Below are 56,990 nucleotides of genomic sequence, written 5' to 3' on the forward strand. Positions count from 1 at the left end.
CCCCGCACCCCCGCAGGAGACCCGCCATGCGCATCCACATCGGCGCCGACCACGCTGCCCTCGAGGCCAAGACCGCCCTGATCACCCACCTGCGCGACGCGGGCCACGAGGTCACCGACCACGGCCCCTTCGTCTACGACGCCGAGGACGACTACCCCGTCTTCTGCCTGCGCGCCGCCGAGGCCGTCGCGGCCGACCCCGCGTCGCTCGGCTTCGTGCTCGGCGGCTCCGGCAACGGCGAGCAGATGGCCGCCAACAAGGTCGAGGGCGTGCGTGCCGCGCTCTGCTACAACCCCGAGCTGGCCGAGCTGGCGCGCGAGCACAACGACGCGCGCGTCTGCTCCATCGGCGGTCGCTTCACCACGCCGGAGGAGTCGTTGGCGATCGCGGACACCTTCGTCGCCACGCCGTTCTCGGGGGTCGAGCGCCACGCCCGCCGCATCGCGATGCTGGACCACTACGAGGCGTCGGGGGAGCTGCCCGAGCTGCCCGAGAGCGCGCGCTGACCGCATGGCAAACCCTCACGTCAGGTGTGACGGATGTGACGGGTGTGGCGGCTGGGACCCCACCCGCGTCGTCACGGTGCGTGTCCAGACCCTGTCCGAACTGTCCCTCCTGCACCGGACCGTCCGGGTGAAGGTCAGGCGAACGGCGCATCTCGTTCGGGTGTTTCGGACACGTAGCGTCTCGCAGTCTGTTCTAGTGGAGAGCGAACAGCCCGCTCGCTCCCCGTCCTTGAGGAAGTCCCCATGGCCGTCCACGCCGGTCACTCCACCCGCACCCCGCAGGCCCCCGTCCTCACCTGGCTGGTCGTCCCGGCCCTGGTCGCGCTGGGGGTGCTCCTCGCCCTCGCCTCGGTCGTCGCGATCGTCATGGGGATGGCGCCGTTCGCGCTCGCGTCCCTCGTCGGCCTGGTCGCTGCTGTCGGGGCGTTCTGGACGATGCTGGACCGCCGCCGGCTCTGACGCCTCCCACCGGCGGCCACCGGCCGTCGAGCTGACCGTATGACGAAGGCCCCGCCGCCCTCCGAGGAGAGGTGACCGGGCCTTCGTGCCGCCTGGTGGGGCGGGCTGGAGCGGGTGACGAGAATCGAACTCGCGTAGCTAGTTTGGAAGACTAGGGCTCTACCATTGAGCTACACCCGCAGGTCGCCCGACGGGATCCGTCAGGACGAGCACTGCACAGGGTAGTTCGCCGACCGGGCCCGCGGGAAATCCGACACCCCGCCCCGCCGGTCACGCGTCCCGAGCCCGCGGTCGGGACCGGTAGGATCGAGGCTTCACGGGCTGTGGCGCAGCTTGGTAGCGCGCGTGCTTTGGGAGCACGATGTCGCAGGTTCAAATCCTGTCAGCCCGACCACCGCGGGGGCCCGCCGGACGGCTCCGGCGGGCCCTCGCGCATCCTGGCAGCCCCCGTCGGCGGTGCCCGCTCGGCCGTGGCAGGCTAGGGGCATGACGGCAGCGAGGACGGCATACATCGTCGACGGCGTGCGCACCCCGATCGGCAGGTATGCCGGAGCGCTCGCCCCGGTCCGGCCCGACGACCTCGCGGCCCACGTGATCCGCACCCTGGTGCAGCGCCACCCCTCGGTGGCGTGGGACCAGGTCGACGACGTGGTCCTGGGCTGCGCCAACCAGGCGGGCGAGGACAACCGCAACGTGGCCCGTATGGCGGCCCTGCTGGCCGGTTTGCCGGAGCAGGTGCCCGGGGTCACCGTCAACCGCCTGTGCGCGAGCGGCCTGGACGCGGTCGCGGCGGCGGCCCGGGGCATCCTCGCCGGTGACGGCGACCTCTACGTGGCCGGCGGGGTGGAGTCGATGAGCCGGGCGCCGTTCGTGATGCCCAAGGCCGAGAGCGCCTACAGCCGCAGCGCGGAGGTCCACGACACGACGATCGGCTGGCGCTTCGTCAACCCGGCCATGCGGGACCGCTACGGCGTGGACAGCATGCCCGAGACCGCCCAGAACGTCGCCGACGACTGGGGCGTCAGCCGCGAGGACCAGGACGCCTTCGCCCAGCGCTCGCAGGAGCGCGCGGCCGCCGCCATCGCGAGCGGCCGGCTCGCGACCGAGATCGCGCCCGTCACGATCCCGCAGCGCAAGGGCGACCCCACGGTCGTCGACACCGACGAGCACCCCCGCCTGGGCAGCCTCGAGACGCTCGGTCGGCTCCGGCCGTTGTTCCCAGGTGGGTCCGTCACGGCGGGCAACGCCAGCGGGGTCAACGACGGCGCCGCGGCGCTGCTGGTCGCCAGCGAGAGCGCGGTCGAGAGGTTCTCCCTGGAGCCGCTGGCCCGCATCGACGGCGCCGCCGCTGCCGGCCTGGCCCCCCGGGTGATGGGCTACGGGCCCGTCCCGGCCGTCCGCAAGGTGTTGTCCCGCAGGGGTGTCGAGCTGGACGACGTCGGCGTGATCGAGCTCAACGAGGCCTTCGCCAGCCAGAGCCTGGCGGTCCTGCGCGACCTCGGGCTGCCCGACGACGCGGCGCACGTCAACCCGCACGGTGGGGCCATCGCGCTCGGCCACCCGCTCGGCATGAGCGGGGCCCGCCTGGCGCTGACGGCGGCGATCACGCTGGCCGACGACGGGCACGACCACGCCCTCGCCACCATGTGCGTCGGCGTCGGTCAGGGCGTCGCCATGCTGCTCTCCCGCCCCTGACAGGCCCCTGACCGAGACGGGTTCCGGGCCGCCGATAGGGTTCCCGCAGATCCATCACGACATCCAGCACGACATCCGTCACGACGTAGTGAGGAAGGAAAGACATGGACAAGGTGGTGTCCTCCGCCGAGGAGGCCGTGGCCGACATCGGCGACGGAGCCTCGCTGGCGGTCGGCGGGTTCGGTCTGTGCGGCATCCCGAGCGTGCTCATCCGGGCCCTGCACGAGCAGGGGGCCACGGACCTCGAGCTGGTCTCCAACAACTGCGGCGTCGACGACTGGGGGATGGGGATCCTGCTGGCGGACAAGAAGATCCGCCGCATCCAGGCGTCCTACGTCGGAGAGAACAAGGAGTTCGAGCGGCAGTACCTCACCGGCGAGCTGGAGGTCGAGCTCACCCCCCAGGGGTCGCTCGCCGAGAAGCTCCGCTGCGGGGGCTCCGGCATCGCCGGCTTCTACACCCTCACCGGGTCCGGCACCCAGGTCGCCGAGGGCGGCCTGCCCCTCCTGCACGACGCCGACGGCAAGGTCGTCAAGACCTCGCCGCCCAAGGAGACCAAGGTCTTCGACGTCGACGGCGAGCCCAAGACCTTCGTCCTGGAGGAGGCCATCTCCTGCGACTTCGGCCTGGTGCGGGCGTGGCGCGGCGACCGGCACGGCAACCTCGTGTTCCGCGAGGCCGCCCGCAACTTCAACCCCGTGTGCGCCATGGCCGGTCGCGTGACGATCGCCGAGGTCGAGGAGCTCGTCGAGCCCGGCGAGCTCGACCCGGGCGAGGTCCACCTGCCGGGCATCTACGTCCAGCGCGTCGTCGCGCTGACGCCCGAGGAGGCCGCGGAGAAGCGCATCGAGCGCCGCACGGTCCGTCCCGCAGCCACCGCCGACCAGCAGCAGAAGGAGGCGTGAGCCATGGCGCTGACGCGTGAGCAGATGGCCGAGCGTGCCGCCCAGGAGCTGCACGACGGCGACTACGTCAACCTCGGGATCGGCCTGCCGACGATGGTCCCCAACTACGTGGCGGACGACGTCGAGCTGGTCCTGCAGTCCGAGAACGGCATCCTCGGCACCGGGGCCTACCCGGTGGAGGGCACGGAGGACCCCGACCTCATCAACGCGGGCAAGGAGACGGTGACCGTCCGCAAGGGCGCGAGCTACTTCGACTCCTCGACGTCCTTCGGGATGATCCGCTCCGGCAAGGTCGACGCCGCGATCCTCGGTGCGATGCAGGTGTCCGAGCACGGCGACATCAGCAACTGGATGATCCCCGGAAAGATGGTCAAGGGCATGGGCGGCGCGATGGACCTGGTCCACGGCGCCAAGAAGGTCATCGTCCTGATGGAGCACACCGCCAAGGGAGGCGCGCACAAGATCCTGAAGGAGTGCACGCTGCCCTACACCGGCAAGGCCGTCGTCCAGCGGATCATCACCGACCTGTGCGTCTTCGACGTCACCGCGGAGGGCCTGGTCCTGCGCGAGCTGTTCGACGGGGTCACCGAGGACGAGATCCGCGACAAGACCGGCTGCGACTTCACGGTCGACCTGACCTGACCGAACCTGCCCGACCTCGCCCGGGCCCGAGCACCACCGTGTCGGGCCCGGCCGGGACGACCGTTAGGGATAGGCGGGGCGAGCCGATAGCATGTCGAGAGCCTCGGTTCGGCCGAGGCCCCTTGTCGATGTCGCCGGCCGCCTCCCCAGACTCCACCGAGGCGTGGCGGTCTGGCGCCGACGAGGGCCCCCAGACCTCTAGCACAGACCTTGGAGCAACCGCAGTGAAGAGTGCCGTCGAGAACCTCAGCCCGACCCGGGTCAAGCTGACCGTCGAGGTCCCCTTCGAGGAGCTCAAGCCGAGCATCGACGCGGCGTACAAGACCATCGGCCAGCAGGTGCAGGTTCCCGGTTTCCGTCGCGGCAAGGTCCCCGCCCGCATCATCGACCAGCGCATCGGCAAGGGCGCCGTCCTGCAGGAGGCCGTCAACGAGGCGCTCCCGCAGTTCTACGGCCAGGCCATCGACGAGACCGGCCTCAAGCCGCTCTCGCAGCCCGAGGTCGACGTCACCGAGATCCCCCTCGAGGACGGCCAGCAGCTGGCCTTCGCCGCTGAGATGGACGTCCGCCCCGCGATCGAGATGCCGGACTTCACGGGCATCACCGTGGACGTCGACGACGTCGAGGTGACCGACGAGGACGTCAACGCCAACCTGGCGCAGCTGCAGGAGCGCTTCGGCAGCCTCGTGGGCGTCGACCGCGCCGCCAGGACCGGCGACTTCGTGTCGATCGACCTGTCGGCGAGCATCGACGGCGAGGAGATCGACTCGGTCTCGGGCGTCTCCTACGAGATCGGCTCCGGCAACATGCTCGAGGGCATGGACGACCAGCTGGTCGGCGTCAAGGCCGACGAGACCAAGACGTTCACCGCCCCCCTCGCGGGTGGCGACCGCGCCGGCCAGGACGCCGAGATCTCCATCACGGTCCTGTCCGTCAAGGAGCGCGAGCTCCCCGAGCTGGACGACGAGTTCGCCCAGCTGGCGTCGGAGTTCGACACGATGGACGAGCTGCGCGCCGACGTGACCGCGCAGACCGAGCGCGCCAAGAAGTTCGAGCAGGGCGCCCAGGCCCGCGACAAGGTCCTGGCCCAGCTGCTCGAGACGATCGAGATCCCGCTGCCCGAGTCGCTGGTCGAGGCCGAGGTGGAGTCCCACTTCGCCGAGGGCTCCGAGGAGGGCCACGACACCGCCGAGCACCGCGACGAGGTGGCCAAGAACGTCCGCGAGGCCATGAAGGGCCAGTTCCTCCTCGACGCCATCGCCGAGGAGCGCGAGGTCCAGGTCGGCCAGCAGGAGCTCATCGAGTACCTCGTGATGCAGGCCCAGCAGTACGGCATGGACCCCAACCAGTTCGCCCAGATCATGGACTCCAACGGCCAGGTGCCCTCCATGGTCAGCGAGGTCGCTCGCCGCAAGGCCCTCGCCACGGTGCTCGAGGACATCACGATCAAGGACGCCTCCGGCAACGTGGTCAACCTGTCCGACCTGGACGTCGAGGTCGAGGACGGCGACGAGGGTTCCGACGACTCGGGCTCCTCCGACGACACCGAGGGCTCCGACGACGCGCCGGCCACGAAGGCCTCCGCCAAGAAGGCTCCGGCCAAGAAGGCTGCTGCCAAGAAGGCTGCTGCCAAGGACGCCGACGCGGCCGACGCGACCGACGCCGCCGCCGCGGCTGACGCCGCCGCCGGGGGCTCCGAGCAGGAGGCCAAGCCGGCCAAGAAGGCTCCCGCCAAGAAGTCGCCGGCCAAGAAGGCTGCCGCCAAGGACTCCGACGCGACCGACGCCGCCGCCGAGGGCTCCGAGGAGGAGGCCAAGCCGGCCAAGAAGGCCTCCGCCAAGAAGGCTGCCGCCAAGGCCGACGAGACCGACGACGCCTCCGAGGGCAAGCCGGCCAAGAAGGCCCCCGCCAAGAAGGCCCCGGCCAAGAAGGCTGCTGCCAAGGACGAGGACGCCGCGGACGCCTGATCCCGCACGCCCGCCTCGCGGGCCGCACTCCACGAGGAGCCCGTCACCGAGAGGTGGCGGGCTCCACGCCGTCCCAGATCCCCTCGGTCCCGCCTCGGCAGCGCACCGTCGCGTGGCTCACGCGCTGGGCCAGGCGGTGTGCGCTCACGGCGAACACGCGCCCCGACGGGAAGGGTGTGTCGGCGCCGGGCGTTAGTGTCATCAGCAAGCGACGCTCCAGGCCGGTCCACCGGCCGGGCGCCACCCCAGTGCGACAGAGAGATGAGACTCACGGTGAGCCAGAGCAACGTCCCCGCGACCCCGGTCGCAGCGGCCGCGCCCCAGGGCGGTCTCGACGACCACATCTACCAGCGGCTCCTCAAGGACCGCATCATCTTCCTCGGCTCGGACGTCCGCGACGACAACGCCAACGCGATCTGCGCCCAGCTCCTCCTGCTCTCGGCCGAGGACCCCGACAAGGACATCTGGCTCTACATCAACAGCCCCGGCGGCTCGGTGACGGCCGGCATGGCGATCTTCGACACCATGCAGTGGATCCCCAACGACGTCTGCACCGTCGCGATGGGCATGGCCGCCTCCATGGGCCAGTTCCTGCTGTCTGCGGGGGCCAAGGGCAAGCGCTACGCCACCCCGCACGCCCGCATCCTGATGCACCAGCCCCTCGGCGGCATCGGCGGCACCGCCACGGACGTCAAGATCCAGGCCGAGCTGCTGCTCGCGATGAAGAAGGAGATGGCCGAGCTCATCTCCGAGCACACCGGCCAGCCGGTGGACAAGATCACGGCCGACTCCGACCGCGACCGCTGGTTCACCGCGGCCCAGGCCAAGGACTACGGCTTCGTCGACCACGTCTTCGAGCGCGCCGTCCAGACGCCCGGCAGCGGCGGCACGGACGCCTGATCGCCATACCGACAAGACCCACTCGGAGACCCAGATGATCCAGCACCCCCAGCCCATGCACGGCGCTGCCGGCCAGCCCGGTGCCGTCATGCCCACCAGCCGCTACATCCTGCCGCAGTTCGAGGAGCGCACCTCCTACGGCATGAAGCGGACCGATCCCTACACCAAGCTTTTCGAGGACCGCATCATCTTCCTCGGCGTGCAGGTGGACGACGCGTCGGCCGACGACATCATCGCCCAGCTGATCGTGCTCGAGTCCCAGGACCCGGACCGCGACATCACGATGTACATCAACAGCCCCGGTGGCTCGTTCACGGCGATGACCGCGATCTACGACACCATGCAGTACATCCGCCCCGACGTGCAGACCTTCGTCGTGGGCCAGGCCGCCTCGGCCGCGGCCGTGCTCCTCGCCGCCGGTGCGCCGGGCAAGCGCTACGCCCTGCCCAACGCCCGCGTCCTGATCCACCAGCCGGCCGTCGAGGGTGGCGGTGGTCAGGCCAGCGACATCGAGATCCAGGCCAACGAGATCTTCCGCATGCGGACCTGGCTCGAGGAGACGCTGGCGCAGCACTCCGGCCGCACCCCCGAGCAGGTGCGCGACGACATCGAGCGCGACAAGATCCTGTCCGCCGCGGCGGCCAAGGACTACGGCCTGATCGACGCCGTCCTGACCAGCCGCAAGGCGACGCTGGACTGAGCTGGACCAGCCCTCGGGCTGCCCGACCGGCGACGCCGGACGGGCAGCCCGAGGCGCGACCGGGGCATTCTGCTGTCGGCTGAACTCCCGGGGCCCTGCCGTGACGCGCAGGGGATAACAGGTGCTGGGGCGGGTCGTCCCAGGTACCGTCCTAGAAGACGACGCTCGCGCGTCGGCGGTCCAGGACCGGCCCGGACGGGGCGGTCTCGCACAGGTGGAGGTGGCAGATGGCACGCATCGGCGACGGTGGAGACCTGCTGAAGTGTTCCTTCTGCGGCAAGTCGCAGAAGCAGGTCAAGAAGCTCATCGCGGGCCCGGGTGTCTACATCTGCGACGAGTGCATCGACCTGTGCAACGAGATCATCGAGGAGGAGCTGTCCGAGGCTCCTGACTCCGGTCTCGACGAGCTGCCCAAGCCCCGCGACATCTTCACCTTCCTGGAGTCCTACGTCATCGGCCAGGAGGATGCGAAGCGTTCCCTCGCGGTCGCCGTCTACAACCACTACAAGCGCATCAACGCCGGGGCGGCCGGGTCCGCCACCGGGCCGTCGGCCACCAAGCGCGGCGACGAGCAGGTGGACATCGCCAAGTCCAACATCCTGATGATCGGCCCCACCGGCTGCGGCAAGACCTACCTCGCCCAGACCCTGGCGCGCATGCTCAACGTGCCCTTCGCCATCGCGGACGCGACGGCCCTGACCGAGGCCGGCTACGTGGGCGAGGACGTCGAGAACATCCTCCTCAAGCTCATCCAGGCCGCCGACTACGACGTCAAGAAGGCCGAGACGGGCATCATCTACATCGACGAGATCGACAAGATCGCCCGCAAGTCGGAGAACCCCTCGATCACCCGTGACGTGTCCGGCGAGGGCGTGCAGCAGGCGCTGCTCAAGATCCTCGAGGGCACCACGGCGAGCGTGCCGCCCCAGGGCGGGCGCAAGCACCCGCACCAGGAGTTCATCCAGATCGACACCACCAACGTGCTGTTCATCGTCGGTGGCGCCTTCGCCGGCCTGGAGCAGATCATCACGGCCCGGGCCGGCAAGCGTGGCCTCGGCTTCGGGGCGTCGATCGCCGCCCAGCGCGAGGCGGGGGCGCCGCGGTTCGCCGACCTGCAGCCGGACGACCTGATGAAGTTCGGCCTCATCCCCGAGTTCATCGGCCGCCTGCCCGTCGTGGCCACGGTCGACGAGCTCGATCGGTCCGCCCTCGTGCGGATCCTGACCGAGCCGCGCAACGCCCTGGTCAAGCAGTACCGCAAGATGCTGGACATCGACGGCGTGGAGCTGTCGTTCACGCAGGAGGCCATCGACGCGATCGCGGACAAGGCCATCGCGCGGGGGATCGGCGCCCGCGGCCTGCGCGCGATCATGGAGGAGATCCTCCTGCCGGTCATGTTCGACGTGCCCTCCGACGACGACATCGTCGAGGTCTCGGTCACCCGCGAGACCGTCGAGGAGGGCGCCACGCCCGTCGTCGTCCGCGCGACCGACAAGCGGCGCAAGGAATCCGCCTGACCGGCAGACCAGCCGGTATGACGGTCGCCCGGCCCGGGGCGGCCGACCTCCTCTAGCGCGACCGGTTGCTGGTCGTCATCCAGGCCACGGCAGCCACCCCCAGCACGGCAGCAGCGACGACGGCGACGGGCGCGACCGGCAGGACGGACCTCGCCAGCAGGCCCAGCCCCCACGTGACCGCCGCCACGGCCGTCAGCGCGACGCAGCGCTCGACGTAGCGCCGCACCAGGCGGGGGTCCAGCCGTGCCGGGCTCGGCGCGGTCGTCGACACGGCCACGCAGGCCACGTGCACCACCACGAGTCCCGCCACCAGCAGCACCACCGGCGACGCCGGGTCCTGCGGCGCGACGAGCAGGTAGGCCGCCAGCGACGCCAGCGCCACGGGTCCTCCGGCGGGCTCCGGACGGACGGCCGCGATCACCGCACCCAGGACGACCAGCGTGAACCCCACCGGTGACAGCTGATGACCGCTCGTGGCGACGAGCGGGACGACCCAGGCGCACAGCATCCCCAGTAGGCGGACCGCGAGCTGGGACCCGGAGGTGGATCGCGCCTCGACGAGCCAGCGGGTGAGGACGCGCTCGATCCCGGTCGTGCCCGTCGTCCGCCGCGCGCCCCTCGTGCCCCTCGCGCCTCTGGTTGACCTCGCGCTGCTCATGCCCGGGCCCGTTCGTGACGGGCCTGCAGCCGGCGCAGCAGCTCCTCGACGGAGGAGGCGTCCTGCCAGGCGACGACGGGGATGCCCTCCTGCTCGAGCAGGTCTGCCGTGCGGCGGCGTTCGAGGGTGAGGAGCCGCCAGGCGATCGTCTCGACGTCCTCGTCGACCACCGTGGCGGCGGGGGTGACGTCGATGCACGCCACGTCCAGCCCGCGCCTCGAGAGGGCGACCACGGCGTCGACCACGACGCGCGAGGTGAGCGGGGTGAGGGCCAGCAGCAGCGATCCGGGCGCGAGCCCGAGGCTGAGCTGTTGCACGTCGGGTTGCCGGTCGCTGGCGGGGTCGACGGTGGCGAGGGCGCCGAGCAGTCTCTGCAGGTGGCGGCGGCCGGTCCCGGCGGGGACGGGCAGGACACCGGCGTCGCCGAGCACGCGCAGCCCCACGCGGTCCCCGGCCGTCGTGAAGTGCCCGGCGACGTGGGCCGCGGCCTGCACCGCTGCCTCCACGCTGCTCGGGGCGCCGGGGTCGGCGTGCGGGATGTCGCTGAGCACGTCGACCAGGAGCATGACCTGGGCGTCCTGCTCGGCATACATGGTCCGGACGTGCAGGCTGCCGGTGCGGGCGGAGGTCGGCCAGTGGATGCGCCGGATCCGGTCGCCGGGGCGGAAGGCCCGGATCTCGGCGAACTCCGAGCCCTCGCCGGCGCGCCGGGACAGGTGGCGGCCGAGCTGCTGGGCGGGCCGCAGCTGGTCCGACCGGAGCGGAAGCCGTTGGGGCGAGGGCAGGGCGAGCAGCGGGTGGCCCTCGCCGGCCCGGAACCGGCTGGAGTGCGCGGCCCAGGCGGACGACAGGCGCACCTCGCCGCGGCCGACCGAGTGCCGCCCCCAGACCTCGGGCGACACCAGCTGCTCGCCGTGGTGCTGATCGCCGTCGAGCAGGGTGCTGGTGGCGCCGTGCGGCACCTCGGGCCGCAGCCGGTCGCTCGGCGCCAGGTCGACGCCCAGGGCCTCCGCGCGAGGGTCGTGCGCCACGTCCACGGTGACGGTGGTCGTGGAGCCCTCGGGCAGGCGGTCCGACCGGACGCCGGTCCGCAGCAGGCTGGGTCGCTCGGGCCGGCCCAGCGCGCCCAGGACGGCGACGACGAGCAGCGGTATGGCGACCACGAGCAGGTCCGTCCGGTGACCCAGCACGGCGGCGACCGCCAGGGCCACCCCCACCCCCACGACGGCGAGGTGGTGCGGCGTCGCCGACCAGGCCGCCTGCCGGGCCGCGGCGTCGGGGCGGCCGCCCCGGGTGGGTGCCGTCATCGGCCGTGGCCACCGGTGAGGGCGGCGGGCGTGGGCACGGTGTCGAGCAGGGACCGCACGATGGTGGCGCCGGACACCTGCGTCATCCACAGCTCGGGCTTGATGGTGAGGCGGTGCGCGAGGGCGGGGACGGCGACGTGCTTGACGTCCTCCGGCGTGACGTAGTCCCGGCCCTGCACCACGGCATACGCGCGGGCCACCGTCACGAGCGCCAGCGAGCCACGGGGAGAGCTGCCGACCTGGACCGACCCGTGCCGTCGCGTGGCACCGACCAGGTCGACGCAGTAGTCGACGACCGAGGGGTCGACCTCGACGAGCTCGACCGCGCGCTGGGCGTCGAGCAGCTCGCCCGGCGCGAGGACCTGCTCGACCTGCTGCTCCTCGGCCCGGCGTCCGAGCCGGCGCCGCACGACCTCGGCCTCCTCCTCGGGCGTCGGGTAGCCGAAGGACACCCGCAGCAGGAACCGGTCGAGCTGGGCCTCGGGGAGGGGATAGGTGCCCTCGTGCTCGACCGGGTTGGCGGTCGCGAGCACGTGGAACGGCGCCGCCAGGGGAAAGGTCCGGCCCTCCACCGTGATCTGGCGCTCCTGCATCGCCTCGAGCAGCGCCGCCTGGGTCTTGGGCGGGGTCCGGTTGATCTCGTCGGCGAGCAGCAGCCCGGTGAACAGCGGCCCCTCGCGGAACTCGAACTCGTGGGTGGCCTGGTTGTAGAGGAAGGAGCCCGTCAGGTCCGAGGGCAGCAGGTCGGGGGTGAACTGGGCGCGGGTGAAGGTCAGGCCCAGCGCCTGCGCGAACGAGCGCCCGGCCAGCGTCTTGCCGAGGCCGGGGTAGTCCTCGAGCAGCACGTGACCGCCCGCGAGGATGCCGGCGAGGACGAGCTCGAGGCCCGCTCGCTTGCCGACGACGGCGGTCTCGACCGCGTCGAGGACCCGGGCGCAAGTGAGCGTGACGTCGGTCGGGCGGGAGGCGTTGCTGCTCATAGGTTCTCGATCGTCGCGATCAGGCTGGTGAGCGCTCCCTGCGAGCGCGGAGGGGTCTGGGGGTGCTCGACCAGGCGGGAGAGCTCGGGCCCGAGCAGCTCCCTGGCGCGGTCGGGGTCGGTGGCGCGGTCCACGCCGTGGTGGGTGAGGAGCCGGTGGTCGACCAGGTCGACCAGCAGCGGCGACAGCGTGCGCTCCCAGGTGCGGCCGTCGCGCAGGCCGTGGACCGCCCAGGTGAGGGCGCTGAGCCGCCGGTCGTGGGTGAGGGTGCGCCGGACCTCCCGGTCGCGGGCCCACGGCGCGGACCAGCCGGCTCGCGCGGCGCGCGCCCGGTCCGCGAGGCGCCACCAGGTAGCCAGGACCGCCGCGATGGCGGCGGGCACGACGACGGGGTGGAGCCGCGCGCCGAGCAGGGATGCGCCGCCCAGGACCACGAGGCACAGGACCAGCCCCACCAGGACCCGGCGGGTCAGGGTGCGGCGGGTCAGGGCGCGGCTCATGGGCGCTCCTCGTCGCGGGCCGCTGCCGTGCTCGGGGCGGTCGCCGCGGTGCTGGTAGCGGTGCCACGGGCGAGGAGGGCGTCGTGGAGGCGGTCGAGCGCCATACCGGCGGAGCTCCGCAGCTCCTCGTCGACCTCGTGGCTGGAGAACCTCGCCTCGCGGTAGGCCTCCGCCAGGGCGGCGATCGCGTCCTCGGGCACGTGCTGCTCCGCCAGCACGCGGCGGGTGAACTCGGCGGACGTCTCGGCCTCGCGCCGGCTGCTGCCCGCGGCCGCCGCCAGGCGCTCGAGCTCGACCCAGCACGCGACGATGCCGTTGCGGGGCGTGCCGCCGGCCAGGGCGACGCGCTGCTGTCGCGCGGCCTCCTCGTCCAGGACGGGCTCGGGCACCAGGTCCGGACCCAGCGGCGAGTCCTCCCGATCGTCGCGCGGCAGCGCCCGCAGCCTCCGGACCACCGTGCGCGCGACGACCACGGCGAGGACGAGCATCGCCGCGACGAGCAGCCAGGGGAGCCAGCCCGGCAGGCCGCCCCACCCGTCACCACCCTGGGGCCGGACGGGGGTCGCCGGAGCGCTGCCGACCTCCGAGGCGGGCAGGGACCGCGGGTCCGGCACCCCGCGCTCGTTCGGTGCCGTGGGTGGGGGCCCCGACGTCACGAGGGCCGGGCCGCGCACGGTGGCCCAGACGAGCGCGGCGATCACCAGGGCCAGGGCGGCGGCCAGCAGCCCCGAGCGTCCTCGCGTGCCCATCGTGCCTCCACCCCCGTCGGTCCGTGCTCAGTGACCAGTGCTCAGTGACCAGTGATCCTGCCACGCCGGCCAGGCCGGGGTGGGCACGGGGGCTCGGACGTGGTGAGGTGGTCCCATGGCTCTTGCCTTCTCCCTGCGCCGCGGCCTCCCGGCCCCACGGCAGTCGACGCCCACGACCTGTGGGTCGACCTGCCTGGTGGTGGCCCGCATGCTGACGGACCCGGCGTATGCCGACCGCGTGCGGCGACGTGGCCTGGTCCCCGAGGAGCTGGTCGTCCGCAACCGCACCAACCGCCTGCTGGCGAGCCCCGTGTCCTGGCAGCTGCCGTGGCCGCGCGCGCTCGGGACGCCGCCGTGGGGCGCGGCGCGTGAGCTGGCCCGGGTGCTCGGGGTGCGTCGTCGGGCCGTGCGCTGGCACGTCGTCCGGTGGGCCGGCCGAGCCGAGCGAGCGGAGCTCCTGCGCACCTGGGAGACCTCCCTCGCCCCAGACTCACCGGCCCTGCTGTATGTCGGGAGCCGGTGGCTGCCTCGTCACGTGACGATGCTCGTGCCTGCCTCCGACGGTGCGGGGGTAGACGTCTTCGAGCCGTCCGCCGGCGAGGTGCTGGAGCTCGACCTGGCGGCCTTCATCGACGGGCGGGTGTCGTTGGCCGGGTGGAGCACCCCCTGGCTGGTCGTGGGGCCGGTCGTCGGACGGGGAGGCTCGTCGTGACCGTGGCCCCCGCGACCGTGCTCGGGCTGCCCGTCGGCCTGGACCCTCGCACCCCGGTCGTCATCGGGGTGGGGGAGTGGAGCGAGCGGCTGGGTGACCCGGCCTACGCTGCGCTGTCGCCGGTGGCGCTGGCGGCCCGAGCCGTCGAGCAGGCCCTGGCGGACGCTGCTCCGGGCGCGGGGGCGCGGGCGTTGCACCGGGCGGTCGACGTGGTGGCCGACATCCCGCAGTTCGAGGTCTCGACGCCGGAGGCCGTCGCGCCGCTGGGCCGATCGGACAACGTGCCGCGATCGGTGGCCACGCGCACAGGACTGCGCCCGCGCCACGTCCTGACCGACGTGGCCGGCGGGCAGGGGCCGCAGCACCTCGTCACGGAGCTCGCCGCGAGCATCGCCCGCGGCGACTGCGAGGTCGCGGTGGCGTGCGGCGCCGAGGCGCTCTCGACCATGCGGCACCTGCTCTCACGCCCCGCGGCCGAGCGGCCGAGCTGGTCCGAGGCCGTGGGCGGTCAGCACGAGGGGCGCGGGCACGGCCTCGAGGGGCTGGTGGACTTCGACGACTCCGGCCAGATCGACGCCCCCCGCCTCTACGCATTGCTCGAGCGGGCCCGGCAGCGCCGGCTGGCGCAGGCGGGGATGGACGACCCGGACTACGGAGCCTCGATGGGCGAGCTGTTCGCGCCCTTCACCCGGGTCGCGGCCCACCACCCGCACGCAGCCCTGCGCGAGAACCTCTCTGCCGCAGACCTGCTCACCGTGACGCCGCGCAACCGGATGGTGGCCGAGCCCTATCCCAAGCTCCTCGTGGCGCGCGACCTGGTCAACCAGGGCGCCGCCGTGATCGTCGCGTCGATCGAGCGCGCCGCGAGCCTTGGTGTGCCGCAAGACCGTTGGGTCTATCTGCACGGGCACTGCGACACGGTCGAGCGACCCCTGCTGGAGCGACCGGACCTCGATGCCTACCCGGCCGGCGTCGCCGCGGTGCGGTCCGCCCTGGAGGTGGCGGGCACCGGCCTGGACGAGGTGCGCCACCTCGATCTCTACTCCTGCTTCCCCGTCGCCGTGTCGTCGGTGTGCGACGGGATCGGCCTCGCCCCGGACGACCCGCGCGGGCTCACGCTGACCGGCGGGCTGCCCTACTTCGGCGGCCCCGGCAACGACTACACCATGCACGCGATTGCCGAGGCGGTCCGCCGGTTGCGCTGCGCCCCAGGGGACTTCGCGCTCACCACCGGCAACGGCGGGGTGCTGTCGAAGTACTCGGTCGGGCTGTGGTCGACCACCCCACGGGCCTGGCGACCGGGCGAGTCGGGAGCCGTGCAGCGCCGCCTCGACGCCGCGCCGACCGTGCCCCACCGCGCCCCGGGGCAGCACACCGCCCTGACGCCGGGCGCCGGCATACGGGACGGCCTGGAGACCTGGACGATCACGCACGCCAAGGACGGGGCGCGCGAGGCGACCCTCGTGGTCCGCGACGCCGACGGGGTGCGCTCGATGCACCGCACCAGCGACCCAGCCGTCCTGGCCGACCTGGCCGAGCTGACGGACCTGACCGACTAGGCCGGCGCCGCGGGGTCAGGCCTTCGGGCGCTTCTCGGCGGGGATCAGCTCGACGTCGCTCACCGCGAGCGCCTCGCCCTCGCCGTAGGTCAGGCCGCTGATGTTGCCGGTGGCGCGCAGGTCGGCCTCCGCGAGGCGCAGCTGCTCGACCTGGGCGGCCGGCGCCGTCAGCGTCATCGCGGTGATCTCGCTGCGCATGCCGACCTTGGCCTCGGACTTGGCCTTGCGGACGCCCACCAGCGCGGCGGAGACGGTGCCGAGCAGTGACGAGTCGCCTCGGACCGCAACGGTGCTCAGCTCGTCCGCGGTCGGCCACGGCTGACGGTGCACCGTGCCCTCGCGGAACCAGCTCCACACCTCCTCGGTGGCGTAGACGAGGACGGGGGCGAACAGGCGCAGGAGCACGTCGAGCGCGAGGCGCAGCGCGGCGCGCGCGGACGCGGCGCCCTCCTCGCCGCGGCCACCGTGGGCACGGTCCTTGACCAGCTCGATGTAGTCGTCGCAGAAGGTCCAGAAGAAGGTCTCGGTGGCCTCCAGCGCGCGGGTGTAGTCCATCGCCTCGTAGCCCGCGGTCGCGGTCTCGACGACCTCGGCCAGGGACGCCAGCATCGCCCGGTCCAGGGGCTCGGTCACCTGCTCGACCAGGTCGCCGGAGACCTCGCCGAAGGACAGCGCGAACTTGCTGGCGTTGAGCAGCTTGATGGCCAGGCGACGGCCGACCTTCATCTGCGCCTCGTCCAGCGCCGTGTCCGTCCCGAGGCGAGCAGCCCCGGCCCAGTAGCGGATCGCGTCGGTGCCGTGCTGCTTGAGCAGGTCGATGGGCGTCGTGGCGTTGCCCTTGGACTTGCTCATCTTCTTGCGGTCGGGGTCGAGGATCCAGCCGTTGACGGTCGCGTCGGTCCACGGCAGCGAGCCGTGCTCCAGGTGGGCGCGCACCATCGTCGCGAACAGCCAGGTGCGGATGATGTCGTGGCCCTGGGGACGCTGGTCGAAGGGGAAGATCTTGGCGAACAGCTCGGGGTCCGAGCCCTGCCCGCCCGCGCGCCAGCCCGCCGCGATCTGCGGGGTCAGCGAGGAGGTCGCCCACGTGTCCATGACGTCCGCGTCGCCGACGAAGCCGCCGGCCTGGCCACGCTGGGACTCGTCATACCCCGGGGCCGGCTGCGAGGCCGGGTCGACCGGCAGCTGCTCCTCGGTCGGGACGATCCGCTCCTCCCAGCGGACCTCGCCCTGCTCGTCCACGCGGTACCACACGGGGATCGGCACGCCGAAGAAGCGCTGCCGCGAGATCAGCCAGTCGCCGTTGAGGCCGCCGACCCAGTTGTCGTAGCGGGACCGCATGTAGGACGGGTGGAAGTCGAGCTCGCGCCCGCGCGCCCGCATCGCCTCGCGCAGGTCCTCGTCACGACCACCGTTGCGGATGTACCACTGGCGGGAGGTCACGATCTCGAGGGGCTTGTCGCCCTTCTCGAAGAAGTTGGCCTTGCGCTGGGTCTTGGTGGGCTCGCCGTCCAGGTCGCCCGAGCCTCGCAGCGCGTTGACCACGGCCTCGCGGGCGGAGTGCGTGGTCTTGGTGGCCATCTCGGAGTAGATCTCGCGACCGGTCTCGGACGTGATCCAGTCCGGGGTCTCCGCCTGGATGCGGCCGTTGCGGGTGATGACCGACCGCGTCGGCAGCTGCAGCTCGCGCCACCACTGCACGTCCGTCAGGTCGCCGAAGGTGCAGCACATGGCGATGCCGACGCCCTTGTCCATCTCGGCGGCCGGGTGCGCCAGGATGGGCACCTCGACGTCGAAGAGCGGGGATCGCACCGAGGTCCCGAACAGCCCCTGGTAGCGCTCGTCGTCCGGGTGCGCGATCAGCGCGACGCAGGCCGGCAGCAGCTCGGGCCGGGTGGTCTCGATGTAGACCTTGTCGCCGCCGGGGTCGTGGAAGGACACCCGGTGGTAGGCACCCGGGTAGTCGCGCGCCTCGAGCTCGGCCTGGGCCACGGCGGACTGGAAGGTCACGTCCCACAGCCCCGGCGCCTCGGCCTGGTAGGCCTCGCCGCGCGCGAGGTTGCGCAGGAAGGCCTGCTGGGCGGTGGCGCGGGAGTGGTCGTCGATGGTGCGGTACTGCACGTCCCAGTCGAGGGACAGGCCGAGATAGCGGAAGGTGTCCTCGAAGGTCACCTCGTCCTTGACCGTGAGGATGTCGCACAGCTCGATGAAGTTGGCCCGGCTGACCGGGACCTGGTCGGCGGCCTTGACCGACTTGCCGTCGGCACCCTCGTGCGGCGGGGTGAAGCCCTCGACATAGGGCAGGGTCGCGTCGCCGCGCACGCCGTAGTAGTTCTGCACGCGCCGCTCGGTGGGCAGACCGTTGTCGTCCCACCCGATCGGGTAGAACACCTCGTGCCCGGTCATGCGCTTGTAGCGCGCGAGGCAGTCGGCCTGCGTGTAGCCGAAGACGTGCCCGATGTGAAGCGACCCCGACGCGGTGGGCGGGGGCGTGTCGATCGCCCAGATCTGCTCGCGGGGCAGGTCCATGGCCCGCGCCCGGTCGAACCGGTAGGTGCCCTGGTCACGCCATACCTGCAGCCACTTGTCCTCCAGGCCGTCCAGCGACGGCTTGTCCGGGACGTGGGTGCGCGGCGTGTCAGTGGTCATGCGCGGATTCTCCCAGACCGCGAGACCGCGTCGCCAATCCGTATGCCGTCGCCCGGGTCACCTCCCGACCAGGGTGACCCGCCGGTAGGGTCTGCCCCATGGCGAGCTTCTGGCAGATGCTGCGACGTGATCCCGTCTACACCCCCGTGGTCGAGGCGTTCAAGGGGGTCTTCGCGCTGCAGGGACTGCGCTTCCGGATCACCGGCGGCGACAACGTCCCCGGCCAGGGTCCCGCGGTGATGATGATCAACCACACCGGCTACTTCGACTTCACGTATGCCGGACTGGCGGCTCTCCCGTCGCGTCGCCTCGTCCGGTTCATGGCCAAGGAGAGCGTGTTCCGCCACCCGGTGAGCGGTCCGCTGCTGCGGGGGATGCGGCACATCTCGGTGGACCGGGCGGCGGGGGCGGCGTCCTACGGGCACGCCCTGGACGCCCTCAGAGCCGGGGAGATCGTGGGCGTCTTCCCGGAGGCGACCATCTCGATGTCCTTCGAGCCCAAGGCGTTCAAGAGCGGCGGGGTGCGGATGGCGCAGGCGACGGGCGCGCCGATCCTCCCCGTGGCGATCTGGGGCTCGCAGCGGGTGTGGACCAAGGGCCACCCCAAGCGGCTCGGTCGCACCAACGTGCCCATCGGCATCACGGTGGGCGAGCCGATCCGGGTGCGGCCCGAGGACGACGTCGTCGAGGTGACCGCGCACGTGCGCGACACGATCACGCGGATGCTGCACGAGCTGCAGGACGCCTACCCGCCCGTGCCCGAGACCGAGCGGCACCTGGTGCCGGTGCGTCTCGGCGGCACGGCGCCGACGCCCGAGGAGGCGGCGGTGCTGGAGGCGCGGCTGCGCGCCAAGGGCGTCCAGGGCTGACCTCCCTCGGGCAGGCGCCCCCGCCCGGCGGCGGGCGGTGGACGTCATACGGCAGGCAGGGCCACCCTGCTGATCGTGCAGACGGCGGTCTCGCGGGATGGTTCGATGGCCGTATGCCGCACCCCCTCGCCCTCCCGCCCAAGGCGTCACCGGGGGACCGCATCGCCGTGGTCTCCCCGTCCTTCGCCGCGCCTGCCGTCTATCCGCAGGTGCACGAGCAGGGGATGCGTCGCCTCGCTGAGGTGACCGGGCTGGTGCCGGTGGAGTACCCCACGACGCGCCAGCTCGGGGCCTCGCCGCAGGACCGGGCGCGGGACCTCATGGCGGCCTTCACCGACCCGCAGGTCCGCGCCGTGCTGGCCGTCGTGGGCGGTGACGACCAGATCACCGTGGTCCCGCACCTCGACCCCGAGGTGGTGCGCCGCGACCCGAAGCCCTTCCTCGGCACCAGCGACAACACCAACCTGCACGCGTGGCTGTGGGGCGCGGGCGTGGCGAGCTTCTACGGCGGCTCGTCGCAGGTGCACCTGGGCCCGGGGCCGGGCGTGGACGAGGTGCATGCGGCGTCGCTGCGGGCGTCGCTGCTGACGGGGGAGCGGCTGGAGATCACGGATCCGGGGGAGTCGCAGGACCTGGGCCTGGACTGGGGCGACCCGCGGGCGCTGACCGAGGGCGGGCCGCGCGAGCCGACGGAGCCCTGGACGTGGCACGGTCCGCGGCGCGCGGTCACCGGGCCGACCTGGGGTGGCTGCCTGGAGGTGCTGCAGTGGATCCTGACGGCGGGGCGCTTCCCGGCCGACCCGGGCGTGCTCGACGGCGGGGTGCTGCTGGTGGAGACCTCCGAGGAGCTGCCCTCCGCCGTCGAGGTCGGTCGCATCCTGCGGTCGATGGGGGAGCGGGGTCTGCTGGCCGCCGTCGACGCGGTGCTGGTGGCGCGCCCGCCGGTGTCGAGCTTCGAGGTACGCCCGGGGGTCGAGGACCGGGCTCGGCTGCGGGCCGCCCAGCGGGAGGCGGCCGTGGAGATGATCGCGCGGTACAACCCGGACGCCGTGGTGTGCGTGGGCATCCCCTTCGGTCACACCCGGCCACAGTGGATCCTCCCGCACGGTGGCGTCATGACCGTCGACGGGGAGCAGCAGCGGGTGTGGGCCGACTACTCGTGAACCCGCCGGGGGTAGGACCATCGGCCTGGGGTGCGAAGGCCGGTCGATCGGACTACCGGGGGTAGGTCAGACGGCGAAGCCGAGGTGAGCGAGGGCCTGACGCAGCAGCGTGGCGTGGCCACGGCCCATCTCCTCGGCGACGGCGCGGCTGCACGCCTCGCGGGGGGTGAGCCAGGCCAGGTCCAGGGCGTCCTGGGAGGGCGCGCAGTCCCCGGCCACGGGCACGACGTACCCCAGCGCCACCGCGTGCTGGCGCGGGTCGTGGAAGGGCGTGACGCCCGGGGTGGGGAAGTACTCCGAGACCGTGAACGGCTGAGGGCTGACAGGAATCCGCGGCATCGCCAGGGGCCCGAGGTCCTTCTCGATGTGCCGGAGCAGCGCGTCCCGCAGCCGCTCGTGGTAGAGCACGCGCCCGCTCACCAGCTCGCGAGCCATCTCGCCGTTGCCGGACACGCGCAGCAGCGTCCCGAGGTGGGTGACCTCGCCCCGGTCGTCCACGCGCACGGGCACGACGTCGACGTACAGGATGGGCAGGCGCTCGCGGGCCTGCTCCAGAGTCTCGTGGCTGAGCCAGGCGGCCGAGGCATCGACGTCGGGGAGGTTCATGGCGCCATTCCACCACGACCCGGTGATGCCGGGGGGTGCCTGCCGACCCGCCAGGGCCGTCCGGCAGGCTAGGACCATGAACGTGATCAGCACCGCCCAGATGAAGTCCCTGCTCGAGCGCGCCCCCGAGAACCCCCGCGTCGTGGCCACGGGCAACCACGTGCCCCCCTGGGCGCTGCTCGAGATCGTCGACGAGGCGCTGCCCACCTATCGGCTCAACATGCTCAACGCGCCGGCCGGCATCTCCACCCGCGAGGGCGTCGAGCACGAGTCCTGCTTCGTCGGGGTGGGGATGCGCAAGCTCCCCACGCTGCACTACACGCCGACCCGACTGTCCCTGGTGCCCATGCTCTTTCGCACCACCCTCGCCCCGGACGTCGTCGCCGTCCACGTGAGCGCCCCCATCAACGGCAAGGTGTCGCTCGGCGTCGAGGTCAACGTCATGGTCGCCGCCATCGAGGCGGTCAAGGAGCGCGGCGGGATCCTGGTGGCGCAGATCAACAAGCACATGCCCTACACCTACGGCGACGGCGAGTTCCCGGTCGACATCTTCGACGCCTTCATCGAGGCCGACGCCTCGATCGCCGCCGTCCATCCCCAGGCCAAGCCCGACGACGCGACCTCGCTCATCGGCGAGCTGGTGTCCGGACGGGTCGGCAACGGCGCCACGCTCCAGCTGGGCATCGGCGCGGTCCCCGACGCCACGCTGCCCGGCCTCGCCCGCCGGCACAACCTCGGCATCTGGACCGAGATGTTCTCCGACGGCGTGCTGCTGCTCGACCGCGTGGGGGCCCTCGACGAGATGCGACCCATCGTCGCGTCGTTCGCTTTCGGCAGCGAGGCGCTCTACCAGTGGTGCCACCTCAACAACCGGATCATCATGCGCCGCACCGAGATCACCAACGACCCGGGCCAGATCGCCAAGCAGCCGCAGATGACCTCGATCAACACGGCGCTGCAGGTCGACCTGCTCTCGCAGGCCAACGCCTCGCGCATCAAGGCCCGGATCCACTCGGGCTTCGGCGGGCAGACGGACTTCATCGTGGGGGCGCTGCACGCCAAGGGCGGCCAGGCGATGATGGCGCTCCGCTCGTGGCACCCCAAGGCCGACGTGTCGACGATCGTGCCCATGCTGACCGAGCCGACCACGTCCTTCCAGCACTCCGCGGTGATCACCGAGCAGGGCGTGGCCGAGGTCTTCGGTCACCCGGAGAAGGTCCAGGCCCGCAACATCATCGAGCAGGCCGCGCACCCGCGGGTGCGTGATTCCCTGTGGGAGGCGGCGCAGGGGCTCGGCCTGGCCTGACCCCTGGACCGCCGGCGTCCGCGTCCGTGTCCGTGTCCGTGAACGAGTGTTCACCATGTGGTTAGGGCACCGTTTGTCGGCTACGAAGTCGTAACGTGCTGGGCATGGGGTCGTTGAACCACGTTCCGTCTCACCACCGTGTCGCGGTGGCCGGGCTGCAAGCCTCCCTGGCCGCCATGCCTCCGGGTGAGCAGGTCCGGCTGGCCAAGTCCACGTCCAACCTCTTCCGCCCCCGGGGCCGGGCCTCGCAGGGGCTCGACGTCTCGGGGCTGACCGAGGTCCTGCACGTCGACCCGGTGGCGCGCACGGCCGAGGTCCAGGGCATGTGCACCTACGAGCACCTCGTCGAGGCCACCGCCCCGCACGGGCTGATGCCGCTGGTGGTGCCGCAGCTGCGGACGATCACGCTCGGCGGAGCCGTCAGCGGGCTGGGCATCGAGGCCACGTCCTTCCGCAACGGGCTCCCGCACGAGTCCGTGCTCGAGCTGGACGTGCTGACCGGGACCGGCGAGGTCGTGACGGCTCGCCCGGACGGCGAGCACGCCGACCTCTTCGCGACCTTCCCCAACTCCTACGGCAGCCTCGGCTACGCCACGCGCCTCGTCATCGAGCTCCAGCCGCTCGGTCGTCAGGTGGCGCTGCGCCACGTGCACCTGGGTGGGGTGAGTGAGCTGACCCGGCTCGTGGAGCAGGTCACCGAGGCCCGGTCGTATGCCGGAGAGCCCGTCGACGCGATGGACGGCGTGGTGTTCGGGCCGGACGAGGCCGTGCTGACGCTCGCGCGCTTCGACGACGAGCGGACGGGCCCCACGAGCGACTACACCGGTCAGGACGTCTACTACCGCTCAGTGCAGCGCTACGACGAGGACCGGCTGACGGGCGTGGACTACCTCTGGCGCTGGGACACCGACTGGTTCTGGTGCTCAGGGGCCTTCGGGGCGCAGCACCCGCTGGTCCGTCGGGTGTGGCCGCGCCGGTGGCGACGCAGCGACGTCTACCACCGCATCGTCGGGCTGGAGAACCGCTATGGCGTCGCAGCGGCCCTCGACCGGCGGCGCGGTCTGCCCGACCGGGAGCGCGTCGTGCAGGACGTCGAGGTGCCCCTCGAGCGTCTCGAGGACTTCGTCTCGTGGTTCCTCGAGCACGTGCCCATGGTGCCGATCTGGGTGTGTCCCCTGCGGCTACGGGAGTCGGAGGGCCCCGGTGGCATCCGGACCGCTCGGACCTGGCCCCTCTATCCGCTCGAGCCTGGGCGCACCTACGTCAACGTCGGCTTCTGGGGCACGGTGCCCATCGAGCCGGGCCGCCGCGACGGCGACGTCAACCGGATGATCGAGGAGCGGGTCGGAGAGCTCGGCGGTCACAAGTCCCTGTACTCCGACGTCTACTACGACCGACAGACCTTCGACCGCCTGTACGACGGGGCGGCCTGGCGCGCGGTCCGCGACCGGTACGACCCGTCCGGCCGATTCCCGACGATGTACGACAAGGTGGGTGGTCGATGATGTCCATGACTGCACAGACTCCGCGGGTGGCTGACCTGGTGACGGTGGTGACCGAGGGGCCGCTGCCGTTCCGCCTGACGGCCTATGACGGGACCGACCTCGGTCCCCAGGACAGCGACCTCGCGGTGCACGTCGCCAGCGAGGAGGGGCTCCGCTACATCCTCTCGGCGCCCGGCGACCTCGGCCTCGCCCGCGCCTACCTCACCGACAACCTGGTGGTCCGGGGCGTCCAGGAGGGCGATCCCTACGAGATCTTCCGCCGGCTCAAGCGCGAGGTGCGGACGCGTCGGCCGGCGCCGAGCGAGCTGGCTGCGCTGCTGCGAGGATTCGGCCCGCGCATGGTCCTCCCTCCGCCGGCACCGCCGATGGAGGCGTTGCCGCGCTGGCGCCGGGCGGTCCGCTCGATCGACCCCCGTCGGCGCGCGGCTGCCTCCATCTCCTCGCACTACGACGTGTCCAACGCCTTCTACGAGCGGGTCCTCGGCCCGTCCATGGTCTACACGTGCGCGGTGTTCGACACCCCCGAGACGACGCTGGAGCAGGCGCAGGAGCGCAAGTTCGCCCTCGTCGCCGACAAGCTGGCGCTGCGGCCCGGCCAGCGGCTGCTCGACGTCGGCTGCGGCTGGGGAGGGATGGCGATGCACGCCGCCCGTGAGCACGGGGTGTCGGTGCTGGGGGTGACCCTGTCGCGCGAGCAGGCCACGTGGGGGCAGGAGGCCGTCGAGCGTGCGGGTCTGTCGGGGCAGGTCGAGATCCGGCACGCCGACTACCGCGACGTGACCGAGGGCGGCTTCGACGCGATCAGCTCGATCGGCCTGACCGAGCACGTGGGGGTGCGCAACTACGGGAAGTACTTCGCCTTCCTGCACGACCACCTCCGCGAGGGCGGGCGCCTGCTCAACCACTGCATCACCCGCGCCGACGGACGGGCGGACTTCCGGCCGGAGCCCTTCACGGACCGCTACGTCTTCCCGGACGGGGAGCTGGCCGCACCCGGGCGTCTCGTGAGCGAGTGCCACGACGCGGGGTTCGAGGTCCAGCACGACGAGAACCTCCGCATGCACTACGCCCTCACGCTGCAGCAGTGGTGCGAGAACCTCGTCGACTCGTGGGACTTCTGCGTCGAGGATGCCGGGCTGGCGACGGCGCGCATCTGGGGCCTCTACATGGCCGGCTCGCGGATGGCGTTCGAGGCCAACTGGCTGCAGCTGCACCAGATCCTGGCGACCAAGGTCGGCGAGGACGGGGCCACGACCTACCCCCTGCGACCCGACTGGCGTCCCTGAGCCGTATGCCGTCCCCGCGTGCGGGCGGACTCGCACGCACCACCAGACGAAGGCCCAGGACGCCACGCCGCTGCTGGGCGTTGTGCAGGTGAGTCCGCCGCACCCTGACGTCACGCGTCGGTCGTCGCTCAGGACGGCGGGTGGAGAGGCGGTGGTTGCCGTCGGTGCGGCGGCGGCGTGAGCTCCAGCCGTCGTGCCCAGTCCGGCCACGCGAGGTCAGCACGCGCCGAGAGCGGGAGCTGCCACCCCGGACTGGGCCTGCGCGACGGCATACGCCTCGGAGACGGTCGCGAGGAGGTCCTCGATCGCGGCGGTCACCGCGGGCGTGCGCCAGAGCTCCTCCAGATCCATCTGCCACCACCTCCGGCCGCCCGCCACGTCCTCGTCGACGGACCAATCCTATTGCCACGCAACACGATCCGGTAGGTGCAGCCGGGTGATAGGGCTCGCACACAGTAGCGAAAAGGATGGATTCGAGGTGTGTCTGCGGTCTCCGATAGACTGGTCTCACAGACGTCTGAGCCGCTATCACCGGCGAGTCTCCGGAAGAACGGCGCCCCGCCACCAGCAGAGCGCCTACTAGACCCGGACGGGCGGGCCCGTCACAGCCTTCGACCAGAGCGGTCGGCCGCGTTCGTCATACGAGCCCGTATGACGAGATCCCGCGACCGGCAAGCGAGGTGGCACCGCGGGAGCGCCGCACGGCGCGATCGTCCTCGTGATCAGCACCGTCCAGATCACCGTGACTCGTCCCCAGGGAGCCCCACCCATGACCTATCCCCAGGTCTCCACCGATCCGCAGCTGCCCGCCGCACCGTCCGGCGTGGTCTCGAGCCCGCGCTTCCCGGAGATCGAGGAGCGCATCCTGCGCTACTGGGACCAGGACGGCACCTTCCAGGCGTCGGTGGCCAACCGCCCGGTGGGTGAGGACGGTGCCAACGAGTTCGTCTTCTACGACGGGCCGCCGTTCGCCAACGGCCTGCCGCACTACGGCCACCTGCTGACGGGCTACGTCAAGGACATCGTCCCGCGCTACCAGACGATGCGCGGCCGGCACGTCGAGCGGCGCTTCGGCTGGGACACGCACGGCCTGCCCGCCGAGCTCGAGGCGATGCGCCAGCTGGGCATCAAGACCAAGGACGAGATCGTCGAGCTCGGCATCGACGCGTTCAACGCCAAGTGCCGCGAGTCCGTGCTGACCTTCACCGACGAGTGGCAGGACTACGTCACCCGCCAGGCCCGCTGGGTCGACTTCGACAACGACTACAAGACGCTCAACCCGGACTACATGGAGAGCGTCATGTGGGCCTTCAAGACGCTCCACGACAAGGGCTTGATCTACGAGGGCTTCCGCGTCCTGCCCTACTGCTGGAACGACCAGACGCCGCTGTCCAACCACGAGCTGCGCATGGACGACGACGTCTACCAGGTGCGCCAGGACCCGGCCGTCACGGTGGGGCTGCGGATCGAGGGCGACGGCCCGGACGACGACCTCGACGGGGCGCTCGCGGTCGTCTGGACCACGACGCCGTGGACCCTGCCGTCCAACCTCGCGATCATGGTCGGCGGCGACATCGACTACGTCGTGGTCGAGTCGGACGTGCCGACCGGGCGCAGCGAGCGCTACGTCTTCGCCGAGGCGCGGCTGGCGTCATACGCCCGGGAGCTGACCGGCGACCCCAAGGGCGACGTCGAGTCGCTGGTCGTCAAGCGGCTCAAGGGGTCCGAGCTCGCCGGCCACCGCTACCAGCCGCCGTTCTCCTACTACCTCGGGCACGCCAACGCCTTCCGCATCGTCGAGGCGGAGTTCGTCACGACCACCGACGGCTCGGGGCTCGTTCACACCGCCGGCGCGTTCGGCGAGGACGACAAGGTCGTCACCGACCGCGAGGGCATCGAGGCGGTCATGCCCGTCGGCCCCGACGGCCAGTTCACCCACCCCGTCGTCGACTACACCGGGATGCTCGTCTTCGACGCCAACCCGCACGTCATCGACCACCTCAAGGCCGCGACGCGCGGCGAGGGCGAGACCGGCTCGGTCACCGAGGGCACCGTCCTCGTGCGCCGCGAGACCTACGACCACTCCTACCCGCACTGCTGGCGCTGCCGGCAGCCCCTGATCTACAAGGGCGTGTCGAGCTGGTTCGTCGAGGTCACGAAGTTCAAGGACCGGATGCTCGAGCTCAACGAGCAGATCTCGTGGACCCCCGAGCACATCAAGCACGGTCAGTTCGGCAAGTGGCTGGAGAACGCCCGCGACTGGTCGATCACGCGTAACCGCTTCTGGGGCAGCCCGGTTCCCGTGTGGCGCTCCGACAACCCGGAGTACCCGCGCATCGACGTCTACGGGTCCTTCGAGGAGATCGAGCGCGACTTCGGGCGCGTCCCGCGCAACCACGAGGGCGAGTCCGACCTGCACCGTCCCTTCGTGGACGAGCTGACCCGCCCCAACCCCGACGACCCCACGGGCCGCAGCACGATGCGCCGGGTCGAGGACGTCCTGGACGTGTGGTTCGACTCCGGGTCGATGAGCTTCGCCCAGGTGCACTATCCCTTCGAGAACGCCGAGTGGTTCGAGCACCACTTCCCGGGCGACTTCATCGTCGAGTACATCGGTCAGACCCGCGGCTGGTTCTACACGCTGCACGTGCTGGCGACGGCGCTCTTCGACCGCCCGGCCTTCTCCTCCTGCGTGTCCCACGGCATCGTCCTCGGCTCCGACGGCGCCAAGATGAGCAAGTCGCTGCGCAACTACCCCGACGTGTCGGAGGTGTTCGACCGGGACGGCGCCGACGCGATGCGCTGGTTCCTCATGTCCAGCCCGATCCTGCGCGGCGGCAACCTCATCGTCACCGAGAAGGGCATCCGCGACGGGGTCCGTCAGGTCCTCATCCCGCTGTGGAACACCTGGTACTTCTTCACGCTCTACGCCAACGCCTTCGACGGCGGGCGCGGCTACGAGGCGCGCTGGTCCACCGGCTCCACGGACCTGCTCGACCGCTACCTGCTGGCCAAGCTGCGGGAGTTCGTGGAGGCGATGCAACAGCAGATGGACGCGTATGACGTCGCGTCCGCCTGCGAGACCATGCGCGGCTTCCTGGACGTGCTGACGAACTGGTACGTCCGCCGCTCGCGGGAGCGCTTCTGGGACACCGGCGGGGCCGACCGCGAGGCGACCACGCAGGCGTTCGACACGCTCTACACCTGCCTCGAGGTCGTCACCCGCACCTGCGCGCCGCTGCTGCCGCTGGTCACCGAGGAGATCTGGCGCGGCCTCACCGGCGGCCGCTCGGTGCACCTGGCCGACTGGCCGGACGCCACGCAGCTGCCGAACGACCACGAGCTGGTCGCGCGCATGGACCGCGCCCGGGACATCTGCTCGGTGGCGTCCTCGCTGCGCAAGGCCCAGAACCTCCGCGTCCGCCTGCCCCTCGCCGACCTCACCGTGGTCACCGAGGACGCCGCCGGTCTCGCCGCCTTCGCCGACATCGTCAAGGACGAGGTCAACGTCCGCGCGGTCACGCTGCGGGACGTGGGTGAGGTCAGCGAGGAGGACTTCGGCATCTCGCAGCGCCTCACCGTCAACGCGCGCGCGGCCGGTCCCCGGCTCGGCAAGGACGTGCAGCGCGCCATCAAGGGCTCGAAGTCCGGCGACTGGTCGGTCGTCGCCGACGGCGTCGTCACCGCCGGTGGGCTCGCGCTGCACGACGGCGAGTTCACGCTCGAGACGGTCAGCGCCGGCGACGGCCCGGACCACCACGCGACGGCCATGCTGCCCGGCGGCGGCTTCGTGGTCCTCGACACCGAGGTCACCCCCGAGCTCGCCCGCGAGGGCGTGGCCCGCGACCTCGTCCGCGCCGTCCAGCAGGCCCGTCGCGACGCCGGCTTCGAGGTGTCCGACCGGATCTCGTTGACGGTCACCGGCGCCCAGGAGGTCTACGACGCGACGGTCCACCACCAGGACCTGCTCGTCGAGGAGACCCTGGCCAGCCAGTTCGGCTCCGCGCCCAACCTGCTCGCGATCGACGGTGACGGCGTCACCGAGGTCGAGGTCGGCGACGGCTACCACGCACGCATCCTGGTGAAGAGGCTCTCGTGAACAACCACCGCCATGACGATCACGACGACGCCGAGGGGATGGACGGCCACGACGCCGTCGACCTCTCGGGCAACGAGGACCTCAACGAGCTGATGGGTCTGGACCCGCTGGGCCCGGGCGAGCGCGCCGTGGCCCGCAGCGGTCGCCCCGACGCCGCGCAGCGCGACGCCGCCGAGCGGCTCGCGACGGCCAAGCGGATGCGCGAGATCGAGCGGGACATCCTCGGGCGCATCCCCGAGAACGACGTCACCCCCTCGCTCGACCGCATCCAGGCGGTCATGGAGCTGCTCGGCGACCCGCAGCGGACGTTCCCGGTGATCCACCTGACGGGCACCAACGGCAAGACGAGCACCACCCGGCTGATCGAGACGCTGCTGACCGAGCACGGCCTGACGACAGGGCGATTCACGTCGCCGCACCTGCACGACATACGGGAGCGGATCGCCATCGGCGGTCAGCCGATCAGCCCGGAGCGCTTCGTCGCGGCCTACGACGACGTCCTGCCGTTCGTCGAGATGGTCGACGGGCGCAGCGTCGCCGAGGGCGGCCGGCCCATGGGCTACTTCGAGGTCATCGTGGCCGTCGCGTATGCCGCCTTCGCCGACGCACCCGTGGATGTCGCGGTCGTCGAGGTGGGGCTCGGCGGCAGCTGGGACGCCACCAACGTCGCCGACGGTCAGGTCAGCGTCATCACCCCGATCGGCATCGACCACCAGAAGTTCCTCGGCGACACCCTGGAGGACATCGCCTCCGAGAAGTCCGGGATCATCAAGGCGGGCGCCATCACCATCAGCGCCGAGCAGGAGCCCGAGGTCGTCGAGGTCCTGGTCGAGCGGGCCGAGCAGGTCGGCGCCCAGATCGCCTGGGCCGGGCAGGAGCTCGAGGTCGTCGCTCGCGACCAGGCGGTCGGGGGCCAGCTCCTCACGATCAAGGGGCTGGCGGGGGAGTACCCCGACATCCTCCTTCCCCTCTACGGCGAGCACATGGCGGGCAACGCCGCGCTGGCGGTGGCGGCGGTCGAGGCCTTCATCGGTGGGGGCGAGCAGGCGCTGGACCCCGAGGTCGTCCGCGCGGCCTTCGCCCGGGCCAGCTCGCCCGGGCGCCTGGAGATCGTGCGTCGCAGCCCCACCGTCATCGTGGACGCCGCGCACAACCCCCAGGGGGCCCGGTCGTTGCGCCTCGCGCTCAGCGACTCGTTCGCCTTCACCCGCCTCGTCGGGGTCCTCGCGATCCTCGAGGACAAGGACGTGCTCGGCATCCTCGAGGAGCTGGAGCCGGCCTTCGACGAGGTCGTCGTCACGCGCTCGACGTCACCACGGGCCCTCTCGCCGAGGGCCCTCGGACGGCTGGCCCGCGAGATCTTCGGCGACGACCGGGTCACGGTTTTCGAGTCCCTGCCGGACGCGCTCGAGCAGGCCGCGGCGCTCGCCGAGGCCGACGCCATGGCCGGCGGAGCCGGAGCCGGGGTCGTGGTCACCGGCTCGGTGACCACTGCCGCCGAGACCCGCATGCTCCTGGGGGTGACGAGCGCATGAAGGGTCTGATGCTCCACGGCGTCCCGCGTGCCCTCACCCGACGTCTGCTCTCCGCGGTCATCGCGTCCGAGTCGGTCGTCGTCTTCTTCGGCGCGCTGGTCGCGATGTCGCTGGACCGCGCCGAGGGAGGATCGGGCACGACCTGGCTGGTCGCCGGCTCGATCCTGGCGGTGCTGTGCATCGTCGACGCCGGGATGCTGCGTCGCCCCTGGGGCGTGACCCTCGGCTGGTTCCTGCACCTGGCCACGCTCGTGTCGGCGCTCGTGGTCCCGATGATGTTCTGGGTGTTCGTGATCTTCTGCGGCCTGTGGGTCGTCGCCCTGGTGCAGGGCCGCAAGATCGACGACCTCGCGGACGAGGCACGTCTCCGGCACGACGCCGAGCGCAGCACCGGCACCTCCGCCACCTGAGCCCGTCCGCACGCGTGCGCGGCGATCTCCCGCGTGCATGGCGGGTTCTGGCGCGCGTGGGTGCCCCCAGCCTGTGTGGCGTGCTGCAGCGCGCCACCGACGCCGGATGCCGCCACCGACGCCGGACGCCGCCACCGAGCGCAGATCGCCGCCACCGATCGCAGATCGACCGGCCTTCGTCACACCCGCCTGGGGGACGAAGGCCGGTCGATGCCTCGGCCGCCGGCGGGGCGGACGGCGGGCTCGGGCGGTCGATAGGGTGTGGCCATGACTGAGACCACCACCGAGCGCACCCTCGTCCTCGTCAAGCCGGACGGGTTCGAGCGCGGACTCACCGGCGAGGTGCTGCGCCGCATCGAGGCCAAGGGCTACACGCTGGCCCAGCTGCAGATCCTCACGCCCGACCGCGAGCGCCTGGCGCAGCACTACGCCGAGCACGAGGGCAAGCCGTTCTACGAGCCGCTGCTGGAGTTCATGTCCTCCGGCTCCGTCACCGCTGCCGTCGTCGAGGGCGACCGCTGCATCGAGGGCTTCCGGTCGCTGGCCGGCGCCACCGACCCGACCAAGGCCGCGCCTGGCACGATCCGCGGCGACCTCGGCCGCGACTGGGGCCCGGGCGTGCAGAAGAACATCGTCCACGGCTCGGACTCCGCGGAGTCCGCCGAGCGCGAGATCGGCATCTGGTTCGGGGGCCAGGGCGCCTAAGCGCGCTCTAGCCGGTCGACGACTCCGGGGCCATCGGGTCGCCCAGGTCGTCGATCCCCGCCATGAGCAGGTCGAGCAGCGCCGCCAGCTGGTGACGCTGCTCCTGCGTGAGGACGGCGAGCAGGTCGGACTCGACCAGGTCGGCGGCCTGGATGGTCTCGCGGAACTTCTCCCACCCGGCGCGTGACAGCGTGATCAGCACGCGCGAGCGGTTGTCCGGGTCGGGGTCGCGTGACACCAGCCCCTTGTCGACCATCTTGTCGAGGCGGTGGGTCATGGACGACGGCGCCACCGATGTCTGCTCGGCGAGCTGGCTCGGCGTGAGCGTCTCGCCGCGCGCCGTCGCGAGGCGGGCGAGCACGGCCCACTGTCCGGTGGTCAGGTCCACGTCGGCGAGCTGCGCGTCATACCACCGGTCCAGCTGCTTGGCGAGGCGGTTGACCGCCGTGATGACCCGCTGGACCAGCTCGTCGCCCCCGGCGGCGACATAGGCCTCGACGTCCGCGGTGTACTGCTCCGCGACCCGGCGCCGGCGCATCGCCGTGCGCCGGCCGGACGCGGACTCTCGTGCGCTCCCAGGCATCGGGCCAGTATGCCGGACGGCCCGCCACCCTCGTGGGTGACGGGCCGTCGGCCGGGGCCGCCGCTCAGCAGCAGCGGCTGGTGGGGTTGCGCTCCTGGTCGGCGTACTTCTGCCGCCAGAAGTCCCGCTCCGTGGGGATCGGCGCACCGGGGTGGGTCCGACGCAGGTGGTCGACGTAGCGCTCGTAGGCGTCCGCGCCGGTCACGCCACGCCAGTACCACCGGGCGGTGCTGAGAGTCTTGCCGAGCGTCTGCACGTGATGCCCTCCGTCAGTGGTGGACACCCTGGGGTGAGGGGTCGAGGCCAGCGGCCTTCCACTCAGCGTAGACCGCCTTCTCCGCGGGGGTCGGCAGGAAGCCCTTGGGGGCGAAGATACGGGACGGGACGTCCTCCTCCTCGCTCGTGGGGAGACCGCCGGCGCGGAACGCCTTGATCGCGGTCCAGATGGTCGCGACGACGACCATGATCACGAGGACCGCGAACAGGACCGAGAGCACCTCCTGGACGACCGTGTTGCGGATGACGGCCTCCATGTCCCCGGCCGACTTCGCGGGGGCAACGACCTTGCCCGCCTCGTGGGCCTTGACGTACTTGTCGTGGTTGGCCCAGTAGCCGATGGCGGGGTTGCTGCTGAAGATCTTCTGGTACGACGCCGAGAGCGTCACCGTCAGCAGCCACACGAGCGGCAGGCCCGGGATCCAGGCCCAGCGGAACAGCCCCATCTTCATCACGACGGTGAAGACCAGGCACAGGGCGATGCAGGCGAGCAGCTGGTTGGCGATGCCGAAGAGCGGGAACAGCGTGTTGATGCCGCCGAGCGGGTCGGTGACGCCCATGACCAGGATCGAGCCCCAGCCGATGACGACGATCGCCGAGCAGACCCAGGCACCGACGCGCCAGGACGGGTCCTTGAACTTCCCCAGGCCGGGGATGTTGCCGATCGCGTCGGAGAACATGAAGCGGGCGACACGGGTGCCGGCGTCGATGGTCGTGAGGATGAACAGCGCCTCGAACATCACGGCGAAGTGGTACCAGAAGGCCTTCATGCCGGCGCCGCCGAAGAAGGACATGACCTGCGACATCCCGAAGGCCAGCGTCGGAGCGCCGCCCGTGCGAGAGACGATGGACTTCTCCTGGACGTCCGCCGCCGCCTGGGCGATCTTGCCGGCGGTGGCGGGCTCGAGCGCCCCGCCGCCGGGGGAGTGCAGCGGCAGGGTGTTGGCCCACGCCGCCGCGGTCTCGGGGGTGCCGCCGGTGACGCCCTTGGGCGCATTCATGACGAAGTACAGGTGCTGGTCGAGGATGCAGGCGGTGATGAGCGCCATGATCGCGACGAACGACTCGGTCAGCATGCCGCCGTAGCCGATGATCCGGGCCTGCGACTCCTTCTCGATCAGCTTGGGCGTCGTGCCGGAGCTGATGAGCGCGTGGAAGCCCGAGATGGACCCGCAGGCGATGGTGATGAACAGGAACGGGAACAGGTTGCCGGCGAAGGCCGGTCCGGTCCCGGTGTGGGCGAACTGCGTCACCGCGGGCATCTGGATCTGCGGGGCGGTGAAGACGATGCCGAGGGCGAGGACCCCGATGGTGCCGACCTTCATGAAGGTCGAGAGGTAGTCACGCGGCGCGAGGAGCAGCCACACCGGCAGCACGGAGGCCGCGAAGCCGTAGACGCAGAGCCACAGCGCGAGCGCCCGCGGGGACAGGGTGAACAGCGAGGCGCCCCAGGCGGAGTCGGCGACCCAGGACCCGGAGACGACGGCGAGCAGGAGCAGGGCCACGCCGATGACCGAGACCTCGTTGACCTTGCCAGGTCGCAGGAACCGCAGGTAGACGCCCATGAGGAGCGCGATCGGGATGGTCATGGCGATGGAGAACACGCCCCACGGCGACTCGGCGAGGGCACCGATGACCACGATGCCGAGGACGGCGATGAGGATGATCATGATGGAGAGCACGCCGAGGATGGCGGCCCAGCCGCCGATCGGGCCGAGCTCGTCGCGGGCCATCTGGCCGAGCGAGCGCCCCCGGCGACGGATGGAGATGTGCAGGACCATGTAGTCCTGGACGGCGCCGGCGAAGACGACGCCGAGGATGATCCACAGCGTGCCGGGCAGGTAGCCCATCTGCGAGGCCAGGACCGGCCCGACGAGCGGGCCGGCGCCGGCGATCGCGGCGAAGTGGTGGCCGAACAGCACCCGACGGTCGGTCGGCATGAAGTCCTTGCCGTTGCTCAGCTCCTCGGCCGGGGTGGCGCGGGTGTCGCGCGGCCGCAGGACCTTGTACTCGATCAGCCGGGCGTAGAACGTGAGGGCGATGACATAGCTGCCGACGGCCGCGAGCACGAACCAGACGGCGTTGACGTGCTCGCCGCGCACCAGGGCCAGCATGACCCAGCCGATGGCGGCAGCCAGGGCGATGAGGGCGAGGACGCCCTTCTTGACGGGCGACGGGCTGAACGGCTCCTCGACGGCCACGGGGGGCAGGTCGGGATCGTTCCGCACGGCGCGGACGCGGTCGTCGGTGACGGTCATCCGGGTTTCCTGTCTTTCTCGATGTGCTCCGGCTGCCCTGGAGGGTGGTCGGGGGAGTGATGGGCGGCGGACGCCCGCTCGTGACGCTAGCGACCTGGCACCCCGCAGAGGTAGGACCACGCGGGTCATCGAGCCCCAATGGTGGTGGATCGTTATGCACCGCGAGGCACGACGACGCCCTGCGCGGAATGGGTAGGGTAGGACCCATGGCTGACTTCGATGTGGTGGTCCTGGGTGCAGGCCCCGGTGGTTATGTCGCGGCGATCCGAGCGGCTCAGCTCGGCAAGAAGGTCGCGGTCGTCGAGAAGAAGTACTGGGGCGGTGTGTGCCTCAACGTCGGGTGCATCCCGTCCAAGGCGCTGCTCAAGAACGCCGAGCTGGCGCACACCCTGCAGCACGACAAGAAGAAGTACGGCATCGAGGGCGACGCCACGATGTCCTACGGCCCCACCCACGCGCGCAGCCGCCAGGTGTCCGCGGGCATCGTCAAGGGTGTCCACTTCCTGATGAAGAAGAACAAGATCACCGAGATCGACGGCTGGGGCACCCTGACCGGGCCGAGGTCGATGGACGTCAAGGCCGAGGACGGCTCCAGCAAGAGCATCAGCTTCGACAACCTGATCATCGCGGCCGGCGCGGTGACCCGCATGCTCCCCGGCGTCGAGGTCTCCAAGAACGTCGTGACCTACGAGGAGCAGATCCTCACCGACGAGCTCCCCGGCTCGATCATCATCGCCGGGTCCGGCGCCATCGGCGTCGAGTTCGCCTATGTCATGAAGAACTTCGGCGTCGACGTGACGATCGTGGAGTTCCTGGACCGCATGGTCCCGACCGAGGACGCGGACGTGTCCAAGGAGCTGCTCAAGCACTACAAGAAGCTCGGCGTCAAGGTCATGCTCGGCACCAAGGTCGAGTCCGTGGAGGACACCGGCTCCGGCGTCAAGGTCACGGTCAGCCCGGCCAAGGGCGGCGACCAGCAGGTCCTCGAGGCCGACAAGCTCCTGTCCGCCATCGGCTTCGCCCCGCGCACCGAGGGCTACGGCCTGGACGCCGTGGGCGTCACGCTCACCGAGCGCGGCGCGATCGAGGTCGACGACTACCTGCGCACCAACGTCGACGGCGTCTACGCCATCGGTGACGTCACCGCCAAGCTGATGCTCGCCCACGTCGCCGAGGCCCAGGGCATCGTCGCCGCCGAGACCATCGCCGGCGCCGAGACGATGCCGATCGACTACCGCTTCATCCCGCGAGCCACCTACTGCCACCCGCAGATCGGCTCCATGGGCCTGTCGGAGCAGCAGGCCAAGGACGCCGGCCACGAGGTCAAGACCGCGTCCTTCCCGTTCTCCGCCAACGGCAAGGCCATGGGCCTCGGCGACGCGGTCGGCTTCGTCAAGATCGTCGCCGACGCCAAGTACAACGAGATCCTCGGCGCCCACCTGATCGGCCCGGACGTCACCGAGCTCCTCCCGGCGCTCAACGTCGCCCAGACCTGGGACCTCACCGCCGACGAGGCATCGCGCGTGGTCTTCGCCCACCCGACGCTGGGCGAGGCGGTCAAGGAGGCCCTGCACGGCATCGCGGGTCACATGATCAACCTCTGACGGGTCGGCCCTCACGGGCCGGATGCCGTATGCCGGGAGGCGGGTCGCCCCATCGCGGGGACCCGCCTCCCGGCATACGGGCTGGGGCTCAGGCCCAGGCTCAGGCGCTGCGGCCGCCGCCGGCGTCGCGGGAGTGCTGGCCGGACGGCCGGACGGCGTCGACGAGGTGCTCGATGGGGACGGGACGGGCGAACAGGTAGCCCTGCATCGCCGAGCAGCCCAGGTCGAGCAGGACCTTGCGCTGCTGCTCCTGCTCCACCCCCTCGGCGAGGGGCTCGCGCCCGATCGAGCGGCAGAGCTGCACGATCGAGGCGATGAAGCGCCGGGCGCTCGCGTCGCTGCTGATGTCCGTGAGGAAGGACCGGTCCAGCTTGACGACCTCCACGGGGAGCTGGCGGAGGTACTCCAGGGAGGAGTAGCCCGTCCCGAAGTCGTCGAGCCAGAGCGAGACGCCCACCTCGCTCAGCGCGTTGCCGATGCACACGGAGGCCGCGAGGTCGAGGGTCGCGAAGGTCTCGGTCACCTCGAGGATGAGCAGCTCGGGCGGGAACCCGGTCTCCTCGAGGATCTGCCGGACGTCGTCGACGAAGGTGGGCTGGGCGATGTGGACCGTCGAGATGTTGACGGTCACCCGCAGCGGCCGGTCCGGGCGGTTCGCGCGGTTCCAGGCGTTGACCTGCAGGCAGGCGCGGCGCATCACCCACAGGCCGATCGTCGAGATGAGCCCGGACTCCTCGGCGTAGGGCACGAAGTCCCCGGGGCTCATCTGCATGACGCCGTCGCGCTCCCAGCGGAGCAGGGCCTCGACCGCGAAGGTCTCGCCGCTGGCCGCCTCCACGATCGGCTGGTAGTGCAGGGTGAACTCGCCGTGGTGCATGGCGGCGCGCAGCTCGGCGTCGAGGCGCAGCAGGCGGCGCGCCTCGAGCACGATCTCCTGGGTGGCCATGGTGACGGTGCCGCGGCCGGACTTCTTGGCGTGGGTCAGCGCCGCGTCGGCCGCGGACAGGGCGTTGGCGCGCGTGGTGGGCTGCGAGACGTGGTGCACCCCGATGGAGCAGGTCACGTTGAGCACGTTCTGGTCGAGGGTGAACGGCTCGGAGATGGCGTGCTGCAGCCCGTGGGCACGGCGCACGGCCTCGCCCGGCTCAGGGGCGTCGCACAGGATGACGAACTCGTCGCCGGCCATGCGGGCGAGGACGTCGTCGGGTCCGCAGTGCTCGGTGAGTCGTTGCGCCACGGCGCTGAGCAGGTGGTCCCCGACGACGTGACCGTAGGTGTCGTTGATGGCCTTGAAGGTGTCCAGGTCGAGCGACATGAGCGCCAGGGGGGCGCCCCGGCCTGCGGCCGGCAGGCGCTCGTCGAGCGCGTCCCACAACCGGTGACGGTTGCCCAGCCCGGTCAGGGCGTCCCGGGTGGCGCGCCTGCGCAGCTCACGCTCGAACTCGAGCGAGCGCATGACGTCCGCAGCCGTCTCCACGAGCGCGGCCGACGCCTGCCGGGTGGGTCCGGGCAGGACGGCGCGTCCCGGCGCGAGGGCGATGTACCGATCGCCCGTGATGCGATAGGCCTCCTGTCCCCGGCTGGGCTGCTCGGTGACGGTCCACTCGTGGGTCTGCCACAGCGCCGCGAGCTCGTCGGCGAGGACCTGCGGGACGTCGTCCACCTCGCTCTGGCCGCGGAGCCGCTCGCTGGCGGTGTAGAGCTGCTCGGCGATCCAGCGCTGGTTGGCCGACCGCCCCTGGACGGACAGGTGCACGAGGACGATGGCGAGCAGGGCGTGGCCGAGCAGCGCCCCCAGCAAGGTGCCCTGGGCGCCGAGCGCGACAGAGCACGACGCGAGCCCGATGGCCATGAGCTGCGGCACGACCCGCGTGACGGAGCTGGTGAGCGTCGGGGCGTGCTCGCGCTTGCCGTCGAGGACGCAGCCGATCCAGACGGCGACCTCGCTGAGGACGTACTGCGCGAGGACGCCGGCCAGCGCGGCGAGCAGCACGTGCCAGGTCATCGCGAACGGTGCGGCGCCGCCGGCGAGGTGGTAGACGCCGGTCGCGGTGCCGCTGGAGACCGCGGCGATGCCGACGTTGAAGGTGGTGTCGAGCGCGGTGATGCGCCAGCGCAGGCAGGTCCACAGCGTGACCGCGCAGGTGGCGGAGACGTACCCCCAGTGCGGGGCGACCACGAGCAGGGGGGTGGTGAGCAGTGCCTCCGGCAGGTCCCCGACGAGCGTCCCGGGCACGCGGACGCCGCGCAGGATGAGCGTGACCACCACCACGAGGACGATCACGCACCCTGCGACGTAGGCGGTGGACGTGGGGAGCACCTGGCCGGGGAATCGCAGGGTGAGTGCGAAGGACGCCACCCCGAGGGCCGCCGCCACCACGGTGTAGGCGCGATAGGCCGGGGTGTTCGCCCAGGGGGGCGGCGGTGCGTGCCCGGTCGCCGAGCGGTCACCGACGGCGGTGTTCATCACCTCGGGGATCGCGCTGGTCATGGGTGGCCTGTCGGTGCGGGTCGGAACCGGACTGGTGGGGCTGGTGGGACACGTGCGGGGTCTTCCCGGCACATCCCGTTTCATCCCCCTGCGGGTCGAAAGTAACTATAGTCATCACCGAGCGTGCGCGGTGTGCTACACGCTGCAGGGAGACGGGCCCGTCCAGGGCGCCCGGGAGCGTCATACGGGACGACCGCCCGATTAGGGCCGCATGAGCACGGCTGGTAACGTGGGTCTCTGCCGTGGACCGGCCGCGGATCAAGAGCGCCCTCGGAATGAGCCCGGGGGCACCGCGCTGCTAGGAGAAGGAGTCGCTCCATGCCGTTGGAAGCAGACGTCAAGAAGACCATCATGACCGAGTACGCCACGCACGAGGGCGACACCGGCTCCCCCGAGGTGCAGATCGCGATGCTGACGCAGCGCATCAAGGACCTCACCGAGCACTCGCGGGCGCACAAGCACGACCACCACTCCCGTCGTGGTCTGCTGCTGCTCGTCGGCCGTCGCAAGCGCATGCTGCGCTACCTCGAGGCGACCGACATCGAGCGCTACCGTGCGCTGATCAAGCGTCTGGGTCTGCGTCGATAACTCTCGTCGTGCACCGGAGGGAGCGGCTCCTGAGTGATCAGGGGACCGCTCCCTCCGGCGTACCTGCGAGATGACAACTTCATAAGCCCGTATCGTGAGTGACGGCGTCAGACGCCGCGCACGCACCGATCGAAGACACGCTGCCGCACAACGACGATGTGGTCAGCGACGAAGCGAAGACAAGGAGGACCCATGGAGGGTCCAGACATCACGTTCACCGAGGCCACGATCGACAACGGTCGGTTCGGTACCCGCACGATCCGGTTCGAGACCGGCCGCCTCGCCAAGCAGGCCGGCGGCTCCGTGACCGCCTACCTCGACGACGAGACCACCCTGCTGTCGACCACGGTCGCCGGCAAGTCCCCCAAGGACCAGTTCGACTTCTTCCCCCTCACGGTCGACGTCGAGGAGCGCATGTATGCCGCGGGCCGCATCCCCGGCTCGTTCTTCCGTCGCGAGGGCCGCCCCGGCACCGACGCGATCCTCACCTGCCGCCTGATCGACCGCCCCCTGCGCCCGACCTTCAAGAAGGGTCTGCGCAACGAGGTCCAGGTCGTCATCACGGTCCTGTCGATGCACCCCGACCACCAGTACGACGTGCTCGCCATCAACGCGGCGTCCGCGTCCACGCAGATCTCCGGCCTGCCCTTCTCCGGCCCGATCGGTGGCGTCCGCGTCTCGCTGATCGACGGCCAGTGGGTCGCGTTCCCCAACTTCTCCGACATCGAGCGCTCGGTGTTCGACATGGTCGTGGCCGGTCGCAAGGTCACCACCAAGGACGGCCAGGACGACGTCGCCATCATGATGGTCGAGGCCGAGTCCACCGACAACACCTGGGACCTCGTCAAGACCGAGGGCAAGCAGGCGCCGACCGAGGAGGTCGTCGCCGAGGGCCTCGAGGCCGCCAAGAAGTTCATCGACGTGCTGTGCACCGCGCAGGCCGAGCTGGCCGCGCAGGCCGCCAAGCCGGTCCAGGACTTCCCGATCTTCCTCGACTACGAGGACGACGCCTACTCGGCCGTCGCCGAGGCCGCCGAGGCCGAGCTCAAGGACCTGCTGGCCATCGCCGGCAAGCAGGAGCGCGAGGACAAGCTCGACGCGCTCAAGGACCGCCTCAAGGGCGAGCTGGGTGCCGAGCACCAGCCGCTGCACGGGCGTGAGAAGCAGATCTCCGCGGCCTACCGCGCCGTGCAGAAGAAGCTCGTCCGCGAGCGCATCCTGCGCGACAAGGTCCGCATCGACGGCCGTGGGCTCGCGGACATCCGCGCCCTGTCCGCCGAGGTCGAGGTCCTGCCCCGCGTGCACGGCTCCGCGATCTTCGAGCGCGGCGAGACCCAGATCATGGGCGTGACCACGCTCAACATGCTCCGCATGGAGCAGCAGATCGACTCGCTGTCGCCCGTCTCGCGCAAGCGCTACATGCACAACTACAACTTCCCGCCGTTCTCCACCGGCGAGACCGGCCGCGTGGGCTCGCCCAAGCGTCGCGAGATCGGCCACGGCGCCCTCGCCGAGCGCGCGCTCATGCCGGTGCTGCCGACCCGCGAGGAGTTCCCCTACGCGATCCGTCAGGTGTCCGAGGCCCTCGGCTCCAACGGCTCGACCTCGATGGGCTCGGTCTGCGCGTCCACCCTGTCGCTGCTCAACGCCGGTGTGCCGTTGCGCGCCGCCGTCGCGGGCATCGCGATGGGCCTGGTCTCCGCGGAGATCGACGGCGAGACGCAGTACGCCGCGCTCACCGACATCCTCGGTGCCGAGGACGCCTTCGGCGACATGGACTTCAAGGTCGCCGGCACCAAGGAGTTCGTCACGGCCATCCAGCTCGACACCAAGCTCGACGGCATCCCCGCCTCGGTGCTCGGTGGCGCGCTCACCCAGGCCCGCGACGCTCGCCTGCACATCCTGGACGTCATGGCCGAGGCCATCGACGTGCCGGACGAGATGAGCCCCTACGCCCCGCGCGTCATCGCCGTCCAGGTCCCGGTCGACAAGATCGGCGAGGTCATCGGGCCCAAGGGCAAGATGATCAACCAGATCCAGGAGGAGACCGGCGCCGACATCTCCATCGAGGACGACGGCACGGTCTACATCGGCGCGACCGACGGTCCGTCGGCCGAGGCGGCCCGCGCGGCCGTCAACGCCATCGCCAACCCGCAGATGCCCGAGGTGGGCGAGCGCTTCCTGGGGACGGTCGTCAAGACCACGACCTTCGGGGCGTTCGTGTCGCTGCTGCCGGGCAAGGACGGTCTGCTGCACATCTCCGAGGTGCGCAAGCTCGTCGGCGGCAAGCGCATCGACGCGGTCGAGGACGTCCTCGGCGTGGGCCAGAAGGTCCAGGTCGAGCTCAAGGAGGTCGACCCGCGCGGCAAGCTCTCCCTGGCCGCCGTCCTCACCGAGGAGCAGGAGGCCGCCAACGCCGCTGCTGCCGAGGAGGCCAAGTCCCGTCCGGAGCGTAGCGACCGTGGTGGCGAGCGCGGCGACCGCGGTGGAGACCGTGGTGACCGTGGCGGCGACCGTGGTGGCGAGCGCAACGGTGACGGTGGTCCCCGTCGCGAGCGCTCCGACGAGCGTGGCGAGGGTGACGGCGACCGCCGCCCCCGCTCGCGCACCCGTCGCCGCCGCAGCGACGTCGAGGAGGGCCAGGGCACGCCCGAGTCCGACCAGCTCGCCGCGGCCAGCGAGTCCCACGGCGAGGCCCCGGCCTCGTCCGAGGACGCCTGAGCCACGGCCTGAGCGCCTCTGCTGTGCACCGGAGGGCCGGTCACCCCGCACGGGGTGACCGGCCCTCCGGCATACCTGCCCACCAGGTGAGCAGACGGTTTGGTGAGGCGACCTCGGTGGGTATGCCGCCCGCCATGAGCGCACAGGACCCCACCAACCAGATCCCGCCCCTGCAGGAGCCGCCGCTGGACGAGGCCCCTCCCGCCGCCGAGGAGGTGCCCACGGACGCCGAGCGCGGCCAGCGCGGCCCGGCCTCGGACCAGACCGGGGCCGAGCAGACCGGCGTCGACGGCGGCGAGATGCTCGGAGCCGGGACCGGACCCACGGACGGCCCGGTCAAGGACCCCGACGACTGGGTGACCGGCGACCAGCCGGCGACCGACGCCCAGAAGTCCTACCTCGACTCGCTGGCGCGGCAGGCGGGGGAGCAGATCCCCGCCGACCTCACCAAGGCCGAGGCGTCCGAGCACATCGACCGCCTCCAGGCCGCCACCGGACGCGACCAGCAGGGCCGTCAGCAGCCCTGACCGGCACCACGGGTCGAGACAGGGGGCCCTCGGCAGGAGGACCAGCGCGTTCCGGGGCAGAATGTCCTCCGACGGAGGGAGCGCGGATGTCGTTCGTGGACAGGGTCGATCGGTTCCAGCGGCGGCATCGCGGCATCGGTTTCCCGCTGGCGGTGATCTACAAGTTCTTCGACGACCAGGGCCCCTACCTCGGGGCGCTGATCACCTACTACGGCTTCCTATCGTCCTTCCCGCTCCTGCTGCTGCTGTCCTCGGTCCTCGGCTTCGTCCTGCAGGACCGGCCCGAGCTCGAGCAGCGGCTGCTCGAGTCGGCGCTGAGCCAGTTCCCGGTCATCGGCACCCAGCTGAGCACCCAAGGGCTGCAAGGGGACTGGAAGGCCATCGCCATCGGTCTGCTGGTCGCGCTGTATGGCGCCCTCGGGGTCGGCCAGGCGCTGCAGAACGCCCTCAACGTGTGCTGGGCGGTGCCCCGTAACCAGCGGCCCAACCCCTTCGTGTCGCGGGGGCGGTCGGTCCTGCTGATCGTCACCGCGGGACTGTTCCTCCTCGTCACGACCGTCATCTCGGGCATCGGCAGCTCGGCGTCGGCCTACGGCCTCGACCTGGGGTCGGCCGGGGCCTACCTGCTGACCGGGCTCGCCGTGGCGCTCAACGCCGGGATCTTCCTGCTGATCTTTCGCATCGCCACGGCCCACCCGATGCGGTGGCGCCGCTCCATCCCCGGGGCGCTGGCCGCGGCCGCGTGGTGGCAGACGCTGCAGACCGTCGGTACGGCCTACGTGTCCTTCGTGGTCAAGGGGTCCAGCGACGCCTATGGCGTGTTCGCGCTGGTCCTCGGCCTGATGGGCTGGGGCTTCCTGGCGGCGTGCGGCGTCGTCATGGCGATCGAGCTCAACGTGGTCCTGGCCAAGCGGCTGTGGCCCCGGGCGCTGCTCACGGTCTTCACCGACGACGTGGACCTGACCGAGGCCGACAAGAAGTACTACGAGGGCCTGGTCAACGCCAACCGGCTCAAGGGGTTCCAGCAGGTCGACGTGTCCTTCGAGAGGTCGCTCAAGGACATGGAGGACGAGTACTACGGCTCCGAGTAGCCGAGCCTGGGTAGCCGACCGGTCCAGAGCTGGGATCGGGGGCTACTTCTGGTGGCCCTGACCACCAGGAGTAGCCCCGATGTCTCGACGCGGTCGCAGGCTCGGCGCCGCCGGAGACTCAGACGTCAGCGGCAGCCCGGGACGTGCTCGGCCAGCACCTCCAGGACGTGGCGGTAGGTGTGCCCGGTGGCGCGGGACATCCCGAGCTCGCAGGCGCGGTTGGCCGAGACGTAGGCGTCGAAGGACCGCCCCTCCAGCTCGTGCGCCTCGACGCGGGTGGCCGATGCCGTGAGCTCGGGGTGCAGCATCCCGCGGTCACCGGCGAAGCCGCAGCACCCCCAGTCGACGGGGACCACGACCTCCCGCGCGGCGGCCTGGGCGCACGTGACCAGGTCGTCGACCACGCCGAGGTGCACGGTCGAGCAGGTCGGGTGGACGGCGACGGTGCCCAGCGGGTCCGCGACCTCCACGCGAGGCAGGACCTCTTGGGCGACATACGACACGGCGTCGATCACCCGCACCCGACCCCACCGCTCGGCGTCCTCGGCCGGGAGGTGGTGGGCGAGGTCCACGAGGCCGTGGGTGCACGACGCGGCGTCGCAGACGACGGGCAGGCGGCCCTCGTCCGTGGCGCGCCACAGAGCGCGAAAGACCTTGCGGGACATGGCGTCCGCTCCCTCGGTGAGGCCCTTGGAGACCCACGGCGTGCCGCAGCACAGGCCCTGCAGCTCGTCGGGCACGACGGCGTCCAGCCCGGCCCGGCGGGTCAGGGCGAAGAACGCGTCGACGACCCCCGCGTCGGTCGACTCGTCCGAGGGCGCGAACAGCGAGCCGAGGCACGAGGAGAAGTAGACGAACGCCGCGCCCGTCGGGTGCTGGGGAGCGGGCCGGCGTGGCCCGCGGCCGGGCAGGTCGCTGCCGACCAGCGGCACGAGGTCCGGGTCGAGGACACGTCGCGCGGCGCCCGACAGGGCGGCCTTGACCGGTCCGGGCACCGTGTCGGCCACGGCGAGGGCGGCCCGCAGGGTCGTCATCGTGGTGCCCCAGCCCTCGGCCAGCCGGATGCCGCCCCGCTGGGTCCTCGGCGCGTGACGCTCGGCGCGGAAGGACTTCATGAACAGGCCGGTGTCGATGCCGACCGGGCAGGCCTTGACGCACAGCGAGTCGACGGCGCACGTGTCGACCGCCTCGTAGTCGTAGGCCTCACGGAGCTCGGCCGCCTGGTCGGCCGGCAGCCGCCCGAGGTCGCGCAGCAGCGTGATGCGCCGACGCGGCGTGGTGGTGAGATCCCGTGAGGGGCAGACCGGCTCGCAGTAGCCGCACTCCACGCAGCGGTCGACGGCCGGGTCGACCGCGGGCATGGTCTTGAGGTGGCGCAGGTGGGCGCCAGGGTCGTCGTCGAGCAGCGTGCCGGGGTTGAGCAGGCCCGTCGGGTCGGCGAGACGCTTGACCTCCTGCATGACGGCATAGAGCTCGTCGCCGAACTGCCGACGGACGTAGGGCGCCATGATCCGTCCGGTGCCGTGCTCGGCCTTGAGCGTGCCCTCGTGCCCGAGGACCAGGGACACCATCTCCTCCGTGAACGCCTCGTAGGTCTCGAGCGCGGCCGGGTCGTCCAGGCGTGGGTTGATCATGAAGTGCAGGTTGCCGTCCTTGGCGTGCCCGAAGGTGACGGCGTCGCCGTAGCCGTGGCGGCGGAAGGACTCGGTCAGGTCCGCGACCGTGGCGCTCAGCGACGCCAGCGGGACCGCGATGTCCTCCAGCAGGTTGGTCGTGCCCTGCGGGCGGGCGCCCGCGACCGAGGTGTAGAGCCCCTTGCGCAGGTGCCACAGGGCGGCGCGCTCGCGGGCGTCGCGGGTGAAGCTGGCCCGGTGGGGGAGCCCCAGGTCGGCCACCACCGCGTCGAGGTCGGTGATGCGACGGTCGAGCTCGGCGCTGTCGTCGGTCGTGGCCTCGACCAGCAGGGCGGCGTGCCGGTCCACGTCCAGACCCGAGAGCTCCGGACCTGCCTCGGGGTACTGCTGGACCACCCGCAGCGAAGCGGCGTCCAGCAGCTCCAGGGCCTTGGCGCCGGCCCCGACGAGGTCGCCGAGCGCGTCGGTGGCCTGGCCGATCTCGTCGACCACGAGCAGGGCGGTGGCGGCATACGGGCTGATGGGCACGGTCCGGAAGGTCGCCTCCGCCACCCAGCCGAGGGTGCCCTCGGACCCGACGACGAGGTGCTCGAGGATCCGCACCGGCTCGTCGTGGTCGACGAAGGAGTTGAGGCCGTAGCCCATGGTGTTCTTCATGGAGTACTGGTGGGCGATGCGGGCGAGCGACTCGGGGTTGCCGCGGACCCGGTCGCGCAGGGCGAGCAGGCCCTCCCACAGCGCCGGCTCGTCGCGGCGCAGCCGGTCGTCCGCGCCAGGCGCGCTCGTGTCGACGATCGTGCCGCTGGGCAGGACGAGGACCAGCGAGTCGAGGGTGCGGTAGGTGTTGAGCTCGGTGCCGCACTGCATGCCCGAGGAGTTGTTGGCGACGACCCCGCCCACGGTGCAGGCGATCTCGCTGGCCGGGTCCGGACCCAGGCGGCGTCGGTGCCGCGCCAGGTGACCGTTGACGGAGCGCAGGGTCGCGCCTGGCTGGCAGCGGACGCGCTCGCCGCCGTCGAGCACCTCGACGCCGCGGAAGTGGGTGCGGGTGTCGAGCAGGATGCCGTCCGAGAGGGCCTGCCCGGACAGGCTCGTCCCGCCGGAGCGGAAGGTCACGGGCACGCCGTCGGCGCGGGCGGCCGCGAGGGTGCGGGCGACGTCGTCGACGCTGCGGGCGGTCACCACGGCCTGCGGCGTCAGCAGGTAGTGCGACGCGTCGTGCCCCTTGGACACCCGGTCGACGAGGCGTCGCGAGGTGATCGGGCCGAGGGTGCTGTCCAGGGTGCTGGTCGTGACGGTCATCGGGGCCGACCTCCTCGTCGTTGTGGTCCTACTACTCTAGGCCGCGTATGACGTCCGCCCCGGCCCGAGGCGTCGGTTCGGCGCGCGGGCGGGCGTGGGCGCACCCGGCGCGCCACGCCACCGGCGCCTAGGGTGGACGCCGTGAGCGACAACATCCTGGTCTCTGTCATCGGCGCCTCCGGGCGCATGGGTTCCACCGTCTGCGACGCGGTCGAGGCCGCCGAGGGGCTCGAGCTGGTCGGCCGCTTCGACGTGGGGGACGACCTGGGAGATCTCGCCGGCGCGGACGTGGTCGTGGAGTTCTCGCTGCCGGACGCCTCGCCCGCCAACGTCGCGCACTGCGTCGCGCAGGGGGTCCACGTCGTCGTGGGCACGACGGGCTGGAGCGAGTCCCGCCTGGAGGCGCTGCGCGGCCAGGTGGCCGCGGCCCCGGACGGGACCGGCGTGCTCATCGCCCCCAACTTCGCCATCGGCGCCATCCTCATGATGGCCTTCGTCGAGCGGGCGGCCCGCTTCTACGAGTCCGTCGAGGTGATCGAGCTGCACCACCCACGCAAGGTCGACGCCCCGTCGGGCACGGCCGCGCGGACGGCCGACCTGATCGGCGCCGCGCGCTCCGAGGCGGGGCTCGGAGAGGTGCCCGACGCGACGGAGCAGGACCCCGACGGCGCTCGCGGGGCGCGCGTGCACGGCGTGCCGGTCCACTCCGTGCGGCTGCGCGGCCTGGTCGCGCATCAGGAGGTGCTCTTCGGCGCCGAGGGGGAGCAGCTGACGATCCGCCACGACTCGTTCGACCGCGTGTCGTTCATGCCGGGCGTGGTCGAGGGCGTGCGCCAGGTCGGTTCCCACCCGGGCGTGACGGTCGGGCTCGAGCACTACCTCGGTCTCTGACAGCGGGTCCGCCGCCGCGGCGCCGAGTCCTGCGGCGGGCGGGGCGGCATACGGCACAGGACCCGCACCCCCGATCACCGGAGGCGCGGGCAATGCTGGCTCGGATCCCTGCTGGCTCGGATCAGCGACGCGCGACCGTGGTGGTCGGGGTCGCCGAGGTGCGGAGGTCCTTCTTGCCGTTCTTGCCCTTCTTGCCCTTCTTGGCGGACCCGGGCTCGCCCAGCGCCAGGGTGCCCACGGCGTGCGCCACGGCCTTGACGTTGATCGCGAGGGCCGCCTTGTTGGCGTTGCGCAGGGTGTCCTGCGCGGTGTGGTAGCCGGGGTCGTAGGCGACGCCGGCGGTCCCGCCGAAGAGCGTGGCCTCCTGCGCGGTCTTGAGACCGCCCGCACCGGTGAACAGGCCGCCGACGGGCACTCCCGCCTCGAGGAACGGCAGCTGGTCGGAGCCGCCCTGCATCGGCGCCGCGACGTAGGGCTGGCCGCGGTCGTCGAAGTAGCCGGTGAACGCCCGCTGCAGACGGGCGGACCCCTGCGGCATCCACGTCTGCGTCGAGTCGTAGACGCCGATGATGTAGTTGGGCGACGCCAGCATGTCGAAGTTGAGGTAGCCGTTGATCTTGAGCAGGGAGTCCACGTCGTTGTCCTGCAGGTCCTTGACGTAGTGCTCGGACCCGAGCAGCCCGAGCTCCTCGGCGCCCCACCAGGCGAAGCGGATCTTGTGCGCGGGCTTCTTGAGCTGGTTGGCCTGCTTGGCCACCTCGAGGACCGTGGCCGAGCCGCTGGCGTTGTCGTTGACGCCAGGCCCCTGCTGCACGCCGTCGAGGTGGGCCCCGACCATCAGCACGTCGTCGGCCGATCCGCCCTTGGTCTCGGCGAGGACGTTGAAGGTCCGGCGCTTCTCGATGATCTTGTCCAGGACGAAGCTCATCTGGACCGGCCCCTTGGCCATGTCGGCGAGCAGCGCGTCGCCGTCCGCCTTGGTGATGCCGGTGGCCGGGGCGTAGTCGCCGGACGGCCCACCGAGGGTGCCGTTGAGCGGACCGGGGGCGTTGTTGTAGATGAGGATGGCGGCGGCGCCCGCGGCCTTGGCGGCCTTGGCCTTCTCGCCGAAGGTGCACGTGCCCCGGGAGACGAGCGCGATCTTGGCCGTGGCGACGACCCCGCTCCAGTCCGCGGCCGAGCAGCCGGTGGCGGTGCTGGGCGCCACGAGCTGGGCCTGCACCCCGGCCTTGGGGGTGCTCGGGCTGTAGGAGAAGGGGGTGTGGGTGACTGCCCGGGCGGTCGGTGAGAGCTCGTTGAGCGAGGTGGAGACGACCGAGTCGTAGGTGAACTCGAAGTACTGGCGGCGAGGGGTGTAGCCCGCGCCGCGCAGCTGCTTCTCGACATACTGGGCGGACAGCTCGTAGCCGCGCTCGCCGGCGGCGCGACGGCCCTGCGAGGCCATGGCGATGCGCTCGAAGGCGCTGAGGTGGGAGACCACGGCGCCGGGGTCGACCCGCGCGGCGAGGTCCGAGGGGGTGCGGGGCTTGGGGTCGGCGTGGGCCGCGGGTGCTGCGACGGTGGCGACAGCGGTGGCTGTCGCCAGGCTCAGGGTGAGGGCTCGGGGGTGTGCATAGGTCCTCCAGAGGCGGGGAGCCACGCCGTCGTGGCCCCGGTCCGCCCGACCCTAGGGGGCTACTCGTGAGTCGGGGAGGCCTCCTGCACCTGGGATTCCCCTGGGAACACGCGCTGCTCGCGTCGCGGCGCCGTGCCAACCCGGGCGGATGTTCCTACCTCAGGCGGGCACATCGACCTGGCGTGCGAAGCCGGGCGGATGTGCCTACCTGAGGTAGGTCAGGAGGCGAGGAGGACGTGCAGGGTCCGCGGGCCGTGGACGCCCTCGACGCGGGACAGCTCGATGTCGCTGGTGGCGCTCGGCCCGCTGATCCAGGTGAGCGGGCGACCGGCGTGGGCCGCCTCGGTGAGCCGGGCCACCGCCTCGGGCACGTCCGACACGACCTGGTCCGCTCGCACGACGCAGACGTGCACGTCCGGCACAAGCGACAGGGCTCGGCGACCCTGGTCGGGACCGTGGTCAAGCATGATCGTGCCCGTCTCGGCCACACCCACGGACGCACCCGTCACCACCGCGTCGACGGCGTTGAGCTGGGCAGCCGTCAGGTCGGCGTCCTCGAGCAGCGACAGACCGGCGGACGCGATCGCGGCCCGCCACCCCTCGTCGAGCCCGTCGGGGAGCACGACCGTGTCGACGCCGTGGCGCTGCAGGGCTGCGGTCACGCGGGCCCCGACCTCGTCCGCGGCGCACCGCTCCACGACGGCCTTGTAGTCCTCGACCCGCTCCACGAACCGGCCGAGCAGGTCGTCCACCGGCGTCGGACGGGCGTACTCCCACGCCACCGGGACGTCGGCCTCGGGCGTCGAGCGCGGCACGTCCGCCAGCGCCGCCCGCACCCGCTCCAGGATCTGCTCCCTGCTCATCGCTGCTCTCCCTCGGGCTGCTCGGTGCTGCCGTGGGCACGCTGGTCGGACGCCCGGTGGGCATCGGTGGACGGGTCGCGCCCACGGTCGGCGGGGTCCCCGGCCGGCTGGTCGCCGTCACCGCGCTCGCGGGCCCACCAGTCGCGGAAGGACTCCGTCGGCAGCATCTGCACGTCCCGCGCGTTGGTCCACTTCGACGCCGGCCACGGCAGCGTCCCGAAGTGGTCGAACCGCGACCCCAGCACGCGCCCCGCCAGGCCGGAGCCCTTCATGGCGGCGCCCCAGCGGCGGTGGTCGGCCATCATCCACGACGCCGTCCGCATCACGCCGGCCTCGGAGTGCGGCATCCGGTCGGCCTTCTTGGCCTCGACGACCTTGCCGCGCATGTGGACCAGCATCTTCGGTATGTCGATGCGCACCGGGCACACGTCGAAACAGGCGCCGCACAGCGAGGAGGCGTACGGCAGCGACCGGTCGACGGCGGAGGCCGTGCCGCGGAGCTGCGGCGTCAGCACGGCGCCGATCGGCCCGGGATAGACCGAGCCGTAGGCGTGGCCGCCGACCTTCTCGTAGACGGGGCACACGTTGAGGCAGGCCGAGCAGCGGATGCAGCGCAGCGCGGTGCGCCCGAAGTCGTCGGCCAGCACCGTGGTGCGCCCATTGTCGAGCAGGACGACGTGCATCTGCTGCGGTCCGTCGCCGGGCGTCGGCCCCGTCCACAGCGAGGTGTAGGGGTTCATCCGCTCGGCCGTCGAGGACCGGGGGAGCAGCTGCAGGAAGACCTCGAGGTCGGCGAAGGTCGGCACGACCTTCTCGATCCCGACGACCGAGATCAGCGTCTCGGGGAGGGTGAGGCACATGCGGCCGTTGCCCTCGGACTCGACCACGCACAGCGTGCCCGTCTCGGCCACGGCGAAGTTCGCGCCGGAGATCGCGACCTTGGCCCGCAGGAACTTCTCCCGCAGGTGCAGGCGGGCGGCACCCGCGAGGTGGGCTGGCTCGGTGTCCAGGTCGTCCGGAGCCGGTCGCCCGTAGTCCGCCATCTCGTCGAGGAAGATCTCGCGGACCTCGGCGCGGTTGCGGTGGATGGCGGGGACGAGGAAGTGCGAGGGGCGGTCGTGCCCCAGCTGCACGATGAGCTCGGCCAGGTCGGTCTCCCAGGCGGCGATGCCCGCGGCCTCGAGGGCCTCGTTCATCTCGATCTCCTGGGTGGCCATGGACTTGACCTTGACCACCTCCGGGGGGACCTGACGCCCCTCGGGGTCCACCTGGGGCGGCTCGTCGCGCAGGGCGTCGCGCACCAGGCCGACGATGATCCGGTTGGCCTCCTCGGCGTCGCTCGCCCAGTGGACGGTCGTGCCGGCGCGGGTGAGGGACTCCTCGAGCTGCAGCAGGTAGTGGTCGAGGTGCCGCAGGGTGCGGTCCTTGATCTCCTCGCCGGCCACCCGCATCTGCTCCCAGTCGGGGCGCTCGGCGACGACGCGGGCGCGCTTGTCGCGGATGGTGGTCATCGCGTGGTGGAGGTTCTTGCGCTGCACGGGGTTCGCGAGCTCTCGGCGCGCCGCGGCCGGGAAGGGCGGTGAGTCGACGAGCTCGCCCGTGGGCGGCGCGGGGGTGAGGCGGTGGGCGGGCTTCGTCATACGAGCTCCTCCATGGACTCCTCGGTGCTGGCGAGCACCTCGGCCAGATGGATGGTGCGGATGCCGGTGCGCTGGCGGGCGAGCACGCCGCCGATGCTCATCAGGCAGCTGTTGTCGCCGGCGATGACGTACTCGGCGTCGGTGTCGGCGATGTGGCGGGCCTTGTCGGCGGTCATCGCGACCGAGACGTCGGAGTTCTTGAGCGCGAAGGTGCCGCCGAAGCCGCAGCAGCGGTCGGCGTCCGGCAGCTCGACCAGGTCGATGCCCCGGACCGCGCGCAGCAGCTGGTAGGGGCGGTCCCCGACCTTGGTGATGCGCAGCGAGTGGCAGGTCGGGTGGTAGGTGACCCGGTGCGGGAAGTAGGCGCCCACGTCGGTGACCCCGAGGACGTCGACGAGCAGCTCGGGCAGGTCGTAGGTCTTGGCCACGACGTCGGCCACGCGGCGCTGCAGCTCGGTGCTGCCCTCCCGCTCCGCCAGCATCGGGTGCTGCTCGCGGACGGACCCGATGCACGAGCCGGACGGGCCCACGACGTAGTCGTAGCGCTCGAACGCCGCGAGGAAGGTGTGGACCGTCGGCAGCGCCTCGTCGAGGTAGCCGGTGTTGGTGAACATCTGCCCGCAGCAGGTCTGCTCGCGCGGGAAGACGACCTCGCACCCCAGCCGCTCCAGCAGCCGGACCACGGCCTTGGGCGTGCTGGGATACATGGTGTCGTTGACGCAGGTGGCGAACAGCGCGACGGTCTTGCCCTCGCCCGGTCTGGTGGTCATCGTGCCTCCCTCGGTGGGTTCTTCGACGGTATGACGGACCCCGCCCGCCCGCTCGCCGGGGGACGTCTCGGGCGCGGCGGAGGTCACGGGAGCATCCAGGACAGGACCGGCGTGGACTGCAGGCCGACGAGCAGGCAGAGCACGACGAGCAGGCCGAGGCTCCACCAGATCACGCGGCGCAGGATCTCGGACTCGCGGCCGAGCAGGCCGACCGCCGTGGCCGCGATGGTGAGGTTCTGGGGGCTGACCATCTTGCCGACGACGCCGCCGGAGGTGTTGGCGGCGACGAGCAGGGTCGGGTCGATCCCGGCGTGCTTGCCGGCCGTCTGCTGCAGCGTCGCGAAGAGCGCGTTGGCGCTGGTGTCCGAGCCGGTGACGGCGGTGCCGAGCCAGCCGAGGACGGGGGAGAAGAACGCGAACGCGGCGCCGGTGCCCGCGATCCAGGTGCCGATCGTGATCGTCTGGCCCGACAGGTTCATGACATAGGCGAGGGACAGCACCGAGGCGATGGTGAGCATCGAGAAGCGCAGCTTGTGGGCGGTCTCGGTGAGCTGACGGACGGTGTCGCGGGCGCTGACCTTGTAGACGAGGGCGATGATCACCGTGCTGATCAGGAGCATCGTGCCGGGGCTGGACAGCCACTGGAAGGTGTAGACGGTGGAGCCGTTGACCTTGCCCGCCGCGTTGAGGACGTGCCCGTCGAGACCGGGCCAGGGGATCTTGACGTCCGTGCCGGCGAGCCAGGTCTTGACCGGGCCGACCAGCTTGGACAGGGAGAACACGGCGATCACGAGGAGGTAGGGGAACAGCGCCATCACGATGCGCGAGGCGGGCAGGTGGCTCGCGGCGGGCAGGTCGGAGGAGCTGGGCAGCTGGGCGCGCTGCTCGTCGGTCATGTCGGCGCGCTCCTGCTGCTTCTCGGCGCTCATGCGCTCGAGGGCGGCGTCGCGGCCCTCGGGCTGCCAGAAGCGGAGCATCACGACGGCGGCGGCGAGGCCGACCAGCGACGCGATGATGTCGGTGAGCTCGACCGAGACCCAGGTGGCGGAGATCCACTGCGTGACGGCGAACGCGACGCCGGTGACCAGGGCGATCGGCCAGGTCTGGCGCAGACCTCGGCGCCCGTCGGCCAGGAAGACGAGGAACAGCGGCACGAACAGCGCCAGCACCGGGGTCTGGTGACCGACGTAGGCGCCGATCTCCGTGTAGGGGATCTTGGTGAGGTTGCCGGCCGTGATGATGGGGATCGCGATGGCGCCGAACGCGACCGGGGCGGTGTTGGCCAGCAGGACCACGGTGGCGGCGCGCAGGGCCGAGAAGCCGACGGCCATGAGCATCACGCCGGTGATGGCGACCGGGGCGCCGAAGCCGGCGAGCGCCTCGAGCAGCCCGCCGAAGCAGAAGGCGATGAGGATCGCCTGGATGCGCGGGTCGTCGCTGATGATGTTGAACACCGCACGCAGGTCCTCGAACCGTCCGCTCACCACGGTGACCTGGTAGAGGACGATGGCGGTGAAGACGATCCAGACGATGGGGAAGAGCCCGAAGATCGCGCCCTCGGTCGCGGACAGCAGGGCCAGGCCGACGGGCATCTTGAAGGCCAGCACCGCGACGACCAGGGCGACGGCGAGGGCGGTCAGGCCGGCCACGTGGGCCTTCCACCGCAGGGCGCCGAGGGTCACGAAGATCGTGGCGAGGGGGAGGAGGGCCACGAGGGCCGACAGCAGGAGGCTGCCTCCGACGGGATCCAGGTCGGGGCGGAAGGTCATGGGAACTCCATCGTTCTCAGGTCGGGCGAGGGCTCGGCCGACACCTGTGGTCAGACCATTACCGCTCACTATGAGGTGTGGTCGGACCATTTGCAAGGGCTGCAACGCCATGAACGATCCACGCGACTGCGAGAATGACCGACATGAAGGCCTACGAGTCCGTCGTGCACCACGTCGAGTCCGGCATCCTCGCCGGCTCGTTGCGGGTCGGTGCGCACCTCCCGCCCGAGCGCGACCTGGCCGTGGAGCTGGGCGTGAGCCGGTCGGCGGTCCGGGAGGGGATCCGCGCGCTGGAGGCCCAGGGGCTCGTCTCGTCCGCGGTCGGTGCCGGCAACGACGCGGGCACCCGCATCACCGACCAGCGCAGCGAGGCCCTCAGCAGGCTGCTGCGCCTGCACGTCGCGCTCGCGAAGTACCCCGTCGACGAGGTCGTCGAGGCCCGCGTGGCCCTGGAGCGGTCCAGCCTGGCGCTCGCCGCCCAGCGGCTCGACGAGGAGTCGCGGCTGCGGCTGCGGGGACTGCTGGACCGTATGGCGGAGCCCGACACCACCCAGGACGAGTTCAACGCGCTGGACACGGACTTCCACGTCGTCCTCGCGGAGGTGGGGCGCAACCGGCTGATGACCGACATGACGGTGGCCGTCCGCGAGTCGCTGCGCAGGCCGATCCTCGACGCCGAGCGCTCGCTGGGGGACTGGGACGGGTTCCGCGGCGAGCTGCAGGAGCACCACGAGGCGATCTACGCGGCCGTCGTCGACGGTGACCAGCGGCGTGCGGCCGACCTGGTCGAGGCCCACATCCGCGCGGCATACGCGATCCTGCCCATCGTGCTCGACGGCGCCCCGGGGTCCACGCCTCCCGCCATTGGTCACCAATGACGTTCTCGGGGCCGTTTGGATCGTTCATATCCGCCACTGGTGACCAATGGCGCCGGGGCTTGGGGTGAGCTGCGTCCGCCGCGTCAGGCGAGGGCGGCGGCGAGGCGGATCTCGCGCAGCAGCTGCTCGTCCGTGTCGCCCTCGACGACGACGCGGTCGCGGTACGCGCTGTCGGGCGCGAAGCCCCCCGCCTCGAGGAAGCCTCGGGTGCCGGCGTCCTCGGCCGGGACCCAGGCGTAGGCGTGGGTGAATCCCGCGTCGCGCAGGAGGTCCACCACGGCGTTGAGCAGGCGTGAGCCGTGGCCCTGGTGTCGGGCGTCCGGGTGCACACCGAGCGTGAGGATCTCGCCGTCACCGTCCTCGGCGTCCGGGTCCTCGCACGGACCGAGCGCCGCGTAGCCCACCACCTGCGGCCCGGCGCACGACACGACGAGCACGTGCCGCGGCGACGGCGGCTGCTCCAGCGACGCCCGCCAGGCGCGGGCGAAGGGGAGGGGCTCGAAGCGCTCCAGCGTCTCCGCCGGCACCAGCCCCGCGAAGGCCTCCCGCCACACGGCCGACTGGACCGTGCCCACCGCCGGGGCGTCGTTGACGCGGGCCTGACGGACGCTGGCGTCGGCCGCGACGCCGGCCGACCCCTCGAGGGGGTGGTCATGCCCGTGCTCGTGCTGGTGCCCGTGCTGGTGGTCGTGCCCGTGCTGGTGGTCATGCTGGTGGTCGTGCCCGTGGTCGCTCACCGACCGATCCTCTCAGACCGACATGCGAGCTACTGACCGGTATCGTGACGCAGCACACCTCGACCGGGCCCCCAGCCCTTTGCGGGTGCCGTCGCGGGCGAGGATACTGAGGCCCATGTATGGCAACGACGTCATCGACCCGGACGAGCCGCTGAACGCGGCCGAGACCGACGAGTACACCCAGGCCCGCGTGGCCTCGGCCGACGCGGACCGGGCCCCGGGTGACTCTGCGGCGTTCGACGAGCTCATCGCCCGGGACCTGCGGATCGAGCCCCGGGACGACATGCCGGACGGCTACCGGCAGACGCTCATCCGCCAGATCGCGCAGCACGCGCACTCCGAGATCATCGGGATGCAGCCCGAGGGCAACTGGATCACCCGGGCCCCCAGCCTGCGTCGCAAGGCCATCCTCATCGCCAAGGTGCAGGACGAGGCCGGGCACGGGCTCTACCTCTACTCCGCCGCGGAGACCCTCGGCGTCGACAAGTCCGAGCTGCTCGACAAGCTGCACGCCGGCAAGCAGAAGTACTCCTCCATCTTCAACTACCCGACGCTCACCTGGGCCGACGTGGGCGCCATCGGCTGGCTGGTCGACGGCGCGGCGATCATGAACCAGGTGCCGCTGTGCCGGTGCTCCTACGGCCCCTACAGCCGCGCGATGATCCGCGTCTGCAAGGAGGAGTCCTTCCACCAGCGGCAGGGCTTCGAGATCCTGTGGGTGCTCGCTCGTGGCACCGACGAGCAGAAGGCCATGGCCCAGGACGCCGCCAACCGGTGGTGGTGGCCGGCCCTGATGATGTTCGGCCCCGAGGACTCCGGCGAGGCGGCCCAGCAAGGCCACACCGCGCAGAACATGGCGTGGG

At 71.6% G+C, this 56,990-nt stretch carries 47 protein-coding genes and 2 tRNA genes (1 of these 49 cut by a window edge); 29 read left to right on the forward strand and 20 right to left on the reverse strand.

From position 1 onward, the window contains the following. Positions 1-26: 26 nt before the first annotated feature. Positions 27-506 (forward strand): ribose-5-phosphate isomerase, encoded by a 480-nt coding sequence (locus B4K29_RS10750; protein ID WP_286958937.1) that lies wholly within the window; start codon positions 27-29, stop codon positions 504-506. Positions 507-749: 243 nt separating this feature from the next. Next, positions 750-965 carry a hypothetical protein gene (locus B4K29_RS10755; RefSeq protein ID WP_239261686.1) on the forward strand — a complete coding sequence of 72 codons (216 nt, stop codon included), beginning with the start codon at positions 750-752 and terminating at the stop codon, positions 963-965. 106 nt (positions 966-1,071) lie between these two features. On the opposite strand, the gene B4K29_RS10760 is transcribed toward B4K29_RS10755, so the two are convergent. Then, positions 1,072-1,145: transfer RNA gene (locus B4K29_RS10760), tRNA-Gly, on the reverse strand. A 137-nt stretch (positions 1,146-1,282) separates the two neighbouring features. Here B4K29_RS10760 and B4K29_RS10765 point away from each other — a divergent pair. The 8 genes from B4K29_RS10765 (at position 1,283) to clpX (ending at position 9,291) form a co-directional block, all read left to right on the forward strand. After that, a tRNA-Pro gene (locus B4K29_RS10765) sits at positions 1,283-1,359 on the forward strand. A 92-nt stretch (positions 1,360-1,451) separates the two neighbouring features. Next, the gene (gene pcaF, locus B4K29_RS10770; RefSeq protein WP_286967276.1) at positions 1,452-2,660 is read left to right on the forward strand and encodes a 3-oxoadipyl-CoA thiolase; all 1,209 of its coding nucleotides are present in this window, start codon (positions 1,452-1,454) and stop codon (positions 2,658-2,660) included. 104 nt (positions 2,661-2,764) lie between these two features. After that, positions 2,765-3,565, forward strand: coding sequence for a CoA transferase subunit A (locus B4K29_RS10775; RefSeq protein ID WP_029211659.1), 801 nt, complete (start codon positions 2,765-2,767; stop codon positions 3,563-3,565). A 3-nt stretch (positions 3,566-3,568) separates the two neighbouring features. Next, entirely contained in the window at positions 3,569-4,207 is a 639-nt protein-coding gene (locus tag B4K29_RS10780) for a CoA transferase subunit B (protein WP_019287788.1), read from the forward strand. 224 nt (positions 4,208-4,431) lie between these two features. Then, complete coding sequence (gene tig / locus B4K29_RS10785; RefSeq protein ID WP_286967277.1) at positions 4,432-6,174, forward strand: trigger factor; 1,743 nt, start codon at positions 4,432-4,434, stop codon at positions 6,172-6,174. A 273-nt stretch (positions 6,175-6,447) separates the two neighbouring features. Further along, a complete protein-coding gene (locus tag B4K29_RS10790) occupies positions 6,448-7,074 on the forward strand; it encodes an ATP-dependent Clp protease proteolytic subunit (protein ID WP_019287790.1) in 627 nt (208 codons plus the stop codon). A gap of 34 nt (positions 7,075-7,108) precedes the next feature. After that, a complete protein-coding gene (locus B4K29_RS10795) occupies positions 7,109-7,774 on the forward strand; it encodes an ATP-dependent Clp protease proteolytic subunit (RefSeq protein ID WP_019287791.1) in 666 nt (221 codons plus the stop codon). Positions 7,775-8,001: 227 nt separating this feature from the next. Next, positions 8,002-9,291, forward strand: a complete 1,290-nt coding sequence (clpX, locus tag B4K29_RS10800; protein WP_029211170.1) for an ATP-dependent Clp protease ATP-binding subunit ClpX — start codon at positions 8,002-8,004, stop codon at positions 9,289-9,291. Positions 9,292-9,343: 52 nt separating this feature from the next. Here the strand turns inward: clpX and B4K29_RS10805 are convergent, their stop codons facing one another. From B4K29_RS10805 to B4K29_RS10825, 5 genes are read right to left on the reverse strand one after another with little or no spacing between them, the layout of a single operon-like run. Then, positions 9,344-9,949 carry a hypothetical protein gene (locus B4K29_RS10805; protein ID WP_286967278.1) on the reverse strand — a complete coding sequence of 202 codons (606 nt, stop codon included), beginning with the start codon at positions 9,947-9,949 and terminating at the stop codon, positions 9,344-9,346. Continuing rightward, the gene (locus tag B4K29_RS10810; RefSeq protein ID WP_286967279.1) at positions 9,946-11,256 is read right to left on the reverse strand and encodes a DUF58 domain-containing protein; all 1,311 of its coding nucleotides are present in this window, start codon (positions 11,254-11,256) and stop codon (positions 9,946-9,948) included. Before B4K29_RS10810 ends, B4K29_RS10805 begins: the two co-directional genes overlap by 4 nt. Continuing rightward, positions 11,253-12,236: an AAA family ATPase gene (locus B4K29_RS10815; RefSeq protein WP_286958441.1), complete on the reverse strand. Its 984-nt coding sequence runs from the start codon at positions 12,234-12,236 to the stop codon at positions 11,253-11,255. The genes B4K29_RS10810 and B4K29_RS10815 overlap by 4 nt, the downstream gene beginning before the upstream one ends. Then, positions 12,233-12,736, reverse strand: a complete 504-nt coding sequence (locus B4K29_RS10820) for a hypothetical protein (RefSeq protein WP_286967280.1) — start codon at positions 12,734-12,736, stop codon at positions 12,233-12,235. The genes B4K29_RS10815 and B4K29_RS10820 overlap by 4 nt, the downstream gene beginning before the upstream one ends. After that, complete coding sequence (locus tag B4K29_RS10825) at positions 12,733-13,485, reverse strand: DUF4129 domain-containing protein (protein WP_286967281.1); 753 nt, start codon at positions 13,483-13,485, stop codon at positions 12,733-12,735. Before B4K29_RS10825 ends, B4K29_RS10820 begins: the two co-directional genes overlap by 4 nt. Positions 13,486-13,600: 115 nt before the next feature. Between B4K29_RS10825 and B4K29_RS10830 the strand changes: the two genes are divergently transcribed. Further along, positions 13,601-14,197 carry a hypothetical protein gene (locus B4K29_RS10830; protein ID WP_286958427.1) on the forward strand — a complete coding sequence of 199 codons (597 nt, stop codon included), beginning with the start codon at positions 13,601-13,603 and terminating at the stop codon, positions 14,195-14,197. Then, entirely contained in the window at positions 14,194-15,756 is a 1,563-nt protein-coding gene (locus tag B4K29_RS10835) for an acetyl-CoA acetyltransferase (RefSeq protein ID WP_286967282.1), read from the forward strand. The genes B4K29_RS10830 and B4K29_RS10835 overlap by 4 nt, the downstream gene beginning before the upstream one ends. Before the next feature lie 15 nt (positions 15,757-15,771). Here B4K29_RS10835 and valS read toward each other — a convergent pair whose 3' ends face one another. Then, complete coding sequence (gene valS, locus B4K29_RS10840) at positions 15,772-18,405, reverse strand: valine--tRNA ligase (protein WP_286967284.1); 2,634 nt, start codon at positions 18,403-18,405, stop codon at positions 15,772-15,774. 98 nt (positions 18,406-18,503) lie between these two features. On the opposite strand from valS, the gene B4K29_RS10845 reads away from it, so the two are divergent. Together B4K29_RS10845 and B4K29_RS10850 are read left to right on the forward strand one after the other, a co-directional pair. Next, positions 18,504-19,274: a lysophospholipid acyltransferase family protein gene (locus B4K29_RS10845; protein ID WP_286967285.1), complete on the forward strand. Its 771-nt coding sequence runs from the start codon at positions 18,504-18,506 to the stop codon at positions 19,272-19,274. Between the two features lie 113 nt (positions 19,275-19,387). Continuing rightward, the gene (locus B4K29_RS10850) at positions 19,388-20,437 is read left to right on the forward strand and encodes a S66 family peptidase (protein WP_286967286.1); all 1,050 of its coding nucleotides are present in this window, start codon (positions 19,388-19,390) and stop codon (positions 20,435-20,437) included. Between the two features lie 66 nt (positions 20,438-20,503). On the opposite strand, the gene B4K29_RS10855 is transcribed toward B4K29_RS10850, so the two are convergent. After that, on the reverse strand, positions 20,504-21,043 hold the full coding sequence (locus tag B4K29_RS10855; protein WP_154592583.1) for a DUF4916 domain-containing protein: 540 nt from the start codon (positions 21,041-21,043) through the stop codon (positions 20,504-20,506). 76 nt (positions 21,044-21,119) lie between these two features. On the opposite strand from B4K29_RS10855, the gene B4K29_RS10860 reads away from it, so the two are divergent. From B4K29_RS10860 to B4K29_RS10870, 3 genes are all read left to right on the forward strand, one after another. Beyond that, entirely contained in the window at positions 21,120-22,349 is a 1,230-nt protein-coding gene (locus B4K29_RS10860) for an acetyl-CoA hydrolase/transferase family protein (RefSeq protein ID WP_286967289.1), read from the forward strand. Between the two features lie 146 nt (positions 22,350-22,495). Beyond that, positions 22,496-23,854 (forward strand): FAD-binding oxidoreductase, encoded by a 1,359-nt coding sequence (locus tag B4K29_RS10865; protein WP_286967290.1) that lies wholly within the window; start codon positions 22,496-22,498, stop codon positions 23,852-23,854. Positions 23,855-23,859: 5 nt separating this feature from the next. Continuing rightward, positions 23,860-25,140: an SAM-dependent methyltransferase gene (locus tag B4K29_RS10870; RefSeq protein ID WP_286967292.1), complete on the forward strand. Its 1,281-nt coding sequence runs from the start codon at positions 23,860-23,862 to the stop codon at positions 25,138-25,140. A gap of 216 nt (positions 25,141-25,356) precedes the next feature. On the opposite strand, the gene B4K29_RS10875 is transcribed toward B4K29_RS10870, so the two are convergent. Beyond that, positions 25,357-25,491: a hypothetical protein gene (locus B4K29_RS10875; protein WP_286960947.1), complete on the reverse strand. Its 135-nt coding sequence runs from the start codon at positions 25,489-25,491 to the stop codon at positions 25,357-25,359. 418 nt (positions 25,492-25,909) lie between these two features. Here B4K29_RS10875 and ileS point away from each other — a divergent pair, with 418 nt between their 5' ends. The 4 genes from ileS (at position 25,910) to ndk (ending at position 31,889) form a co-directional block, all read left to right on the forward strand. Then, the gene (gene ileS, locus B4K29_RS10880; protein WP_286967293.1) at positions 25,910-29,239 is read left to right on the forward strand and encodes an isoleucine--tRNA ligase; all 3,330 of its coding nucleotides are present in this window, start codon (positions 25,910-25,912) and stop codon (positions 29,237-29,239) included. A 92-nt stretch (positions 29,240-29,331) separates the two neighbouring features. Next, a complete protein-coding gene (locus B4K29_RS10885) occupies positions 29,332-30,774 on the forward strand; it encodes a bifunctional folylpolyglutamate synthase/dihydrofolate synthase (protein WP_286967305.1) in 1,443 nt (480 codons plus the stop codon). Next, positions 30,771-31,184: a DUF4233 domain-containing protein gene (locus B4K29_RS10890; protein ID WP_029211185.1), complete on the forward strand. Its 414-nt coding sequence runs from the start codon at positions 30,771-30,773 to the stop codon at positions 31,182-31,184. Before B4K29_RS10885 ends, B4K29_RS10890 begins: the two co-directional genes overlap by 4 nt. Before the next feature lie 267 nt (positions 31,185-31,451). Then, complete coding sequence (ndk, locus tag B4K29_RS10895) at positions 31,452-31,889, forward strand: nucleoside-diphosphate kinase (protein ID WP_029211186.1); 438 nt, start codon at positions 31,452-31,454, stop codon at positions 31,887-31,889. 7 nt (positions 31,890-31,896) lie between these two features. Here ndk and B4K29_RS10900 read toward each other — a convergent pair whose 3' ends face one another. The 3 genes from B4K29_RS10900 to B4K29_RS10910 all read right to left on the reverse strand — a co-directional run bounded on the left by B4K29_RS10900 (position 31,897) and on the right by B4K29_RS10910 (position 35,006). Beyond that, positions 31,897-32,472, reverse strand: a complete 576-nt coding sequence (locus B4K29_RS10900) for a MarR family winged helix-turn-helix transcriptional regulator (RefSeq protein WP_239261728.1) — start codon at positions 32,470-32,472, stop codon at positions 31,897-31,899. Positions 32,473-32,536: 64 nt separating this feature from the next. Then, positions 32,537-32,728, reverse strand: coding sequence for a YbdD/YjiX family protein (locus B4K29_RS10905; RefSeq protein WP_019284212.1), 192 nt, complete (start codon positions 32,726-32,728; stop codon positions 32,537-32,539). 13 nt (positions 32,729-32,741) lie between these two features. Further along, positions 32,742-35,006 carry a carbon starvation CstA family protein gene (locus B4K29_RS10910; protein WP_029211188.1) on the reverse strand — a complete coding sequence of 755 codons (2,265 nt, stop codon included), beginning with the start codon at positions 35,004-35,006 and terminating at the stop codon, positions 32,742-32,744. Positions 35,007-35,212: 206 nt separating this feature from the next. Between B4K29_RS10910 and lpdA the strand changes: the two genes are divergently transcribed. Further along, positions 35,213-36,610, forward strand: coding sequence for a dihydrolipoyl dehydrogenase (gene lpdA / locus B4K29_RS10915; protein WP_286960944.1), 1,398 nt, complete (start codon positions 35,213-35,215; stop codon positions 36,608-36,610). Between the two features lie 100 nt (positions 36,611-36,710). Here lpdA and B4K29_RS10920 read toward each other — a convergent pair whose 3' ends face one another. Continuing rightward, positions 36,711-39,101, reverse strand: a complete 2,391-nt coding sequence (locus tag B4K29_RS10920; protein WP_286967294.1) for a putative bifunctional diguanylate cyclase/phosphodiesterase — start codon at positions 39,099-39,101, stop codon at positions 36,711-36,713. A gap of 318 nt (positions 39,102-39,419) precedes the next feature. On the opposite strand from B4K29_RS10920, the gene rpsO reads away from it, so the two are divergent. The 4 genes from rpsO (at position 39,420) to B4K29_RS10940 (ending at position 44,028) form a co-directional block, all read left to right on the forward strand. Continuing rightward, the gene (gene rpsO, locus B4K29_RS10925) at positions 39,420-39,689 is read left to right on the forward strand and encodes a 30S ribosomal protein S15 (RefSeq protein WP_019284216.1); all 270 of its coding nucleotides are present in this window, start codon (positions 39,420-39,422) and stop codon (positions 39,687-39,689) included. A 192-nt stretch (positions 39,690-39,881) separates the two neighbouring features. Next, positions 39,882-42,410, forward strand: a complete 2,529-nt coding sequence (locus B4K29_RS10930) for a polyribonucleotide nucleotidyltransferase (RefSeq protein WP_286967296.1) — start codon at positions 39,882-39,884, stop codon at positions 42,408-42,410. A gap of 134 nt (positions 42,411-42,544) precedes the next feature. Continuing rightward, on the forward strand, positions 42,545-42,937 hold the full coding sequence (locus B4K29_RS18455; protein ID WP_084412607.1) for a DUF3072 domain-containing protein: 393 nt from the start codon (positions 42,545-42,547) through the stop codon (positions 42,935-42,937). Between the two features lie 86 nt (positions 42,938-43,023). After that, positions 43,024-44,028, forward strand: a complete 1,005-nt coding sequence (locus B4K29_RS10940; protein ID WP_029211193.1) for a YihY/virulence factor BrkB family protein — start codon at positions 43,024-43,026, stop codon at positions 44,026-44,028. A gap of 125 nt (positions 44,029-44,153) precedes the next feature. Here B4K29_RS10940 and B4K29_RS10945 read toward each other — a convergent pair whose 3' ends face one another. Then, positions 44,154-46,964 (reverse strand): FAD-binding and (Fe-S)-binding domain-containing protein, encoded by a 2,811-nt coding sequence (locus B4K29_RS10945; RefSeq protein WP_286967297.1) that lies wholly within the window; start codon positions 46,962-46,964, stop codon positions 44,154-44,156. 141 nt (positions 46,965-47,105) lie between these two features. Here B4K29_RS10945 and dapB point away from each other — a divergent pair, with 141 nt between their 5' ends. Continuing rightward, positions 47,106-47,855, forward strand: coding sequence for a 4-hydroxy-tetrahydrodipicolinate reductase (gene dapB / locus B4K29_RS10950; RefSeq protein ID WP_029211195.1), 750 nt, complete (start codon positions 47,106-47,108; stop codon positions 47,853-47,855). 121 nt (positions 47,856-47,976) lie between these two features. On the opposite strand, the gene B4K29_RS10955 is transcribed toward dapB, so the two are convergent. The 5 genes from B4K29_RS10955 to B4K29_RS10975 form a co-directional block, all read right to left on the reverse strand. Beyond that, on the reverse strand, positions 47,977-49,494 hold the full coding sequence (locus tag B4K29_RS10955) for a M20/M25/M40 family metallo-hydrolase (RefSeq protein ID WP_286967298.1): 1,518 nt from the start codon (positions 49,492-49,494) through the stop codon (positions 47,977-47,979). A 194-nt stretch (positions 49,495-49,688) separates the two neighbouring features. Beyond that, positions 49,689-50,333 (reverse strand): LutC/YkgG family protein, encoded by a 645-nt coding sequence (locus B4K29_RS10960; protein ID WP_286967299.1) that lies wholly within the window; start codon positions 50,331-50,333, stop codon positions 49,689-49,691. Continuing rightward, positions 50,330-51,973, reverse strand: coding sequence for a lactate utilization protein B (locus B4K29_RS10965; protein ID WP_029211198.1), 1,644 nt, complete (start codon positions 51,971-51,973; stop codon positions 50,330-50,332). The genes B4K29_RS10960 and B4K29_RS10965 overlap by 4 nt, the downstream gene beginning before the upstream one ends. After that, the gene (locus B4K29_RS10970) at positions 51,970-52,743 is read right to left on the reverse strand and encodes a (Fe-S)-binding protein (protein WP_239261743.1); all 774 of its coding nucleotides are present in this window, start codon (positions 52,741-52,743) and stop codon (positions 51,970-51,972) included. Before B4K29_RS10970 ends, B4K29_RS10965 begins: the two co-directional genes overlap by 4 nt. A gap of 83 nt (positions 52,744-52,826) precedes the next feature. Beyond that, positions 52,827-54,512: an L-lactate permease gene (locus B4K29_RS10975; protein ID WP_286960942.1), complete on the reverse strand. Its 1,686-nt coding sequence runs from the start codon at positions 54,510-54,512 to the stop codon at positions 52,827-52,829. Positions 54,513-54,646: 134 nt separating this feature from the next. Between B4K29_RS10975 and B4K29_RS10980 the strand changes: the two genes are divergently transcribed. Then, the gene (locus B4K29_RS10980; protein WP_029211200.1) at positions 54,647-55,390 is read left to right on the forward strand and encodes a FadR/GntR family transcriptional regulator; all 744 of its coding nucleotides are present in this window, start codon (positions 54,647-54,649) and stop codon (positions 55,388-55,390) included. A gap of 83 nt (positions 55,391-55,473) precedes the next feature. On the opposite strand, the gene B4K29_RS10985 is transcribed toward B4K29_RS10980, so the two are convergent. Beyond that, on the reverse strand, positions 55,474-56,127 hold the full coding sequence (locus B4K29_RS10985; protein WP_286955861.1) for a GNAT family N-acetyltransferase: 654 nt from the start codon (positions 56,125-56,127) through the stop codon (positions 55,474-55,476). Positions 56,128-56,242: 115 nt separating this feature from the next. Here B4K29_RS10985 and paaA point away from each other — a divergent pair, with 115 nt between their 5' ends. Next, positions 56,243-56,990, forward strand: partial view of a 1,2-phenylacetyl-CoA epoxidase subunit PaaA gene (paaA, locus tag B4K29_RS10990; RefSeq protein WP_286967301.1) — the 5' portion only. 305 nt of this gene lie beyond the right edge of the window; only the first 748 of its 1,053 coding nucleotides appear in the window; it begins with the start codon at positions 56,243-56,245; its stop codon lies off the right edge, out of view.

The organism is Arsenicicoccus sp. UBA6765 (assembly GCF_002453335.1).
Taxonomy (GTDB): Bacteria; Actinomycetota; Actinomycetes; order Actinomycetales; family Dermatophilaceae; genus Arsenicicoccus; species Arsenicicoccus bolidensis.

What these genes read in the sequence shown, in the direction of transcription:
- B4K29_RS10750 (WP_286958937.1), top strand. Translation starts at nt 27, where the DNA reads ATGCGCATCCACATCGGCGCCGACCACGCTGCCCTCGAGGCCAAGACC.
- B4K29_RS10755 (WP_239261686.1), top strand. Translation starts at nt 750, where the DNA reads ATGGCCGTCCACGCCGGTCACTCCACCCGCACCCCGCAGGCCCCCGTC.
- pcaF (WP_286967276.1), top strand. Translation starts at nt 1,452, where the DNA reads ATGACGGCAGCGAGGACGGCATACATCGTCGACGGCGTGCGCACCCCG.
- B4K29_RS10775 (WP_029211659.1), top strand. Translation starts at nt 2,765, where the DNA reads ATGGACAAGGTGGTGTCCTCCGCCGAGGAGGCCGTGGCCGACATCGGC.
- B4K29_RS10780 (WP_019287788.1), top strand. Translation starts at nt 3,569, where the DNA reads ATGGCGCTGACGCGTGAGCAGATGGCCGAGCGTGCCGCCCAGGAGCTG.
- B4K29_RS10795 (WP_019287791.1), top strand. Translation starts at nt 7,109, where the DNA reads ATGATCCAGCACCCCCAGCCCATGCACGGCGCTGCCGGCCAGCCCGGT.
- clpX (WP_029211170.1), top strand. Translation starts at nt 8,002, where the DNA reads ATGGCACGCATCGGCGACGGTGGAGACCTGCTGAAGTGTTCCTTCTGC.
- B4K29_RS10805 (WP_286967278.1), bottom strand. Translation starts at nt 9,949, where the DNA reads ATGAGCAGCGCGAGGTCAACCAGAGGCGCGAGGGGCACGAGGGGCGCG.
- B4K29_RS10810 (WP_286967279.1), bottom strand. Translation starts at nt 11,256, where the DNA reads ATGACGGCACCCACCCGGGGCGGCCGCCCCGACGCCGCGGCCCGGCAG.
- B4K29_RS10815 (WP_286958441.1), bottom strand. Translation starts at nt 12,236, where the DNA reads ATGAGCAGCAACGCCTCCCGCCCGACCGACGTCACGCTCACTTGCGCC.
- B4K29_RS10820 (WP_286967280.1), bottom strand. Translation starts at nt 12,736, where the DNA reads ATGAGCCGCGCCCTGACCCGCCGCACCCTGACCCGCCGGGTCCTGGTG.
- B4K29_RS10825 (WP_286967281.1), bottom strand. Translation starts at nt 13,485, where the DNA reads ATGGGCACGCGAGGACGCTCGGGGCTGCTGGCCGCCGCCCTGGCCCTG.
- B4K29_RS10830 (WP_286958427.1), top strand. Translation starts at nt 13,601, where the DNA reads ATGGCTCTTGCCTTCTCCCTGCGCCGCGGCCTCCCGGCCCCACGGCAG.
- valS (WP_286967284.1), bottom strand. Translation starts at nt 18,405, where the DNA reads ATGACCACTGACACGCCGCGCACCCACGTCCCGGACAAGCCGTCGCTG.
- B4K29_RS10845 (WP_286967285.1), top strand. Translation starts at nt 18,504, where the DNA reads ATGGCGAGCTTCTGGCAGATGCTGCGACGTGATCCCGTCTACACCCCC.
- B4K29_RS10850 (WP_286967286.1), top strand. Translation starts at nt 19,388, where the DNA reads ATGCCGCACCCCCTCGCCCTCCCGCCCAAGGCGTCACCGGGGGACCGC.
- B4K29_RS10855 (WP_154592583.1), bottom strand. Translation starts at nt 21,043, where the DNA reads ATGAACCTCCCCGACGTCGATGCCTCGGCCGCCTGGCTCAGCCACGAG.
- B4K29_RS10860 (WP_286967289.1), top strand. Translation starts at nt 21,120, where the DNA reads ATGAACGTGATCAGCACCGCCCAGATGAAGTCCCTGCTCGAGCGCGCC.
- B4K29_RS10870 (WP_286967292.1), top strand. Translation starts at nt 23,860, where the DNA reads ATGACTGCACAGACTCCGCGGGTGGCTGACCTGGTGACGGTGGTGACC.
- B4K29_RS10875 (WP_286960947.1), bottom strand. Translation starts at nt 25,491, where the DNA reads ATGGATCTGGAGGAGCTCTGGCGCACGCCCGCGGTGACCGCCGCGATC.
- ileS (WP_286967293.1), top strand. Translation starts at nt 25,910, where the DNA reads ATGACCTATCCCCAGGTCTCCACCGATCCGCAGCTGCCCGCCGCACCG.
- B4K29_RS10885 (WP_286967305.1), top strand. Translation starts at nt 29,332, where the DNA reads ATGGGTCTGGACCCGCTGGGCCCGGGCGAGCGCGCCGTGGCCCGCAGC.
- B4K29_RS10890 (WP_029211185.1), top strand. Translation starts at nt 30,771, where the DNA reads ATGAAGGGTCTGATGCTCCACGGCGTCCCGCGTGCCCTCACCCGACGT.
- ndk (WP_029211186.1), top strand. Translation starts at nt 31,452, where the DNA reads ATGACTGAGACCACCACCGAGCGCACCCTCGTCCTCGTCAAGCCGGAC.
- B4K29_RS10900 (WP_239261728.1), bottom strand. Translation starts at nt 32,472, where the DNA reads ATGCCTGGGAGCGCACGAGAGTCCGCGTCCGGCCGGCGCACGGCGATG.
- B4K29_RS10910 (WP_029211188.1), bottom strand. Translation starts at nt 35,006, where the DNA reads ATGACCGTCACCGACGACCGCGTCCGCGCCGTGCGGAACGATCCCGAC.
- lpdA (WP_286960944.1), top strand. Translation starts at nt 35,213, where the DNA reads ATGGCTGACTTCGATGTGGTGGTCCTGGGTGCAGGCCCCGGTGGTTAT.
- B4K29_RS10920 (WP_286967294.1), bottom strand. Translation starts at nt 39,101, where the DNA reads ATGACCAGCGCGATCCCCGAGGTGATGAACACCGCCGTCGGTGACCGC.
- rpsO (WP_019284216.1), top strand. Translation starts at nt 39,420, where the DNA reads ATGCCGTTGGAAGCAGACGTCAAGAAGACCATCATGACCGAGTACGCC.
- B4K29_RS10930 (WP_286967296.1), top strand. Translation starts at nt 39,882, where the DNA reads ATGGAGGGTCCAGACATCACGTTCACCGAGGCCACGATCGACAACGGT.
- B4K29_RS18455 (WP_084412607.1), top strand. Translation starts at nt 42,545, where the DNA reads ATGAGCGCACAGGACCCCACCAACCAGATCCCGCCCCTGCAGGAGCCG.
- B4K29_RS10940 (WP_029211193.1), top strand. Translation starts at nt 43,024, where the DNA reads ATGTCGTTCGTGGACAGGGTCGATCGGTTCCAGCGGCGGCATCGCGGC.
- B4K29_RS10945 (WP_286967297.1), bottom strand. Translation starts at nt 46,964, where the DNA reads ATGACCGTCACGACCAGCACCCTGGACAGCACCCTCGGCCCGATCACC.
- B4K29_RS10960 (WP_286967299.1), bottom strand. Translation starts at nt 50,333, where the DNA reads ATGAGCAGGGAGCAGATCCTGGAGCGGGTGCGGGCGGCGCTGGCGGAC.
- B4K29_RS10965 (WP_029211198.1), bottom strand. Translation starts at nt 51,973, where the DNA reads ATGACGAAGCCCGCCCACCGCCTCACCCCCGCGCCGCCCACGGGCGAG.
- B4K29_RS10970 (WP_239261743.1), bottom strand. Translation starts at nt 52,743, where the DNA reads ATGACCACCAGACCGGGCGAGGGCAAGACCGTCGCGCTGTTCGCCACC.
- B4K29_RS10975 (WP_286960942.1), bottom strand. Translation starts at nt 54,512, where the DNA reads ATGACCTTCCGCCCCGACCTGGATCCCGTCGGAGGCAGCCTCCTGCTG.
- B4K29_RS10980 (WP_029211200.1), top strand. Translation starts at nt 54,647, where the DNA reads ATGACCGACATGAAGGCCTACGAGTCCGTCGTGCACCACGTCGAGTCC.